The following is a 45,724-nucleotide window of genomic DNA, read 5'->3' as shown; positions in this document are numbered from 1 at the left end:
TCGCCTGGTCGGATCCCTTCCGCAGCCGCCATGCCGGTGCGCCGCTGAAGAGCATCGCCGTCTCGTTCAACGATCAGCGTGTACGCAGCGAGGCAATGATCACCGAGGCCGGCATCGAGGGCGGCGCGATCTATGCGCTTTCGGCTGCGTTGCGGGAGGCCATCGAACGCGACGGATCAGCCCTGCTGCGGATCGACCTGCGGCCGGATCTCGATCCGGAGACCGTTGCAAAGCGCCTGAACGGGCCGCGCCGCGGCGCCTCGCTGGCGAACTACCTGCGCAGGCAGCTCGGCCTTTCTCCCGTTGCCATCGGGCTCGTGCAGGAAGCGCTGCATGCGGGCGAGACAGGACCGCTGCAGGATCTGGTCAAGGCGCTGCCGCTGCGGCTCACCGCGCCGTTCGACATCGCGCGCGCCATCTCAACAGCCGGCGGCATCGCGCTGAACGAGATCGACGGGCATCTGATGCTGCGCAAACGGCCGGGTGTTTTCGTCGCCGGCGAGATGCTCGACTGGGAAGCGCCGACCGGCGGCTACCTGCTGCAGGGCTGCATGGCGACGGGCGTGGCGGCTGGTAAGGGTCTGCTTCGCTGGGTCGGCGCCGGATCCTGAACCGCACATACCGTCTTATGCGTTTGAGGAAGGTGCTCCTGCTGCGCCTTTGGCGCCTTTCTGTTCTCATGGTTTCCCGCATCAAAAGGAAGCCAGCCCTTGGAAAGAAGCCCCTACCCCACGCCTGACGACATCATCCGGTCGGTCGGATGCCTCGGTGCCTCCAACATTGACCAGTGTCTGCTCGATACCGCCGACACCGAGTTCAACAAGGAAGAGGGTGAAGGGCCACAGGACATCGAACGGGCTTTCAACTGCCTGCGCGCGATCCTGATGCGCCACTGGGACAATCCTGCGCCCGAGATACAGAAATATGTTGCCGCCGCGTTGATGCGCCGCGCCCAGATCTTTGCCCATTTCCGGGAATTCGATGCCGCGCGCAACGACTTCGCCGAGGTGCGGGGCCGCTACGAGCATTCCCGCGATATCGAGGTCCGCCGGTCGGTAGCCGCCGCCTTTTACGAGGCCGGCAACATGGAAGAGAAGCTGAACAATACGGATGATGCGGTCGAGTGGTACGAGGCTGCGATCGATCTGTTCGGCAATGACGACGATGACATGATCGACATCCAGGTGGCCGACATGCGGATCGATCTCGCCATCATCTACTTTGGCCGGGAGTGGCGCGATCTCGGAAGCGAACTTCTGGATGCGGGGATCCGGCGCTGGGAATCGCACGTGGAATACTGGCTGCGGCGCAAGGTGGCGAACATGCGCATGCATCGCGCCCTGGAGGCCGCATACTCTGCAGAGACCGTACAGGAGCAGGAATCAGCCCTGTCATTACTGGATGAAGCGATAGCATACACCGATTGCGCTCTCGGTCAGTTTCTTCACTTCATTCAGGGCGCCTGCTTCGCGGAGAAGGTTAAGCTGCTGTACAAAATGGACCGTTGCGATGACGCCATAGAGTGTTCGGAGCACTTCCGCGAGAGGGCAATAGAGGAGCTACGCGACAATCCTCCCAATTCGAAGGAAACCGTCGAGCAGCTCCAGAAACACCTCCGCGAGACCGCGCTGATTGCCGCCCACTCCCACAATTTTCTCGATCAATCCGAATTGGCACTGATTGCCTGCGACCGCACGGGGATCTCCAACGGTGACGGAGAATACACATCTGTCAGAGATAAGGAATTCGCCATCAGTGCGTTGTCGGCACGCACCATTGCCCTGTCCAGGCTGCACCGGTTTCCGCAGGCAAAGAGATGTATTTTTGAGATCTACAAGATAGCCGGCCCCAAGGTGGACGACAATTGGACAACTGCAATGATGATCAGTGTCGGCAGGGCATTGGAGATCATGACGGAGGAAGCGCAGAAGGCCGGCCTGGAATTCGCCGTCATCACCATCCCAGCTGACGACTTGCCAGATCCTTCATGATCTCCTCGGTGCCGCCGCCGATGGCGTTGACCTTCACCTCGCGGTAGATGCGCTCGGACTTGCAGCCGCGCATGTAGCCCGCGCCGCCGAGGATCTGCACGGCCTCGGAGGCGCAGAAGGCCATGGTCTGGGTCGCCTGGTTCTTGAGCATGCAGAGTTCGGCGATCGGGCTTTCGCCCTGGTCGAGCGCCCAGGCGATGCGCTCCAGCATGGCCTGGCTTGCCTCGATGCGCTGTGCCATGTCGACCAGCTTGTGGCGGATCACCTGGTGTCTGATGATCGGCCTGCCGAAGGTCTCGCGCAGCTTCGCGTAATCCAGCGCCTCCTCGTAGGCGGCGCGCGCAAAGCCGATTGAGGACGCCGCGAGCCCGAGCCGCTCGTCGTTGAAGTTGAGCATGATGCCCATGAAACCGGCATTCTCGGCGCCGATCAGGTTCTCCGCCGGCACGCGGCAGTCGTCGAAATGCAGCGTCGCGGTATCGGAGGCCCACCAGCCCATCTTCTTCAGCGGCGTGCGGGTGAAGCCCGGCGTGTCACGCTCGATCAGCAGCAGCGAGATGCCGCCCATGCCCGGCCCGCCGGTGCGCACCGCCACGGTATAGAAATCGGCCCGCATGCCCGACGTGATGAAGGTCTTCTCGCCGCGGACGATGTAATGATCGCCGTCGCGTCTCGCCGTCGTCTTCAGATTCGCCACATCCGAGCCGCCGCCCGGCTCGGTGATCGCCAGCGCGGAAATCTTCTCCCCGGCCAGAACCGGCCGCAGCACCTTTTCCCTCAGCGCCGCCGAGCCGAGCTTCGCCACCGGCGGCGCGCCGATCGTATGACTCATCAGGCTGGCTGCCACGCCGCCCGATCCGGCGCGGGCCAGTTCCTGGCTGGCGATGATGGCGTAGAAGCGGTCGGCGCCGATACCGCCATACTCCTCCGGGAAGTTCAGCTGCAGCAGGCCGATTTCGGCGGCTTTCCTGTAGAGGTCGCGGGGAAACGCGCCGGCTTCGTCCCATTGGTCGACGAAGGGCGCGATCTCCCTGTCCACGAAGCGCCGCAGCTGGTCGCGGAAGGCTTCGTGTTCGGCCGTGTAGTAGGGTGACTTGCCGAGCATTCTCTATCCCTGCGGCGGACGCAGCCGCGCCATGATCACGATGTCGTCGTAATGGCCGTCCAGCTTGCGGGCGCGGATCTTGGTACCCTCGGTGACAAAGCCGAATTTGCGGTACAGCGCGATGGCGCCGGTATTGCTGGCGTAAACCTGCAGCTCGATCCGCTCCAGCCCGATCCTGGCTGCGCCCTCGAAGCAGGCCTGCATCATTCTGGTGCCCAGCCCCTTGCCGCGCCAGGGCTCGAGCAGGCCCATGCCCAGCATGCCGGCATGGGCAAAACCCGGCCGCAGCGGATTGTCGGGCGCGACATGGATGTTGCACCAGCCGACAACCGCGTCGGCCTCGTCGCAGGCCACCACGAAGGGCAGGCCGCGCTGGATCATGGACCGGACGAAGAAGCGCGCCTCCGCCGCCGAGGGCGCCTCGGTAAAGGCGAGGTAGAGCCGCTCGCGCGCCACCGTATCGAGACAGGCGCGGTAGGAGTCCGCATCGGCCTCGCGGATCGGCCGGATGACAGCCTTTGCGGCGTCGCCCCTCATGGCCGTTCCGCCGCATCGAGCGGCGTGAGTGAGACCAGCAGCTGTTTCGTCGCGACCTGGTCGCCGACCTTCACCGGCAGCCTGTCCACCGTGGCATCGGCGCGGGCCACCATCTCATGCTGCATCTTCATCGCTTCCAGGACGACGATGCGCTGCCCCCGGCTCACGCGCTCGCCTTCGGCCGCGAGAACCGCGACGATCCTGCCGTTCATCGGCGCGCGCAGCTCGCGTTCCGCCGCGGCTTCGGCCTGTCCCGGCGGCTCATAGGTGACATCGCGGCACGAGACATCGGCCCGGCCGCAGGCAATATGCAGATCGTCGCCGGCGAAGACGAAGGCAACATCCTGCTCCATTCCGCCAGCGGCCACGCGCAGGCGGCCGGGATCGCGCTGCAGCACATGAACTTCCGTGTCGCCCACGCGATAGCGGCCCCGGCCCAGCGGCATGACCAGGCATCTGCACGTCGTCTCGTCGAAGCGCAGCAGCACCGGCGAGACCAGCTGTCCGTTGGACGACCAGGCGGCATCGGGATCGTGACCGTACCGCGCGGCGCCGCGCTCGAACCACAGAATGGCTGCGATCGCCAGCAGGGCGTCATCGGGCTGCGGCGCGACGATTGCGCCGAACACTGCCGGAATGAACCGCGTTGTCGCCGTCCCGGCCGCGAATTCGGGATGCGCCAGCAGATCGATCAGGAAGCGGCGATTGGTTTCGATGCCCAGCGCCACGCTGCGCTCCAGCGCCAGGATCAGCCGGCGGCGCGCCTCCTCGCGGGTGGCGCCATGGGCGATGATTTTGGCGATCATCGGATCGTAGAAGGGCGTGATCGCCTGGCCGCCTTCCAGCAGGCCGTGATCGACCCGCACACCCTCCGGCGGCTGCCAGCGCGCCAGAAAGCCGCTCTGCGGCAGGAAATTGCGGTGTGGCGCCTCGGCGTAAAGCCGGGCCTCGAGGGCATGGCCATCCAGCCGCACATCCTCCTGCCGGACCGGCAGGGCCTCGCCGGCTGCCACGCGGATCTGCAACGCCACGAGATCGAGACCGGTCACGGCCTCCGTCACCGGATGCTCCACCTGCAGACGGGTGTTCATCTCGAGAAAGTAGAAGGAGCCGTCGGCATCGAGCAGGAATTCAACCGTGCCGGCGCCGACATAGCCGATGGCCTTCGCCGCCGCGACGGCGGCCGCGCCCATCTTCGCGCGCAGGGCGGCATCGACGGCAGGCGACGGCGCTTCCTCGATCACTTTCTGGTGCCGGCGCTGAACGGAACAGTCGCGCTCACCGAGATGAATCACGTTGCCATGGCTGTCGGCGAAGACCTGGATCTCGACATGGCGGCCGTCGATCACCGCCTTTTCCAGGATGAGCTCGCCCGAGCCGAAGGCGTTCTCGGCTTCCGAACGCGCGCCGGTGATGGCCGCGGCCAGTTCGGCCGGCTCGCGCACCAGCCGCATGCCGCGGCCGCCGCCGCCGGCTGCAGCCTTCACCATCAGCGGCAGGCCGATCTTTCCGGCCTCGCGCAGCAGGGCCGCGTCGGACTGGTCATTGCCCTGATATCCCGGCACGCAGGGCACGCCGGCTTCAATCATGCGGCGCTTGGCGGCGGCCTTGTTGCCCATGGCGGCGATGGCAGATGCCGGCGGACCGATGAAGACCAGCCCGGCATCGGCACAGGCCTGCGCGAACCCGGCATTCTCCGACAGGAATCCGTAGCCGGGATGCACCGCCCGCGCGCCGGAGTCTTTCGCAGCCTTCAGGATCGCATCGATGCTGAGGTAACTCTGCCTCGCCTCGGCCGGACCGATGCAGACGGCGCGGTCGGCCTGGCCGGTGTGCAGCGCGCCGGCGTCGGCTTCGGAATAGACCGCCACCATGCGGTAACCCAGGGCGCGGCCCGAGCGGATCACCCGGCAGGCGATCTCGCCGCGATTGGCAACCAGGATGGTGTCGAAGGGTTTATCCATGAACCTGCCCTGTCATGGCCGAACCTGACCCGGCCATCCGCGGTTTCATTTCCTCTTCCCCGGCAGGATGCCCATATATTTCGAGATGATGCCGAGCATCACCTCGTCGGCGCCACCGCCGATCGAGGCGAGCCGGCTGTCGCGATAGGCGCGGCTGATCGGGGTCTCGTTCATGAAGCCCATGCCGCCAAAATACTGCAGACAGGCATCGGTGATCTCGCGCGCCAGGCGCCCGGCCTTCAGCTTGGCCATCGAGGCCAGCAGGGTGACATCCTCGCCCTTCAGCATCAGATCGGCCGCGCGGTAGCTGATCGATCGCAGCATCTCGACCTCCGTCTTCAGCTCGGCGAGGCGGAAATGCACCACCTGATTGTCGAGGATCGACTGGCCGAAGGCCTTGCGCTGGCGGGTATATTCGATCGTCTCGTCGATATGGCGATCAAAGGCCAGCAGCGAGGAGAAGGCGCACCACAGCCGCTCTTCCTGGAACTGCTGCATCTGGTAGACGAAGCCGTGGCCTTCCTGGCCGATCAGATAGCGCTGCGGGATGCGCACGTCGTCGAAGAAGATCTGCGCCGTGTCGGAGGAGCGCATGCCCATCTTGTCGAGCTTGCGCGCGATCTGCACGCCCCTGGTCTTCATCGGCAGGCAGAACAGCGACTTGTTCTGGTGGATCGGCCCGTCGCCGGTATTGGCCAGCAGGCACATCCAGTCTGCCTGGGTGCCGTTGGTGGTCCACATCTTGCCCCCGTTGATGACGTAGTCGCCGCCATCCTTGCGGGCCGTGGTCTTGATCGCCGCAACATCCGAGCCGGCACCCACTTCAGACACGCCGAGGCAGACCACCTGGTCGCCGGCAATCGCCGGCGCGAGGAACTCCCTGCGCAGCTCGTCGGAGCCGAAGCGGGCCAGCGCCGGCGTGCCCATGTCGGTCTGCACGCCGATGCCCATCGGCACGCCGCCGCAGTTGATATGGCCCAGCGCCTCGATCATCACCATCTGGTAGGAGTAGTCGAGGCCGAGGCCGCCGTATTCCACCGGCTTGTTGATGCCGAGAAAGCCAAGGTTGCCCATCTTCTTGAACAGCTCATGGGCCGGAAAAGCGCCTGCCTCTTCCCATTCTTCGACGTGAGGGTTGATCTCGGTGTCGATGAACCTGATCAGGTTGCGGCGCAGCTCTTCATGTTCCTGGGTGAATTCCATCTCATTTCCTCCTCTGCGCCTAGCGGCCAGACTTGCCCTTTGTCATGGCCAGGCTCGTCCCGTCCATCCACGTCCTGAACAGCGCCACGCCCAACCACGCGGATGCCCGGATCAGGCCCGGGCATGACACGACAAGAGGAGCGGCACCTGTGTCCATCACATCCTCGCAATGCCGAACGCGTTTTCCCTGGTGGCGCGGGCATCAGCCTCGCGGCAGATGTCCAGGCACAGGCCGAGCACGCGGCGGGAGTCGCGCGGATCGATCAGGCCGTCATCCCAGAGCCGCGCGGTGGCGAACAGTGCCGTGCTCTCGGCTTCCATCTTTTTCACCACCTGCGCCTTCATCTTTTCCAGCGCCGCCATGTCGGGCTCGGCACCGGCCCGGCGGAACTTCTCTTCCGCCACGATGGCCAGAACGCCGGCCGCCTGTTCCGGCCCCATCACGGCGATGCGGTTGTTTGGCCAGGCGAAGATGAAGCGCGGATCATAGGCGCGGCCGCACATGCCGTAATTTCCGGCGCCGAAGCTGGCGCCGATATGCAGGGTGAGCTTCGGCACCCGGGCATTGGTGACGGCCTGGATCATCTTCGAGCCGTGCTTGACGATGCCGCCGCGCTCGGCTTCCCTGCCAACCATATAGCCGGTCGTGTTCTGCAGGAAGACGATCGGCATGTCGGCCTGGTCGCAGAGCTGGATGAACTGCGCGGCCTTGGCGGCGCCTTCGGTGTCGATCGGGCCGTTATTCCCGATCAGCCCGACCGCCTCGCCCTCGATGCAGGCCTGGCCGCAGACCGTCGCACTGCCCCAGGTCGGCTTGAAATCGGTGAACTCGCTGGCATCGACCAGACGCGCGATCACCTCGCGTACGTCATAGGGCTTGCGGTAATCGACCGGCACGATGCCGCAAAGCTCGTCGATGTCGTAGGCGGGCGGCCGCGCGGCCTTCTTCGACAGTTGCGGGCCGCGCTCGCGCCAGGGCAGGCGCTCGCAGATCTCGCGCGCGATGCGGATCGCATCGGCATCGTTCTCGGCGAGATATTCCGCAACACCGGAGATATGGGTGTGCATCTCGGCGCCGCCGAGTTCCTCATCGGTGGCGATCTCGCCGGTAGCGGATTTCAGCAGCGGCGGCCCGGCGAGGAAGATCTTCGCCCGGCCACGCACCACCACGACATAGTCGCTCATTCCCGGCACATAGGCGCCACCGGCCGTGCTGGAACCATGCACCACCGTGATCTGCGGAATGCCGGCGGCCGAAAGCCGCGCCTGGTTGGCGAAGCCGCGCCCGCCATCGACGAAGATCTCGGCCTGATAGTTCAGATTGGCGCCGCCGGACTCGACCAGATTCACCACCGGCAGCTTGTTGCGGTAGGCGATCTCCTGCGCCCGCAGCGATTTGCGCAGGCCCATCGGGGCGATCGTGCCGCCCTTGATACCCGAATCGGATGCGGTGATCAGGCAGCGGATGCCGGCCACGCTGCCGATGCCGGCGATGAAGCCGCCCCCCATGATGTTCTCGGCGCCATCGTCGTCATGCATCCGGTAGCCGCAGAGCGTCGAGATCTCGAGGAAGGGCGCGCCGCGGTCGAGCAGATGGGCGATGCGGTCGCGCGGGCTGAGCTGGCCGCGCTTCTCGAACACCGGACGCCGCGCGTTGGAGGTGTCGCGCACCCTTTGTTCCAGCGCGCGGAACTGCTCGATCAGAGCCAGCATATCGGCACGGTTCTGCCGGTACTGCTCCGATGACGTGTCGACCTGGGAGGCGATCAGCGCCATCTAGTCCTCCAGCACCTTCGGCGTGACCGCACGGTGGAACCCGTCGAAGGGTTTCGGCGCGTTATTGTGCTTCGGCAGCGGGTAATGCCGCCGCGCATTCGGGACGGCACCATCGACACGCAGTGTCGTGCCACTGATGAAACTGGCTGCCGGCGAGAGCAGGAAGACGATGGCGGCCGAGACCTCCGCCTCGTTGCCGAGCCGCTGGATCGGCACATGGTGGCGCATGTCGCGGATCAGCGGTTTCATCCAGTCGGGATAGGTGTCCATGCCCGACGAGGCAATCCAGCCCGGCGCCACGGCATTGACGCGCACGCCCGAGACACCCCATTCGCAGGCCGCCGTCTCGGTGAAATTGACCATGCCGGCGCGCGCCGCGCCCGAATGACCCATGTTCGGCATGCCGTTCCACATGTCGGCGACGATGTTGACGATGCTGCCGCCGTGATCGGCCATCCACTGGGTGTAGCATTCCCGCGCCATCAGGAAGCCGCCGGTGAGATTGTTGCGCACCACGGCGTCCCAGCCCTTCTGCGAGGTCTGCGCCAGTGGCGCCGGGAACTGCCCGCCGGCATTGTTGACCAGTCCGTCGATGCGGCCGAACCGCTGCAGCGCCGCCGCCACCGTTTCGCGCACGCGGTCTTCCTCGCGGATGTCGCAGGTCAGGCATTCAACCTCCGCACCCGGATTGTCGCTCTGCAATTCCGCAGCGACCGCCTGCAGCTTGTCGGACCTGCGGCCCACGAGGACGAGTTTCGCGCCGAGGCTGGCCAGTTCATGCGCGGTGCAGCGGCCGATCCCGGAACCGCCGCCGGTGACCAGAACGACCTGGCCGGCGAACAGATTCTCACGGAAGACCGACCGGTACGGCACGACGTTTTCACTCCCTCGCAGACTGTCGCTGCATGTCTTTTTTGTTGTACGGCAACGCTACTTGACGCTTACGTTAACGTCAATATAGGGTGCCGCTAAACCCGCATGGCGCTTGACGTTACGTCACTTCCAATGCGCCACCCCATGGTGCAAACCGGAGCCAGGAGGCCCACAAATGTCGCTCGACCAGATCACCTCGCAGATGAAGCAGCGCGTGCAGCCGGGCGCGCTTGATGCCACGGTGAAATTCGACTTCGGCGATGACGGCAAGATCTTCATCGACGGCAATGCCGGCACCGTCACCAACGACGACGGCGAGGCCGATTGCACCATCAGCATGTCGATGGAGAATTTTCAGTCTCTCGTCGCCGGCGACCTCGATCCGACCACCGCCTTCATGATGGGCAAGCTGAAGGTGAAGGGGAATATGGGCGTGGCGATGAAGCTGCAGTCGATCCTCGGCTGAGCCCGGACGAATATGGGCCGGGTCGCGGCGGCGCGTCCCGGCCCCTCTTTCCTTTTTGCCCGGTTCGCCCGGTTTTCCCGGTTCGCTCAGGCCGGGGCGCGGCCGAAATGGGCGTGGATCGCCGACAGGGCCCGTGTATCCTCGGTACGGTAGTTCATCGCCACGAAGTCGCGGTCGAGCCGGGCGACGCTGCCCTGGCAGTCGAACTCCAGCGGACCCGAGGCCGTCGTGACCCGCACCTTCAGCGGCACCGTCTGGCCCTCGCGCGGCGGATTGGCGACCGGGCCGAAGAACAGGCCGATGGACGACCAGTTGCGCAGCGGATAGGTGCCTTCGCCCATCACCACCACGTCGCCCGCCCGCGCCTCGTGACGCGGCACGCTGCGCTGCTCGACGTTGCCGCCCTCCAGCTTGAAGAAGTCGACCAGCTCGGCCAGGCCCTTCGCCATGCCGGCCAGCGTCTGCGCCGAGGCATGCGTCTCCTCCACCATCGCAGCGTTGCGCTGGGTCATCTCGTCCATGTTGGTGACGGCGACGTTGACCTCGTCGAGCGCGCGCGACTGCTCGCCCGAAGCCGTGGCGATCTCCTCGATGATCTCGCTCACCTTCTCCACCGACCGCATGATCTCGGTCAGCGCACTGGCGGTTTCGTTGACCAGCTGCGCGCCCTCGCGCACCTGGCCGGTGCTGGCCTGGATCAGCGCCTTGATATCCTTGGACGCGTTGGCGCTGCGCTGCGCCAGCGCGCGCACCTCCTGCGCCACCACCGCAAAGCCCTTGCCGGCCTCGCCCGCCCTTGCTGCTTCCACCGAGGCGTTGAGCGCCAGCAGATTGGTCTGGAAGGCGATCTCGTCGATCAGGCCGACGATCTCGCCGATCCGCTGCGCGCTGCCCTCGATCTCCTGCATGGCGGTGATGGCGCTGTCCATCACCTCGCCGCCGCGCCGCGCACTGCCGCGGGCCTCGGCGGCCAGCCGGTTGACGGTCTGGGCGTTGTCGGCATTCTGCTTCACGGTCGCCGTCACCTCGTGCATGGCGGCCGCAGTCTCTTCCAGCATCGCCGCCTGGCTTTCGGTACGGTGCGCCAGGTCCTCCGAACCCGAGGAGATCTCCGCCGATGAATGGCGCAGCTCGTCGGCCGCGGCAGTCAGCTCCTCGGCAAAGCCGCGCAGCGTCTGGGCCATGCTGTTGGTGCTCTGCTTCAGCTCGGCGAAGACGCCGCTGTACTCGCCGCGCATCTGACGCGTGACCTCGCCGTTCGACAGGCCCTGCATCACGGCGGCCAGCTCGCCGGTCACCTGGTGCAGGGTGGCGGTGAGAGCGTTCAGTCGCCGCGTGACCTCCAGCAGGAAGCCGTCCTTGCCCTCTTCCGACAGGCGGGTGTCCAGCCGGCCCTGTGCGACCTCGTCGCAGAGCGCGGCGATCTCGCGCGCCGCCACCTGCTCGCGCGCCTCGCGGGCGGTGCGCTGGCGGTCGGCCTCTTCGCGCTGCTTCTCCACCTCGGCCTGCAGCCGGTCGTTTTCCATGCCGTTGGTCTTGAACACCTCCACCGCGCGCGCGATGGCGCCGATCTCGTCGCGCTTGGCGGTGTAGGGCACGTCGGCGCTCCAGTCGCGATGCGCCAGCCGGTCGATCGCGGCGGTCAGCGCACGCAGCGGCTTGCCCACCGAGCGCGCCAGCATGAATCCGATCAGCACCAGCAGGCTGGCGTTGAGCGCCACCGCGATCGCGGTGTTGATCGCGCCGCTGCGGGTGGCGGCATCCACGTCATCAAGATACACGCCGCTGCCGATCACCCAGCCCCAAGGCGCGAAGGCCTTTACGTAGGAGATCTTGCGCACCGGTTCGTCGAAGCCGGGCTTGGGCCAGCGGTAGGAGACCACGCCCTCGCCTTTCTCGCGCGCGATGCGGGCGAATTCGATGAAGATGCGCTTGCCGTCGGGATCGGCATAAGCGCCGACATCGGTGCCCACCAGCTTCGTCGCGAAGGGGTGCATCAGCAGCACCGGCTTCTGGTCGTTGATCCAGAAGTATTCGTTTTCGCTGTAGCGCAGCGCCTGCACGGCGGCGAGCGCCGCCTGCTGCGCGGCTTCCCGGCTCATCGCGCCGCTGTCGGCCAGGCCGGCATAATGCTTCACCAGGCTGTGCGCCGTCTCCACCAGCTCGCGGGTCTTCGACTCGCGGCCGGCAAGCAGGTCGGACCGTGCCTTCATCAGATCGTAGCCGGTCTGCCCGATCAGGCTGAGGATGGCGACGGCGATGATCGCCATGATGCGGACGATGACGGGCAGGCCGAAGCCGCGCGGCGCCGCTGCGGACGCGCCAAGGGGGACAGTCTGCGCTGTCATGGTTTTCTCCTGGGAGGCGAGCCTGGGACGTGTTTTTGCGCGGCGACCTTAAGAGGCCGCCCCGGGGCCTTTAAGTTAAGAAACGGTAAGCGGTTCGTAGCGGGGCGACACCACGACGGCGGCAACCCGGGCAGCGGCGGCCGATGCCGATTCGCGGCCCGGCGCGGCGCCGGGCGGAACCGGGACCTGGGGCGAATTTCTTTGCGACGTAATGGGTTAGTCCGCTTGGCGTGAAACCGGCTTTCGGCTACTCTCCCGGCGCTGTTACCGCATCATCAACCAGGCCAAGTACCCGGCGTGGTCGCGCCGCAGCGCCCGCAAAGGCCGCGCCGGCCCGTCTCGCCTGCCACAGATTTTCGAGGGTTTACATGTCGCAACCGCAACCGCTCATGCACGGCAAGCGCGGCCTGATCATGGGCGTCGCCAATGACCGCTCCCTGGCCTGGGGCATCGCGAAGGCCGTGCATGCGCAGGGGGCGGAACTGGCCTTCACCTACCAGGGCGAGGCGCTGGAGCGCCGGGTGAAGCCGCTGGCGGACTCGGTCAGCTCCCGTCATGTGCTGGAATGCGACGTCACCAATCCCGCCTCGATCGATGCCGTCTTCGCGACGCTGGAGAAGGACTGGGGCAGGCTCGATTTCCTCGTCCACGCCATCGGCTTTTCCGACAAGAACGAGCTGAAGGGCCGCTACATCGACACCACCCCTGAGAATTTCGCGCTGACCATGAATGTCAGCTGCTACAGCTTCACGGCGGTGATGCAGCGCGCCGAGAAGCTGATGGGTGATGGTGGCGCGGCGGTAACGCTCACCTATTACGGCGCCGAGCGCGTCATGCCGCATTACAACGTCATGGGCATCGCCAAGGCGGCGCTGGAAGCCAGCGTGCGCTACCTCGCGGTCGATCTCGGCAAGAAGGGCATCCGCGTCAACGCGATCTCGGCTGGCCCGATCAAGACGCTCGCCGCCAGCGGCATCGGCGATTTCCGCTATATCCTGAAATGGAACGAGCTGAACGCGCCGCTGCGCCGCAACGTCTCCATCGAACAGGTCGGCGGCGCCGGCCTCTATCTGCTGTCCGATCTCGGCGCCGGCGTCAGCGGCGAAGTGCATCACGTTGATGCCGGCTATCACGCCGTCGGCATGGTGGCAGTGGACCAGGCGCAGCAGGTGGCCGATCTGCTTCTCTCGCTCGGCAAGAAAGCCGAGTAGTCAGCGGGCGCGATGTCGGACAACAGCTTCGGCCGGCTCTTCCGCGTCACCACCTGGGGCGAGAGCCATGGACCGGCTCTGGGCTGCATCATCGACGGCACGCCGCCGCAGGTTGCGCTGGGCGAGTCCGACATCCAGCACTGGATGGACCGGCGCAAGCCCGGCACCTCGCGCTTCGTCACCCAGCGCCGTGAGCCGGATGAGGTGAAGATCCTGTCCGGCGTGTTCGAGGGCCGCACCACCGGCACGCCGATCGCGCTGCATATCGACAATGTCGACCAGCGCAGCAAGGATTACGGCGAGATCGCCGACAAGTTCCGCCCCGGCCACGCCGATTACACCTACTGGACCAAATACGGCATCCGCGATTACCGCGGCGGCGGCCGTTCGTCGGCGCGCGAGACCGCAGCCCGCGTCGCCGCCGGGGCGGTCGCCCGCAAGGTGCTCCAGCACATCCTCGGTGATGGCGTCGCCATCCGCGGCGCACTGGTGCAGATCGGCGAGAAGGGCATCGACTACACCAACTGGAACTGGGACAGCGTCGAGCAGAATCCCTTCTGGTGTCCCGACCCGAAGATGGCGCTGGAATGGGAGGATTACCTCGACGGCATCCGCAAGGCGGGCTCCAGCACCGGCGCGGTGGTGGAAGTGCGCGCAACCGGCATTCCGGCCGGTCTGGGCGAGCCGATCTACGGCAAGCTGGATGCCGATCTGGCCGCCGCGATGATGAGCATCAATGCCGTGAAAGGCGTCGAGATCGGCGCCGGCTTTGCGGCGGCACGTCTGTCCGGCGAGGACAACGCCGACGAAATCCGCATGGCTGATGGCCGCGTGCAGTTCCAGGCCAACCATGCCGGCGGCATCCTCGGCGGCATCTCGTCAGGCCAGGAGATCGTCGTGCGCTTCGCGGTGAAGCCGACCTCCTCGATCCTGAATCCGCGCGCCACCATCGACCGCTTCGGCAACGAGACCGAGATCGCCACCAAGGGCCGCCATGATCCCTGCGTCGGCATCCGCGCCGTGCCGGTGGGTGAGGCGATGATGGCGCTGGTGCTGGCCGATCACCTGCTGCGCCATCGCGGCCAGGTCGGTGGCTTCCGCGACGGCTTCGACCGGCGCTGAGTTCCGGCCGTCGCCCGGCCGGGATGACGCCATGATCTAGTGCACGCCTGACGACATCGCTTCGATCGCCTCGCGGCAGACCCGTTCGCAGGTCTGGCAGGCCTGCATGCAGATCCTGCAATGCTCATGCTCGCCGGCATGGCGGGCGCATTCTTCCGCGCAGAGGCGGCAGGCTTCGGCGCAGGCCTCCAGGGTCATGCGCATCACCATCTGGTTGTTGCCGGTGCGGCGCGACGCCATGGCCGCTGCCGCCGTGCAGAGATCGGCGCAGTCAAGATCGAGGCGGATGCACTGCCGGAGGCCGGCCACCATCTCCTCGCCCAGGCAGGCGTCGGCGCAGGCGGTGCAGGCCTGGGCGCAGTCGAGGCATTCCTCGATGCAGTGGACGATGGCGGCGTGGCTGCGGCCCTTCGCCCCGGGATGGGTGGTGATCATCTGCTGGACATGCATGGCGGCCTCCTTGTGACTGGATGGTCCCGAACCCGGGCGCCGGCGCCATTGTTCCGCCCCATGACGCCGGCCGGATTTGCGCCTAGACTGGCGGCGATACGGAGGAACGCATGTCGCAACCCAAACGCATTCACGCCCTGGATATCCCGGTTCCCGACCGCAAGGAGCTCGATCCCGACACGCAGGCCTATTTCGCCAAATGCGACGAGAAGATCGGCTTCGTCCCGAATGTGCTGCTCAGCTACAGCTTCGACGCCAAGAAGCTGCGCGGCTTCACGGAGATGTACAACGAGCTGATGCTGGCGCCTTCGGGCCTGAGCAAGCTCGAGCGCGAAATGATCGCCGTGGTCGTGAGCAGCATCAACCACTGCTTCTACTGCCTGACCGCCCATGGCGCCGCCGTGCGGCAGCTGTCGGGCGATCCGAAGCTCGGCGAGCTGATGGTGATGAACTGGCGCGCCGCCGAGCTGACGCCGAAGATGCGGGCAGCGCTGGAATTCGCCACCAAGCTGACCGAGAGCCCGGACAAGATCGTCGAGGCCGACCGGCAGGCTCTGCGCGATGCCGGCTGGACCGATCGCGACATCTGGGACATCGCGGCAACCGCCAGCTTCTTCAACATGTCGAACCGCATGGCATCGGCCATCGAGATGATGCCGAACGAGGAGTATCACGGCAGTTTCCGGTGACGCATGAAGCTACCGCTGCTTGGCCGTTACGGTGAGCCGCTGCTGTCCCGCCTGGGCCGCCACGAACTGCCGATCCTGGCGGTGCCGGGCGTGGCGGCGGCGGCGATCTGGATCTTCGTCGAACTGGCGGACGAGGTGCGCGACGGCAGCACGCGCGAGTTCGATCGCGCGCTGCTGCTGAGCCTGCGCCATCCCGACGACATCAGCGACCCGATCGGCCCGCGCTGGCTCGAGGAGCTGGTGCGCGACGTGACGGCCTTCGGCGGCACCGGCCCGCTGCTCTTCATCACGCTGGCCGCGATACTCTATCTCGTGATGCTGCGCAAATACCGCAGCTCGCTGTTCCTGCTGCTGGCGGTCGGCGGCGGGCAGTTGCTGTCATCGGTGCTGAAGCTCGGCTTCGATCGCGCCCGGCCCGATCTCGTGCCGCATGGCATGCATGTCTATACCGCAAGCTTCCCGAGCGGCCATGCGATGATGGCCGCGGTGACCTGGCTGACCCTCGGCGCCCTGCTGGCACGCACGGAATCGCGGCTGCGAATCAAGGCCTACATCATCCTGCTGGCCGTGCTGATCACCATTCTGGTCGGTCTCAGCCGCGTCTATCTCGGGGTGCACTGGCCCACCGACGTGCTGGGCGGCTGGGTCGCCGGCAGCGCCTGGGCCGCGCTGTGCTGGGCCATCGCCCTGCTGCTGCAGCGAAGGGGCGGCATCGAGGAGGAGCCGGCCCCGGACCCGGACGGCGACACTGCCAATCGGAGCTGACGACTTCCGGTTACAACGAGAGAAAATTCTCCCGCCAAGGGCGCAGTCCGGAAACTGCCTACAAAATAGGCGGCAAAGCCGCTGCCTGTGTTCTGGGCGCAACAGTTTCGAATTTTTCGCTACCGCACAATGATTCTGCCACGCACAAATATGTCCGGCAGACCCGCCGAGAGGGTCAGAATGTGATGTAAGTCACTGAAATCATGGTGCGACAATTTTTCCCGCGATTTTCTCTTGCATGACCGGGGCACCGGCAGTAAATTGTGCATCGCAGCAAGCCTCCGGGTTTGCCGCATGCCCTTCTCGGGCGTTTCCTCCCTAGACTTGGGCCGCGCTTCGGTGCGGCCCCTTTTTTTGCCCGCAGTGGGAGCGATCAGGGATCCTGGGCAGCGAAGACCGGCTCGGCCCTGGGGGGCACGGCAAGGACCTTGTCGATCCGCCGCCCGTCCATATCCACCACCTCGAAACGCCAGCCATTCCATTCGACGATGTCGCCGGTCGCGGGCAGTCGGCCGAAGCGGGCAAGTACGAAGCCGGCCACGGTATGATGGTCGTCCTCCTCGGGCAGCTCGATGCCGAGCGCCGCCGCCATGTCGTCGCGCGGCAGGCTGCCGTCGATCAGCCAGGACCCGTCCTCGCGCTGGCGCAGCTCCGCCTGGTCGGCCATGCCCGGCAGCGCGAAGCGGCCGGCGATGCTTTCCAGGATATCGGCGGCGGTGACCACGCCCTCAAGGCTGCCGAACTCGTCCACCACGAAGGCCATGCCCGAGGGCGAGCGCTTCAGCAGCGCCAGCACATCGAGCACGTCTGCGCTTTCATGCACGGCCGGCACCGGGCGCAGCAGCGGCACCAGCGTCGTGATCGGCGTGCCCGTCTTCTGCGCGTCGAGCTGCGCATTGAGCACGGCCTTCACGCTGATGGCGCCGACCGGTTCGTCGATATTGCCGTTGGCCGCCGGCAGGCGCAGATGCATGCTGTCGCGGATGCGCTTGAGCTGTTCGTCGAGCGGCGCGTCGAGATCGAGCCAGTCGAGCTCGCGGCGCGGCGTCATCACCGCGCGGACCGAGCGGTCGCCCAGCTTCATCACCGCCGCGATCATCTTCACTTCGGCGGGTTCGACAATGCCGGCGCTTTCGGCTTCTGCCACCAGCTGGCGGATCTCTTCCTCGCTCACCTTTTCGGCATTGCCCTTGCCGGCGCCGATGATGCGCAGCACGAAGCGCGACGAGAGGTCGAGCAGCGTCACCAGCGGGCCGGCGATCTTCGCCAGCCAGGTCATCGCCGGCGCCACCGTCACCGCGATGCGTTCGGGATTCTTCAGCGCGATCTGCTTCGGCACCAGCTCGCCGACGATCAGCGACAGATAGGTGACGCCCCCGACCACAATGGCGAAGGCGATGGTATCCGACGCGGCCTCGGCGAGGCCGAAGGCGGATTCCATCCACAGCGAGAAGCGGTCGGCGATCGTGGCGCCGGACAGGGCGCCGGCCAGAACGCCGACCAGCGTGATGCCGATTTGGACGGTGGAAAGGAAGCGACCCGGCTCCTCGGCGAGCTGCAGCGCCCGGCGGGCGCCGCTGCGTTTCGCGCGGGCCATGGCCTGCAGGCGTGCCTTGCGTGACGAGACCACGGCCAGCTCGGACATGGCGAGCAGGCCGTTCAGCAGGATCAGCGCGGCGATCAGCGCCATTTCGATCCACAGATTCATGACCGCTGCCTCACATGCGGCAGCGCGCCATGACAGCAGGAGGTCGGAGGCTGGGGAAACGCGGGGCCATCGGCAGCGCCGCCGCGCTGCGAGCCCGGTCTAGGTCGATCCGGCATAACCGGTGCAGTATAAGACAGACCCGGCCCCGCGCCTAGCGGTGCCGGGGCCGGCAGGGGAACCCGCCGGTTGCAGTTCTGTTTTTCCACGGCCGTCATGCAGATATCCTCATCCCTCAAACGGCTCGCCCTGCTGTTCACATTGCTGACGGCGACCTGTGCGCGGCCGATCGAGCCGCCAGTGAGCTTCGCCACGGCCGGCGGGGATGCCTGGAACGTGGCGAAAACAGTCTCCGGCCAGGCCAACCGCGAGGCCTGCGACGCTGTCCTGCTGAGCGGTCCCGGCGACAGCCGCCAGATGCTTGCGCTGGATTCCCGGGGCCGCTTCACGGCCTCTGTCGCTCTGCAGCCCGGCGACAACCGGCTGCTGGCGGAATGCCAGAACCAGGGCGTCAGCCGGGGTATCGGGGCTTCGCAGGTCTGGCGGCTGCGGCTGCCGGATCGACCGCGGGCGGTGGCGCAGCTGACCATCGCCGGCGGCAATCTCGTGCTGGATGGCAGCACCACCCGGCCATCGGAGGTGTCACAGCGCGCCATCGCGCGTCTGGAATGGCGCCAGCGCGACAGCGGCCCGGAAGCGATTGCCGGTCTGCCGTCGAGCGGCGAGAGGGTGACACTGCCTTTGCCGAAGGCCGCGGGCGAGTACCACATCGTCCTGCGGGCCACCGATGCCGGCGGGCAGATAGACGAAAGCACGGCGATCCTGCGTATCCGCAACAAGCGCGCCACCGTCTTCGATCCGATGCGCGAGCATGCCAACTGGGTCGACGATGCTGTAGTCTACACCATCGTGCCGTTCCTGTTCGGGCCGCGCGGCTTCGAGGATGTCACCGCGCGGCTGGACCATCTCGCCGCGCTCGGCGTCAACACACTGCTGCTGTCGCCGGTGAAGCCGGCGCCCGAGGATGACTACGGCTATGCCGTCGCCGATCATTTCTCGCTCCATCCGCGCTATGGCGCGGAGGCTGACTGGCGCGCCTTCATAGCGGCGGCGCATCAGCGCGGGATGCGCGTGGTGATGGATATGGTGCTCAATCACACCTCCGATCAGCATCCCTATTTCGCCGATGCCCGACGGCGGCGGCAGGCCTCGCCCTATTTCGATTTCTATGACCGCGATGCGAGCGGCGCGGCGCTGCATTATTTCGACCGGGAGAACCTGAAGAATCTGAACCTCGACAATGCGGAGGTGCAGAACTTCCTGATCGAGGCATCCGCCCACTGGGTGCGGAACTACGGCATCGACGGTTTCCGCGTTGATGCCGCCTGGGGTCCGCGCGAGCGCCGTCCCGATTTCTGGCCACGCTGGGCCGCCGAGCTGCATCGCATCCGGCCTGACCTGCTGCTGATCGCCGCGGCACCGATGCGCGATCCCTATTATGCGCAGAATGGCTTCGATGCCGCCTATGACTGGACCGACAAGCCCGGCCGCTGGGCCTGGCGGGCGGCCTTCGACAACGAGGCGGAGACGGCGGCGCGCCTGCGCGAGGCGCTGACGGCAAACGGCAGCGGCTTTCCGGTGCTGCGCTTCCTCAATGACAATGATACCGGCGATCGCTTCATCACGCGCTACGGCCTGCAGCGCACCCGCCTCGCCTCGGCGATGCTGCTGACCCTGCCTGGCCTGCCCACCCTGTTCAGCGGCGACGAGGTCGGCGCGGCCTTCCGGCCCCATGACGATCCGCCGCCGATAGACTGGAACGACGATCCCGACAATCTGCGCCTGTGGTATGCACATCTGATCCGCCTGCGGCAGCAGAATGCCGCGCTGCGCGGCCAGACACTGGAGCTGATCGACACCGGATCGGCGACGACGGTGCTCGGCTATCTGCGTCCCGGCCGCGCGGCAGGCGAGAGCATCGTGGTGCTGCTCAATTACGGGGCGGAAGCCGCGCAGGTCAGGCTGCCGCGCGTGGCTCTGCGCAGCCTGCAGCCGTCACGCAGCAATGGCCGCGTGCTGGATCTTCTCAATGGTGCGACCCTGCGGCTGCAATCGGGCCGCGACGTAATGCTTCCCGGCTACGGCGTAAGGATTCTGCGCGCGCTCTAGCCGTGATTGCGTGACGACTGCATGGATTTGCCATCACGCTTCTGTGCTTTGCGCCAACTGAAAGTATGAATTCCCTTTCACTCCCCCATCAGGCATAACGAAATCCGCCTCCTGCGAATATTGGAGCGAGTTGTCGCAGCCTTAAGCCAGTGGCAGTTGCGGGGGAGGAAACAATGAAACGGCGTCATGATCGACGGATCGACTCTTCTGCGCGGCAGGCCAAAGCTGTCGCTGCGCTGGTTCTGCTGATGACCGCAGTTGTCACCGCGCCAGCGCTGGCAGCGGGCACACCGACGCTGAAGGATCTCGGCATCCTGTCGCTGGAGGAGCTTGCCGATCTCCAGGTCACTTCGGTATCGAAACGCCCCGAACCCCTGAGCCGGGCTCCGGCATCGATCTATGTCATCACCAGCGACGCCATCCGCCGCTCCGGCGCGACCACCCTGCCCGAAGCCCTGCGTCTGGCGCCCAACCTGAACGTCGCGCGCCTCGATTCGCGCGAGTACGCCATCTCGGCACGTGGATTCAATTCGTACAACGCGGCCAACAAGCTGCTGGTGCTGATCGACGGTCGCAGCGTCTATACGCCCCTGCATGCCGGCGTATTCTGGGACCAGCATCAGGTGATGGTCGAGGATATCGACCGCATCGAGGTGGTCAGCGGGCCGGGCGGCACGCTCTACGGTGCCAACGCTTTCAATGGCGTCATCAATGTCATCACCCGGCATTCCCGCGAGACCCAGGGAGGATTGCTGAGCACCCAGATCGGCAACCGCGATCGCATCGGCGCCCTGCGCTACGGCGGCCGGATCGACGACCAGACGACCTATCGCGGCTACGGGCGCGGCGCGCGCATGGGCAAGACCCGCCTCGCCACGGGCGGCAGCGCCGACGACGACTGGGAGCCGCGACAGGCCGGTTTCCGCTCCGACTGGGAGCGCAACGGCGATGCGGTCACGCTTCAGGGCGATTTCTTCGGCAATGATCTTCTTGATGGCGTCGAGAGCAATGGCGGCAACATCCTCGGCCGCTGGACCCGACAGCTCACGGAGACTTCGGGCTTCGAGCTGCAGGGCTATTACGACAGCGTCGAGCGGACCGCCCCCGGCCTGGACGAACGGCTGGAGACCTTCGACATTGCCGGCCAGTACACTTTCCGCCTCGGCGCATCCCACGATATCGTGCTCGGCGGCGGCTTCCGCAACAGCGTCGAAGAATTCGACAACCGCGTGAACGCCTTCGTCCTGCGGCCGATCGAGGACACGGTGCGGCTCGGCAACTTCTTCGTGCAGGACAGCATCGCACTCGGCGAAACGGTGACGCTGACGCTCGGCAACAAGTTCGAGCACAACAGCCATACCGGACTCGAACTGATGCCCAATGCGCGTCTCGCCTGGCAGATGACCGAGAACACGCTTCTGTGGTCTGCCGTTTCGCGCGCCGTGCGCACACCCTCGCGCTTCGACCGCGACCTGCAGGCCACGGGCGACGTGACACTACTGCCGGCCCGCGATTTCCGCTCGGAGACGGTGGTTGCCTACGAGGCCGGCATCCGCACGCGGCCGAGCGACGTGACCTCGCTCTCGGTTTCGGTTTTCTACAACACTTATGACGATCTGCGCGTTCTCGAGCAGCTGGATGCCACCACCTACCGCTTTTCCAACAGGATGCATGGCACCACCTACGGCCTCGAGGCCTGGGGCGACTACAGCCCGCGCGACTGGTGGCGCCTGAGCAGCGGCTTCAGCTACCTGCACAAGGACCTCAAGCTCGACCCCGGAGCCTCGAATTCCGGCCTTGACCAGCACCGCGGCAACGATCCGGACTATCAGGTTTCGCTGCGCTCCTCGATGGACATCACGCCGGCAATCGAATGGGATATCGGCATCCGCTTCGTCGACAACCTGACCGCGCCGGCACTGCGCGGCTACGCCGCGCTCGACACACGGATCGGCTGGGACGTTACGCCCGACGTGGAAGTCTCGCTGGCCGGCTTCAATCTGCTGGACGATGATGGCGGTCACGGCGAGACGCGGACCGACAGCGTCCGCCGCGACATACCCCGCAGTGTCTATGCCGGGCTGCGTATGAGATTCTGACAGTGACGCTCCGGTCAACCATGCTCCGAAGACGGATGCTTGCCGCGGCGGCGGCATTGCTGATCGGTGCGGCCGCGCTGCCGGCCCTGCCGCAGGCGGAGGGCTTCCCGCTGGAGCGTGCTGTGAAGGCCACCTATCTCTGGAAGTTCGGCCCTTTCATCACCTGGCCGCAGACTGCGCTCGCCGGGCCGGACAGCACGATCCATCTCTGCGTCGCCGGCGAAGATCCTTTCGGGGCGGTGCTCGACGAGGCCTTGGCCGGGCAGAGCATTGAGGGGCATCCCATCCTGCTCCGCCGGCTGGCCCGGGTGGACCGGCAGTCTGCCTGCCACATCCTGTTCGCGGCGGGATCGCCCGAACAGTCGGTCGCCGAGGCGCTCGAGGCGGTGCGCGGTACGCCGGTGCTGACCTTCACCGATGCCGCGCGCGCCCCCCAGGCAAAGGGAATCGTCCATTTCGTCATGCGCGACGAGCGCGTGCGCTTCGAGATCGATGAATACGCGGCCGCCGAGAACGGACTGACCATCAGTTCGAAAGTGCTGAGTCTGGCGGTTTCCGTCCGGTCGCGGTTGAAATGAAAGTGAGACGATACGGTGCCTGAGAGACGCCCACCCATTTCCCGCTTCTGGCGCGCGATGCCCCTGCTCGCCGCGGCGGCAGCCATCGCCCTGCTGATCGCCGGCGGCCTCATCACCCTGTACAGCGAGCGCTCCTATCGCGACCAGGCAGTGGCCAAAATCCGCACCGAGGCGCAGATCCTCAGTCTCGCCGTGAGCGCCGCACTGGTCTTCAACGACCGCAATGCCGCGCAGGATTACGTGCGCGCGCTGAGCGCCAATGCCGAAATCACCGCCGCGGCGATTTACGATGCCGGCGGCACGCTATTCGCCAGCTATTCCCGCTTCGAAAACCGGCCTCTGCCGATGCGCGGCGAACTGCACGATCCGGTCTTCACCGACGACCGGGTCATCGTGACCGTGCCGGTCATGCAGGGCGGCGCAACCATCGGCACCGTCTATATCCGGAGCGTCATCGAACCCATCCAGAGCCGCCTGCCACGCTATGGCGGGCTCGGCCTGCTCATCGTCAATGCCGCGATCATGCTGATCGGCCTCGGCGCGGCACAGTATGCCCTGACCCGTGCCAACGCCACGCTGCGCGAGCGCGCCGTCGAACTTTCGGAAGCCAACCGCGCCCTGCAGGCCCAGATTGCCGAGCGCGAGAAGGCAGAGGCCGCCCTGCGCCAGGTGCAGAAGATGGAGACGATCGGCCAGCTGACCGGCGGGGTCGCCCATGATTTCAACAACCTGCTCACCATCATCCTCGGCAATCTCGAACGGCTGCAGCGCCGCATCGCCAGCCGGGAGGATCTGGCCGACATCAAACGTGCCGCCGCCAATGCGGCCCGTGGCGCCGAGCGCGCGGCAGCGCTGACCAAAAGCCTGCTGGCCTTCTCGCGGCGCCAGCCGCTGGACCCGAAACCGGTGGATGCCAACAAGCTGGTCACCAACATGTCGGACCTGCTGCGCCGCACTCTCGGCGAGCAGGTCATCATCGAGAATGTGGTCTCGGCGGGCCTGTGGCGCACCCAGGTCGATCCCAACCAGCTGGAGAGCGCCATCCTGAATCTGGCGGTGAATGCCCGCGATGCCATGCCCGACGGCGGCAAGCTGACGATCGAGACCGCCAATGCCTATCTTGACGCGCGCTATGCCGAGGATGCCGAGGTGGAGCCCGGCCAGTATGTCGTCATCTGCGTGACCGATACCGGCGTCGGCATGTCGCAGGTGGTGATTGACCGCGCCTTCGAGCCCTTCTTCACCACCAAGGATGTCGGCGCCGGCACCGGCCTGGGACTCAGCCAGGTCTACGGTTTCGTACGCCAGTCGGGCGGCCATGTGCGGATCTACAGCGAACCGGGTCAGGGCACGACGGTGAAGATCTACCTGCCCCGCCTGCTGGCTGACGAGGCCGAGGGCGAATTGCCGCGCGCGCCGGCCTGGGTGGCCGGCGGCTCCTCGGAGACGGTGCTGGTGGTGGAGGATGACGGCGGTGTGCGCGACTATTCCGCCGCCATCCTGCGCGAGCTCGGCTATCATGTCCTGGAGGCCGCCGAGGGCCGCCGGGCGCTGGAACTGATCGAGCAGCATCCGGAGATCGCGCTGCTGTTCACCGATGTCGGCCTGCCCGGCATGAACGGCCGGCAGCTTGCCGACGAGGTGGCGCAGCGGCGGCCGGAGCTGAAGGTGCTGTTCACCACTGGCTATGCGCGCAACGCCATCGTCCATGACGGCAGGCTGGATCCGGGCGTGCATCTGATCACCAAGCCCTTCACCTTCGCCGAACTCGCCACTACGGTGCGGCAGGTGCTCGACAGGTCCTGACAGGAGGCGGCATGCAGCAGCGTCCCTTCGGCAACACGAAACGGCCGGTCGCGCGGATCGGCCAGGGCAGCTGGAACATCGAGAACGGCGACCGCCGCTCGGCCGTCGCGGCCCTGCGCGCCGGCGTCGCCGCCGGCATGACCCATATCGACACCGCCGAGATGTACGGCTCCGGCGGGGCCGAGCGCATCATCGCCGAGGCGTTCACGCCGTCCGAGCGGGACGGACTGTTCCTCGTCTCCAAGGTACTGCCGCAGAATGCCTCGCGCGCCGGCACGATCCGCGCCTGCGAGCAATCGCTGAAACGGCTGAAGACCGACAGGCTGGACTGCTATTTGCTGCACTGGCGCGGCAGCCAACCGCTGGCCGAGACGGTCGCCGGTCTCGAAGCGCTGCGGGAGGCGGGAAAAATCCTCTCCTGGGGCGTGAGCAACTTCGATGAGGACGACATGGCCGAGCTGCTGGCCATCGCCGGGCCGGGCCGCGTCGCCTGCAACCAGGTGCTGTATCACCTGCAGGAGCGCGCCATCGAGCATGCCGTGATTCCCTGGTGCGAGGCGAACGGCGTCGCCGTGGTGGCCTACAGCCCCTTCGGCAGCGGCGATTTCCCGCGGCTGAACACGACCGCCGGCCGCGCGCTGCAGGAGATCGCGCAGAAGCACGGCGCCACGCCGCGGCAGGTGGCGCTCGCCTTCCTCACCCGCCGCAGCAGCGTCTTCGCCATCCCGAAGGCGGCAAAGGCCGAGCATGCCCGGGATAATGCCGGCGCCGGAGACCTGGTACTGACCGACGCGGAGATCGCGCAAATCGATGCCGCCTTCCCGCGTGGCAAAAAACCACGATCGCTGCCGATGATCTGACGTAACCGTGACCTGAGTTGCCTGCGTCCTCCCGCCGACCATATCGGAGGCGGGAGACACGCATGGCCCTGCCGAAACAGCTGATCGACATCGACACGATCTATCTCGAGCCGGAGGTGGAGAGCTTCCGCCGCGGGCGGGAAATTCTCGCGCGCCATCCCGAGGCGCAGCGGATTTTCATCGACTCGCACTGGAGCATCCCTTCCCTGCACGGCAACGAGGGCAGCGCCGAGGACTGGCTGAAGATCAAACGCAACGTCCTGGTGCTCGGCGTCAAGAAATCCATGACCATGCGTCGCAATGCGCGCAGCTCGCATTTCATCGCGCCCTCCACCTCGAACGGCTGCGCCATGGCCTGCGCCTACTGTTACGTGCCGCGCCGCAAGGGCTATGCCAACCCGATCACCCTGTTCGTCAACATCGAACGGATCTGCGAGGCGCTGGAGCGCCATGCCGCGCGCCAGGGGCCGATGACGCGGCCCGGCCAGATCGATCCGCGCTTCTGGGTCTATGATCTGGGCGAGAACGGCGATCTTTCTGTGGATGCAGCGATCTGCGACAATCTCCGCGATCTGGTCGCGCTGTTCCGCGGCATCCCCAATGCCAAGGCGTCGTTCGCCACGAAATTCGTCAACCGCGACCTGCTGGATTACGACCCGCGGGGTAAGACGCGCATCCGCTTCTCGCTGATGCCGGAGAAGCTGGCGAGACTTGTGGATGTACGCACCTCGCCCGTGCCCGAGCGGATCGCAGCGATCAACGATTTCGTGCGCGCCGGCTACGAGGTGCATATCAACCTCTCGCCGGTCATTCTCTACGAGGAGTGGGAACGCGACTATGCCGAGCTCTTCCGCCAGATCGACGATGCCCTGTCGCCGCAGGCGCGCGAGCAGCTGCGCGCGGAGATCATTTTCCTGACCCATAGTGCGCAGCTGCATGAGGTGAACCTGCAGTGGCATCCGAAGGCCGAGGACTATCTCTGGCGACCGGACCTGCAGCAGAAGAAGCTGTCACAGAACGGCATGTGGAACCTGCGCTACAGGGTGGCCTGGAAACGCCAGTGGCTGGCGCGCTTCCAGGACCTGCTGCAGCAGATCATGCCTTATTGCGGCGTGCGTTACGCGTTCTGAAGAAGAGAGAGATGGAGGGATCGCCGCGGTAAGACCGGCGCAGCGCGGGCGACCCGCCGAACCTCGGCTGTCGGCAGGCTGCCCAGCAGCAGATCGCCGGTCCACCGCCGTCGGCCTCAGGCGGGCCGACGAGCGCGAGAGGCGATGGCGTCCGTCACCGGATCGTCACCGCCGGCCTCGCGCCGGTCAGGTCTTGGCCGGCGCGGTGTTGTCCCGCGGAGCCTGCGCCGGGGCATCGTTGCCCGGCTGGGCGGGCTTGCTGTCGGCCTGGCCCGAAGTCTTCTGCTCGTCGGCCTTCTGCTCGGCGGCCTTGGCGTCGGCGACCTTCTTGTCGAGGGCGGCGAGGTTGTTCTGGGGCGTCTGGTTCTGGGTCGCTGCAGTCTGGGTCAATTACTTCTCCATGAAAGAACGGCGCCGGATTGCGCCGCGACCCTCATATGGTGCCCGGATCCCCGAATACAAGTATTTGAAAAGAAACAGGAATTTATACTTTCTGCGACAGAACGCCGGTTGCGCCGGCGATCCGTCCGCAGGATGTCAGCCCTGCGCCAGCTTCATGTCGCGGTGCATCTGTCTGGCGTAGTCGCGGAAATCGACTTCCAGCGTGTAGCGGGCGGAATCCACGTAGCGGCGCTGCACCTCGCGCCAGTGCTCGGCAATCTCGCGCTCCATCTCCGCCTTCGACGGCAGCGCGATCTCGCCCTTCAGCAGGCAGGCCAGCCAGCGCGACTGGATCTCGACCAGCGGAATGGTGGCGCCGATCGGCTGCACCAGTCCGACGAAATACAGCCCCGGATTCTTCACCGAAACCATGCGCCGGTAGAGCTGCGGCGCCTGGCGGTCCTTCACCTCGAAGACCGCCGGGTCGAGAAAGGGAAAGCTGGTGCGATAGCCGGTGGCATAGATCACCGCATCATAGGGCTCCGTACTGCCGTCCGTGAAGCGTATGCGATCACCCTGCAGCTCCTGCACATTCGGCTTCACCTTGATCCAGCCATGGCCGATATAGGGCAGCAGTTCCTGGCTGATCGTGGCATGCTCGCGCCACATCGGATGGGGCGGCTTCGGCACGCCGTAGCGCGCCTGGTCGCCGACAGTCAGATACATCAGCTTGTGGATGATCATCCGCGTCACCACGGTCGGCAACTTCAGCTTGCGCGAGAAGAAGGCCGACCAGCGGTCGGTGGGAATGCCGAGAATGTATTTCGGCATCACCCAGGCGCCGCGCCGCGTCGAGAGATGCACGCTCTTCGCCCGGCGGCAGAGATCGACCGCGATGTCGACGGCGGAATTGCCGATGCCGACCACCAGCACGCGCTTGTCCTCGAAGGGATCGGCCGTCTTGTAGGCATGGGAATGGATCGCCACACCGTCGAACCTGCCGGGAAAATCGGGCCAACGCTGGTCCCAGAGATGGCCGTTGGCAACAAGCACGGCGCGGTAGCGCCTGGTCTCGCCCCCGGGATAATCGGGACTGTCGAAGGTGACATTCCATTGCCCGTCTCCGGCCGGCTCCACCTTCGTCACTGAGGTGCGGAAGCGGACATGAGGCCGGATGCCGAAGCGGGCGGCATAGGCGTCGAGATACTCCATCACCTGCCAGTGCGACGGAAAGTCCGGCAGATGCTCGGGGATCGGAAAATCGGAATACTGCAGGTTCTTGCGGCTGGTATCGATATGCAGGCTGCGATAGGCGGCCGAGACGCCGTTATCGTTGTTGTAGCGCCAGTTGCCGCCGATATCCGAGCCCTTCTCGAAGACCTCGAAGGCCAGCCCCTTCTGCTTCAGCGCCTTGGCGGCGGCAATGCCGGAAGAGCCGGCGCCGATGATGCAGATGTCGGGATGGGTCTCGCTCATCTTATTCACATCCTCTCCCTCGTCATTCCCGCGGAAGCGGGACTCCAGAGACCGGGTCCCCGCTTTCGCGGGGACGACGAACTAGTATGCTGCTCTGTTTGAAAGGAACTCTGTCAGGATTGCATCAAAACTCTCGTCCGGCATGATGCCGTGGCGGCGTGCCCGCGCGGAGTCGAAGCGGCGCGGCCAGCCATCGACGATGGCCTGCAGCTGCGCATCCGGCGCCATGCGGATGCGCGCTGCTGCCGCCTCGCCGGCGACGCGCCGCAGGGCTTCGATCATCTCGGCAACGGTGACGTTCAGCGCCGGCAGGTTCATCGCCCGCGTGTCGGCGAAGGCATCCACCGGCAGATCATGCATGCGGATCAGCGACTCCGCCACGCAGGAGACGGAGACCACCGGCACCCGGGTGTCCGGCTGCAGCGGGCAGTCCACCGCCTGGCCCAGCAGAGGCTCGCGGGTGATGGCGGCGACGCGATCCGACACCGAGGGCGCCGAGCCCGGCGGCCGGATGATCACCACCGGCAGACGCAGGGCGCGGCCGTCGATCACGCCGTGGCGGGAATGATCGTCGATCAGCTTTTCGGCAATCACCTTGTGGATGCCGTAGGAGGTCTGCGGCCGCTGCAGCGTATCGTCCTCGACGGTCTCGGGCAGGGCGCCGCCGAAGGTGGCGATGGAGGACGCGAAGACGAGCCTGGGCGGCTGCGGCTGTGTACGGCAGGCCTCCAGCAGCGCGAGAAAGCCGAGCACGTTGACCTCGATCCCTTTTCGCAGATCGCGCTCGGCCTCGGTGGTCAGCGTTGCGGCGAGATGGAAAAGGCTGTCGAAAGGCTGCGCGAAAACGCGGGCACGAAAAGCCGCATCACCGAGATCGCCGGTCTCGCGGCGCAGGGCAATGCCGGCGGCAGGCGGCAGCGGCGGCGCGACACGGTCGACCAGCAGGATCTCGCGGATGGGCTGCGGCTGCCCGTTCCGGTCGGCGAGGCTGCCGCGCTCCAGCAGTGCTTTTGTCAGCGCCGTTCCGATGAAACCGGCGGCGCCGGTGATGATGATGCGCATCAAAGACTATCCGGTATCCAGCAAATTCCGCGCCGCAGGCTAGGAGATATGGCCGGACAGCGCCAGCTTTCTGCGCCGGCAGCGCTGCCGTTACCGCCCGAGCAGCCCGTCCCAGAGGTCGCGGAAGCTGCCGCCGTTCGCCGCCGGCCGTTCGCTCAGCAGCTCGGCTTTCGCCGTCGGTTTGAGCTGCGCGTCGAGCCGGAAACGCAGGCCCCAGAAGCCGAGCTCGCTGCCATTGGGCAGGCCGTAACGGTAATCGCGCGCTTCCACCACATAGCCGCCGTCCTGGCTGGCCTGCAGACTCCAGTGCAGCTTGCCCATGGCGAACCAGCGGAAGACCGTGCCCGAGCGGGTTTCGAGCGCCGCCTGCACGGCGCGATGCTCGTCGAGGCGGGAATACTGCTGCCACGGCACCGGCCGGTCGTCGAAGGGTGAGAGGAAGCCGATCAGGATGTGATCGGGCAGATCCACCACGATGCGGCGCCAGAAGGGCTGCAGCAGGATCGGATAGGCAGTGACCTCCGCGCCATGAGCGGCGCCGCCGAGTTCCAGCCGCAGCTGTTCGCGGATGCGTGCTTCCAGCGACTGCCCCACGCCCCAGGCCATCAGCGTGTAGAGCAGCACATAGATCAGCGAGAACCGGGCCAGGCGCTGGGCCAGCTGTGCCTTCGAGCGGGTGAACAGCGCGAACAGAAAAGCGAGCAGCAGCGGCAGCGAATACAGCGGATCGATGATCGGCATCGCGTCGATGGCGAAGCGCACGTCCGAGAAGGGCGCCAGCAGCTGTGTGCCGTAGGAGGTGAAGAGATCGATCACGGGATGGGTGACGCAGGCCAGGCTGCCCAGCCACATCCAGGCGCTGCGCCGCGCATTATCCTCGCGGACATCCATCGGCTCGCGCCGCAGCCGCTCGATCCGCCAGACCGCCCAGCCAAGCGCCGCGCCATAGACGAGGGTGACGGGGATCGAATGCGTCACGCCACGGTGATGCGCCCAGGCATCGGTGACATCGGCGCCGATCATCCAGCTGGCCACCGTGTCGAGGTCGGGCAGCACCCCGAGCAGGCCGCCGACCAGGGCCGCGCGGCGGCCGAGCAGACGGCGGAATCCTGCCGCGGCGACCACCCCGCCGAACGCCAACTGGGTCACCGAATCCATGCTGCGTGCCCCCGTGCCTTTACGCCGCCCCGCCCCATTGTTACCGTTTGGCCGCGAATAAGAAAGTCGGAGGAAGCATCACGTGGCAGGCAAGGCCGCAAGCCTCGACCTCGAGGGGAAACCTGCCGGGGGGGCGGCATCCACACCAGCCGTGCGGCTGGGCGGGCTCGACATCACCTTCGCGCTGAAGACCGGCCGCAGCCACTGCGCCGTGCAGCAGATCAATCTCGATGTCGCTCCCGGTGAGTTCGTCGCCATCGTCGGCCCAACCGGATGCGGCAAGTCCACCCTGCTGAATGCCGCCGCCGGCCTGCTGAAGCCTTCGGCCGGGCGGGTCGAGATCGAGGGCGCCGCGCTGACCGGCCTGAACGAGCGTGCCGGCTACCTGTTCCAGCAGGATGCGCTGATGCCTTGGAAAACCGCCATCGACAACGTCGCCGTGGCGCTGGAGCCGCAGGGCGTCGGCCGCGGCGAGGCGCTGGAGCGCGCGCGCGGCTGGCTGGCGAAAGTTGGCCTGGCCGCCTTCGCCGACCGCTATCCGCACATGCTGTCGGGCGGCCAGCGCAAGCGCGTGGCGCTGGCTCAGATGCTGATCCGCGATCCGCAGATCCTGCTGATGGACGAGCCCTTCGGGCCGCTGGACGCGCAGACGCGGCAGATCATGGGCAACCTGCTGCTGCAGCTCTGGGCCGATGACCGCAAGGCCGTGATGTTCGTCACCCATGATCTGGAGGAGGCCATCGCGCTGTCCGACCGCGTGGTGGTGATGTCGGCCGGGCCGGCAGCCGGTATCGTCGGCGATTACCGGGTCGACCTGCCGCGGCCGCGCGACATCGCCGAAATCCGCGTCGAGCCGGCCTTCCACGACATCCACAAGGCGATCTGGGCGACCCTGCGCGTGGAAGTGCAGAAGGCCTATGCCCAGGGCGAGGAGGCACAGCCATGAACCGCCCGCTGCTTCTCGGCCTGCAGATCCTGGTCGGCATCGGCTTCCTGGTCCTGTGGCATCTGCTCACCACCGTCCCGGTGATCGACGGCAAGCCGCTGTTTGCGCCCTTCTTCTTCTCCACGCCGCTGGACGTGCTGGAGCGCACCTGGAAGCTCTTTGCCAGCGGCGAGATCTGGTACCACCTCTACATCACGCTGCTGGAAACCATCCTTGCCTTCGTGATCGGCGCTGCCGGGGGCATCGTCGTCGGCTTCGCCTTCGCGCGCCGCGAACTGCTGGCCGCCGTCTTCGATCCCTATGTGAAGGCGGCCAACGCGCTGCCCCGCGTGGTACTGGCGCCGATCTTCGCGCTGTGGTTCGGGCTCGGCATCTGGTCGAAGGTGGCGCTCGGCTTCACGCTGGTCTTCTTCATCGTCTTCTTCAACGTCTACCAGGGCGTGAAGGAAGTCAGCCCCACGGTGCTGGCCAATGCGCGCATGCTGGGCATGAACGAGCGCCAGCTGATGCGCCATGTCTACTGGCCCGCGGCGCTGACCTGGATGTTCTCCTCGCTGCACACATCCGTCGGCTTCGCGCTGATCGGCGCCGTGGTCGGCGAGTATCTCGGGGCGGCCGCCGGCCTCGGCTACAAGATCCACGAGGCGGAAAGCGTCTTCGACGTCACCGGCGTCTTTGCCGGTATGCTGATCCTCACCATCTTCGTGATCATCCTGGATGCCATCGTCACGGCGATAGAAAACCGCCTGCTGGTCTGGCGGCCGGACACCACCGCAAGAACAACCTGACAAACCAACGGAGGAACCCGATGAAACTCAAAACGATTCTGGCCGCCGCGGCGGCCGTGATGCTGGCGGCGGGCGCAGCCCAGGCCGCGCCCGAGAAGCCGAAGCTGACGCTCGGCGTCGGCGGCAAGCCGCTGCTCTATTACCTGCCGCTCACGATTGCCGAGCAGAAGGGCTACTTCAAGGAAGAGGGCCTGGATGTCGAGATCAACGATTTCGGCGGCGGCGCCAAGTCGCTGCAGGCCCTGATCGGCGGCAGCGTCGATGTCGTCACCGGCGCCTACGAGCACACCATCCGCATGCAGCAGAAGGGCCAGGACATCCGCGCCGTGCTCGAACTCGGCCGCTTCCCCGGCATCGTGCTGGCGGTGAAGAAGGAGCACCAGGGCAAGGTCAAGACCGCGGCCGACCTCAAGGGCATGAAGATCGGCGTCACCGCGCCGGGCTCGTCCACCAACTTCTTCGCCAACTACCTGATCGGCAAGGCGGGCGGCAACTACAAGGATTCCGCCTTCATCGGCGTTGGCGGCGGCGCTTCCGGCGTGGCGGCGATCCAGAAGGGCGAGATCGACGCAATCTCGCATCTCGATCCCGTCATCACCAAGCTGCAGAATGACGGCAGCATCTTCATCCTGGCCGACAGCCGCACCGAGGAAGGCACCAAGGCGATCTTCGGCGGCTCCAACCCGGCGGCGGTGCTGTATCTGAAGAACGAGTTCATCGCCAAGAATCCGGAGACCACCCAGGCGCTGGTCAACGCGCTCTACAAGGCGCTGGCATGGCTGCAGACCGCCAAGCCGGAGGACGTGGTCGCCACGGTGCCGGAAAGCTACTATCTCGGCGACAAGGATCTGTATCTCGCCGCGGTGCGGAACTCGATGCCGACCTATTCCAGGACCGGCATCATTCCGGAAAGCGGCATGAAGAGCGCCTATGACATGCTGGCGCAGTTCGACGCGGACCTGGCCAAGGCCAATATCGACCTGAAGAAGACCTTCGACGACCGCTTCGTTAAGAAGGTCAAGAAATAGGCAGCCGACGCGGCGGCCGGGTGCGACATCCCGGCCGCCTTTTTTGCGATTGCCGCACTTTTTCTGCCGACTATACTCCCCCGCGCTCGCTGACCTGCACCATGGAAGGGGACCGTGGACGATTTCCTCAACCGGCTGCCGGACACGCTGACCGGTCCGGGCCGCCGCTTTTTCCGGCTCTGGAGTGAATGGCGTCGCGGCAGGAAACTGCCCGAGCTGCGTGACGTGGATCTGGCGGCGATGGGCGATCTCGCCCGCAGCCGCATGCTGTTCGACATCCGCAATCGCCATGACATGCGCATCGTCATGGCCGGTGAGACCCTGCGCGAATGGCTCGGCGTCGACCTGACCGGCGCCAACTATCTCGACCTGACCCTGCCGGAATACCGCGAGACCCGCGCCAGGCTGACGCTGGAGCAGGTGCTGCAGCCCTGCGGGGTAATGCTGTATTACTGCCTGCGCTATCCCAACGGCGCCGTGCGACCGATCGAGTTCGTCGGCGCGCCGGTCTGCGCCGACGGCGAGGACGTGCCGGGCTTCATTCTCGCCAGCGGCACCCAGCTCGGGCCGGCGATCAGCGACGGGGCGCCGCCCGATCCGGATTCGTATCGCATCGCTACCGGCATGCGCTTCATCGACCTGGGCTACGGGGTGCCGCCGGCAAATCCCAATATCCCGTTCGAGCAAGCTGCGCTACAATGAACGGAAATGAGCAGCTTCCTCGACCGTCTCCCCGCTCCGCTGTCCGAACGCAGCCGCCAGTTCTTCACCGCCTGGCATAGCTGGCGCAGCGGCGACGAGATCCCCGACCGCACGCATCTGGAATTCGGCCTCGGCGAGCTGAAATCCACCGCGCTGATGCTGGAGGCCCGCGGCCGCGACGACATGCCGCTGGTCTTCGTCGGGCCGATCTTCACCGAACGGCTCGGCATCGACCTCACCGGCGTCAACTATCTCGACATGACGACCAGGGAGAACCGGTCCTGGCGCGCGCATCTGACGCTCGCACAGATCGCCCAGCCCTGCGGCTCGGTGATATATTACTGGCTGCGGGCGGGCGACGGCTCGCTGCTGCCGGTCGAGATCGTCTGTGCGCCGCTGCGCGAAGCCGGCGCAGCGCAGCCGAGCCTGCTGCTGGGCGTCGCCTCGGGTCTCGCCAAGACCGGCGAGAACAGCGTCATCGATCCCGACTCCTACCGGGAAGGCGACGGCATGCGCTTCATCGATCTCGGCTTCGGCGTCCCGCCGCTGATCCCCGGCCAGCGCCAGGATACGCGACTGGTGCAGTGAGGGTACTTTAGCCCGGCCACTCCCTCGTCATGCCTGGCGCGTCAGCGCCGGGCATCCATTCCGGCCATCCGCGTGACTGAACCGCTTGCAGGTGAGGGCCTATCCCTCCAGCTCCTCGCGCAGCATTTCCAGTTCCAGCCACTGGTCTTCCGCCGCCGCGAGTTCGGCTTCGGCGCGGGTGAGGCCCGTCGTCGCCGCCTCGAATTTTGCCGGGTCGCGGGTGAAGAGCTGCGGATCGGCCAACGAGGCCTGGTGCTTCTCGATTAAGGCGCGCAGCTCGTCCATCTTCTTCGGCAGGGTTTCCAGCGCATGCTTCTCCTTGAAGCTGAGCTTGCGCCTGGGCGCCGGTTTCGCTGCCGCCGGCTTTTCTTCCGCCTTTGCGCTTTTCTCGGGCTTTGCCGCCGCCTTCGCCGCCACGCCGGCGCCGCGCTGCGCCACCATGTCGGAATAGCCGCCGGCATAGAGCTGCCACCGGCCCTCGCCTTCCGCCACCAGCACCGCATCGCAGGTGCGGTCCAGGAAGTCGCGGTCATGGCTGACCAGCAGCACGGTGCCGGGATATTCGGCGATCATCTCCTGCAGCAGGTCGAGCGTCTCGAGATCGAGATCGTTGGTCGGCTCGTCCAGTACCAGCACGTTGGAGGGTTTCGCCAGCGCACGGGCCAGCATCAGCCGGCCGCGCTCGCCGCCCGACAGCACGCGCAGGGGCGTGCGCGCCTGCTCCGGGGTGAAGAGAAAATCCTTCATGTAGCTCATCACGTGCCGCGGCTGGCCGTTGATGGTGACCCGGTCGCTGCCGCCGGCCAGCGCTTCCTGCAGGGTCATCTCGGGATCGAGCGCCTCGCGCTTCTGGTCCAGCGCCACCAGCGCGATATTCTCGCCGAGCCGCACATGGCCGGAATCCGGCGCGAGCTGTCCGGTGAGGATGCGCAGCAGAGTCGTCTTGCCGGCGCCGTTCGGGCCGATCAGGCCGAGGCGGTCGCCGCGCTGCAGCTTCAGCGACACGTCCTGCAGCACCACCTGCCCGCCGAACCGCTTCGACACGCCCTTCAGTTCGGCCACCAGCTTCGACGAGGTCTCGGCCTCGCTCACCGTCAGCGTGACATTGCCGGCCACCTTGCGCTGCTCGCGCCTCTGCCTGCGCAGGTCCTGCAGCGCGCGCATGCGGCCCATGTTGCGCTTGCGCCGGCCGGAGACGCCGTGGCGCACCCAGTCGAGTTCGGCGACGATCTTGCGGTCCAGCTTGTGGCGCTCGGTCTCTTCCTGCTCCAGCAGCTGGTCGCGCCAGTCCTCGAAGGCGGCAAACCCCTGGTCCAGCCGCCGCGTGGCGCCGCGATCGAGCCAGATCGTGCTGCGCGTCAGGTTGGAGAGGAAGCGGCGGTCATGGCTGATCAGCACCAGCGCCGAGCGCAGGCCGCGCAGTTCGTTTTCCAGCCATTCGATCGCCGGCAGGTCGAGATGGTTGGTCGGCTCGTCCAGCAGCAGGATGTCGGGCTCGGGCGCCAGCACGCGGGCCAGCGCCGCGCGCCTTGCCTCGCCGCCCGACAGTTTGCGCGGGTCTTCCGAACCCGTCAGGCCGAGGCCCTCAAGCAGCGTGCGCGCGCGATGGGGGTCGTCGCCGGGCGCGAGGCCGCCCAGCACATAGGAGAGCGTGTCGTCGAAACCGGAGAAATCCGGCTCCTGCGGCAGGTAGCGCAGGGTGACGCCCGATTGCAGCACCCGCTCGCCGGCATCGGGCTGCAGCATCCCGGCGGCGACCTTCATCAGGGTCGACTTGCCCGAGCCGTTGCGGCCGACCAGGCAGAGCCGGTCGCCCTCGGCGACGAACAGCTCGGCCCCGTCCAGCAGCGGCTGGCCGCCGAAGGTGAGATGGATGTTGCGCAGGATGAGAAGCGGTGGCGCCATGATGCGCAGGATGTAGCAATGCCGGCCCGGCAATGAAAGGGCCGGTACCGGCGGGCGGCTGGCAAAAAGCGCGGTTCTGCGCGATCATGGCGCAAATCGGAAGAAGGAGCTCCGCCATGTCGATGGACCTGAAGATGCTGATCGCCAGTGCCGTGCTCACCGTGCTGCTGACGCTGCCCTATTCCATCGGCTTCCTGTTCACCCGCGGCCTGTTCGTGATGGCGGGCAACCGCGAGGATTTCCCGCCCGGCAAGGGCTGGATCGGCCGGTCCCACCGGGCCCACCTGAACATGGTGGAGAACATGGTGCCCTTCACCGCGCTGGTTCTGGCAGCCGTCGTCTCGGGCCAGTCCGATGCCTGGACCGCGCTCGGCGCACAGGTCTTCTTCTACAGCCGGGTGGCGCATGCCGTGGTCTACACGCTCGGCATCCCCTGGCTGCGCACCCTGGCCTTCCTCGGCGGCCTCGCCGGCATGGCGATGATCGTTTACGCGCTGGTGAACTGACCTACCAGCGCGCCTTCACCGACATATACGGCCCGGCAAAGGTCATGTCGGTGTCACCGATGAAGGCCGCGCCGACGATCGTGTCCGTGGCGGTGACGAAGTCCTGCAGGCCGAACCAGTGCTGCGCGCGCAGGCCCAGCTCGATGCCGAGTGCCTGCAGGTAGCGGGCCTCCGCGATCAGGTCCCAGCCCAGCGCGATCCGGCCATCCAGCACAGGCACCGCGCGCTGGCCATGCGCCTCGTAGAACAGGTCCGGCGTCAGGCCGTTGTTGTTTGTCTGCGATCCGACCTCGCTGCGGCCGAACAGCAGGCTGCCGCCCAGGGCACCATCGAGATAGAAGCCGCCGCCGAGCGCCAGACGGCCGTCGGCGCCGACGCGCGGACCGAGGCCGCGGAACGTCACCTGGTTCAGGGAGATGGCATCGACATTGTTGGTGATGTCGAGCTCGCGGTTGAGTTCCGCCAGGCGCAGGCCCGCGAAGAGGCCGAAGCCTTCCTCGCGCGGACGGGTCCGCAGGTCGAGATCAACCTGCCAGCTTCTCACCTCCGAGCGTGCCGCGACGGTTTGCCCGCCGACAGCGGCAGGCCCGCCGAAGCCGGCATCGAACAGCGCGATGTCCGTCAGCTGGGTCGAGGCGCTGTCCCGGCCGGTGATATGGCGGCCGCCGAGACTGACGGCGAAGTTGCGGCCTGCCGGCGCGAAGAGCAGCTCACCTTCGATTCCCGCGCGGAAGCCGTGATCGACTTCCGCGGTCTGCGGATCGGCGTTGGCGTCGCCGCCCAGATACCGGAAGCTGTCGGACAGGACCGTCATGTGCAGCGGACGCAGCGCCAGCGAGAATTCCCGCGGCCTCGGCGACTCCGTTGCCGCGACGGCGCCGTCCGGGGCCGCTGCTGCCGGCATTGTGCCAGCGGCCGGCAGCCCGGCTGTGACGCGCGGCGCCGCGGCCGTTACGGTCGCGACGGGAGCAGCAGGGTCGCGCTGGTCCAGCCGCCGCTCCAGCTCCTCGATGCGGCGCTGCTGCGCCTCCACCATGCGCATCAGCTGTTCGATGCGCGGATCGGACGGCGCCGACGACTGGGCGAATGTCGGAACGGCAATCGACAGGACAAGGCCGGCCAGCAGGCCGCACGCGCAAGCATCGGCATTGAATTCCCCCCAACGGAAGCGAGTCCGCTTTTCGCTTACCGTTATCGGGATGCGCCGCGCAAAAGAAAAATGCGCGATCAACGCTTTGCTCAACCGCTGATCGATTCGCGTGATTCGCCGTTCAGTCGGCCTTCACCGCGGGGCGCGCACAGGATGCCTAGAGCCGGCCTTCTTCGCAGCGGGCCTGCGCGATGCTGCCCGAGACGCGCAGCACGCGGCCGGTCTCCACGCTGGCTGTGCAGAGCTGCTGCGCTTTGCCGCCGGCGGGCTGCGCGGTCAGGGTGACCCGGTAGCCCGAGGCGGCGGGATTGTCGGCGCAGAACTTGACGCAGCAGGCATTCTGCCCGGCAGGAATCCGGATTTTCGTCGACGCCTTGCCGGCCCTGATCTCGGCCGTGACCGCCTGACCCTCCAGTCCGTTCACCAGACAGAAGGCCGGCCGCGGCTGCGGCGTCTGCTGCGCCAGCGCGGGCGCGGCGGCTGCCGAGGCAGTGGCAATGCAGAAAAGCAGACGAAGCATGGACGCCATGGAGGGATCCTCAAAGCGGGGGAGGCATCACTGATCTAACACGGCGGCGCCGCATGACCAGAGACGCATGGACGGAAAGCGCCGCCGGCCTGAACCGGCGGCGCTGTCAGAGGCTTCCTGGTCAGGCCCGCAGTTCCGCCACCGCGGCCGGCGCATCCGAAAGCGGATGCTCGAGCCGCGACACCATCTCCTTCGGACAGACCTGCCAGATCCGGCCGCGCACCGCATCCCAGTCGGCGAAGAGGTTCGCGGCATAGACCGACTGAGTCTCGCGGATATGCTCCTCGATCAGGCCCCGCAGCACGCCTTCCCAGTAGGCGGAGGCAAGCCGCTGGTAGACCACGCTCTCGTCGTTGATGGCGATCGGCAGCATGTCGTCGGGATCGTAGACGAAGGCCATGCCGCCGGTCATGCCGGCGGCGAAGTTGTCGCCGACGGAGCCCAGGATCGCGACGCGGCCGCCGGTCATGTATTCGCAGCCGTTCGAGCCGCAGCCTTCCACCACCGCGATGGCGCCGGAATTGCGCACGGCAAAGCGCTCGCCCGCCTGGCCGGCCGCAAACAGCTTGCCGCCGGTGGCGCCGTAGAGCACCGTGTTGCCGACGATGGTGTTCTCGTTGGTACGCGCCATCAGCGGCGAGGCCGGCGAGGGCCGCACCACGATCATGCCGCCGGACAGGCCCTTGCCGACATAGTCGTTGGCGTCGCCGAAGACTTCCAGCTTCAGACCCTGGACGGCGAAGGCGCCGAGCGACTGGCCGGCCGAGCCGGTGAGCCGCACCGTGATGTGGCCGGGCTTGAGGCCGTTCATGCCGAACCTGCGCACCAGATGCGACGACAGCCGCGTTCCGATGGCGCGATGCGTGTTCCGGATGTTGTAGGCCAGCTGCATCTTCTCGCCGTGGCTGAAGACGGGCGCCGCATCCTCCAGCATCTGCGCATCCAGCGTGTCGGGCACCTCGTTGCGGCCCTCGCCCAGCACGCAGTAGCGCGCGTTGTCGCCACTGTCGGCCTGGGCCAGGATCGGGTTGAGGTCGAGGTCGTCGAGATGCGCCCAGCCGCGGCTGACCTGCATCAGCAGATCGGTCCGGCCGATGATCTCGTTCAGCGACTTCGCGCCGAGCGAGGCCAGGATCTCGCGCACCTCCTCGGCGATGAAGCTGAACAGGTTGACCACCTTCTCCGGCGTGCCGGTGAATTTCTGCCGCAGCGCGTCGTTCTGGGTGCAGATGCCGACCGGGCAGGTATTCGAATGGCACTGCCGCACCATGATGCAGCCCATGGCGACCAGCGCGGCGGTGCCGATGCCGAACTCCTCGGCGCCGAGCATGGCGGCGATGACGATATCGCGGCCCGACTTCAGGCCGCCATCGGTGCGCAGCTTCACGCGATGCCGCAGCTTGTTGAGCGTCAGCACCTGGTTGACTTCCGACAGGCCCATTTCCCAGGGCGTGCCGGCATACTTGACGCTGGTCTGCGGCGAGGCGCCGGTGCCGCCGACATGGCCGGAAACGAGGATGACGTCGGCCTTGGCCTTGGCCACGCCGGCCGCGATGGTGCCGATGCCGGCTTCCGAAACCAGCTTCACGCAGACCTGGGCATCGGGGTTGATCTGCTTCAGGTCATAGATCAGCTGCGCCAGATCCTCGATCGAATAGATGTCGTGATGCGGCGGCGGCGAGATCAGCATCACGCCGGGCGTCGCATGGCGGCGTTTGGCGATCAGCTCGGTGACCTTGAAGCCGGGCAGCTGGCCGCCCTCGCCGGGCTTGGCGCCCTGGGCGATCTTGATTTCCAGCTCGCGGCAGTTGTTGAGATACTCCGCCGTCACGCCGAAGCGGCCCGAGGCGACCTGCTTGATCGCCGAATTGGCATTGTCGCCATTCGGGCGCGGCTTGAAGTTCTCCGGCGCCTCGCCGCCTTCGCCGGAATCCGACTTGGCGCCGATGCGGTTCATCGCGATGGTCAGCGTCTCATGCGCCTCCGGGCTCAGCGCGCCGAGCGACATGCCCGGCGTGATGAAGCGCTTGCGGATCTCGGTGACGCTTTCCACCTGCTCAATCGGGATCGGCTGCCCGGCCGGCTTGAGCTCCAGCAGGTCGCGTACCGCGATCGGCGGCAGCTCGCGCAGGCCGGCGGTATATTTCTTGAACAGCGCGTAATTCTCGGTGCCGACCGCCGTCTGCATCATGTGGATCAGGTTGGCTTCCCAGGCATGGGCCTCGCCGCCGCGGCGGTACTTGTAGATGCCGCCCACGGGAAGCGCGGTCACGTCCGATCGGAAGGCGCGCTCATGCAGTTCCAGCACCTTCTTCTGGATGCCGAGCAGGCCGATGCCGGAGATGCGCGAGGGCATGCCGGGGAAGAGGTCGGCCACCAGGGAGCGCGACAGGCCCAAGGCCTCGAAGTTGTAGCCGCCGCGATAGGAGCTGATTACCGAGATGCCCATCTTGGACATCACCTTCAGCAGGCCGCCGTCGACGGCTTCCTTGAAGCGGCTGATCGCCTCTTCCGCGGTCAGCTTGCCGAGCAGGCCGCGGTTGACACGGTCGATCAGGCAGGCTTCGGCCAGATAGGCGTTCACCGTGGTGGCGCCGACACCGATCAGCACGGCGAAGTAATGCACGTCCAGACATTCGCCCGAACGCACGGTCAGCGAGGTGAAGGTGCGCAGGCCCTGGCGCACCAGATGGCTGTGCACCGCGCCGGTGGCGAGAATCATCGGGATCGCCGCACGCTCGGCATTCATCCCCTCGTCGCTCAGCACGATGTGGGCGGCGCCGCCGCGCACCGCGTTCTCGGCCTCGATGCGGATGCGCTTCAGCGCATCGCGCAGCGCGCCGGAATTGTCACCGTCGGCCTCGAAGGTGCAGTCGATCCATGCCGTGGTCTTCTCGGCATATTTCATCACCTTGGCGAAGTCGGCATTCGACAGCACCGGGCTTTCCAGCAGCAGGATGCGGACCTGATGCGCGTCCTCGTCCAGCACGTTGGTCAGGTTGCCCATGCGGGTGCGCAGGCTCATCACCCGCTTCTCGCGCAGGCTGTCGATCGGCGGGTTGGTGACCTGGCTGAACTGCTGGCGGAAGAAATGGTGCAGGCCGCGATACTGCTCCGACAGCACGGCGATCGGCGTGTCGTCGCCCATCGAGCCGATCGCTTCCTTGGCGTCCTCCGCCATCGGATGCAGGATCAGCTCCATGTCCTCCAGCGTCAGGCCGAAGGCCAGCTGGTGGCGGCGCAGCTCGTCGCGGGTATAGGTCCTGGAGGCCGGCGGCGCGTCGTTGATCTTGTCGAGGGTGACGATGTTCTTCACCCACTCGCCATAGGGCTGCTCGGCGGCAAGGCGGTCCTTGATCTCGCGGTCGAGGAACATGCGGCCCTTCTTGAGGTCGACCGCAATCATCTCGCCGGGACCGACACGGCCCTTCTTCACCACCTTGTGCTCGGGCACCGGCACCATGCCGGTTTCGGAGCCGACCACCAGCAGGTTGTCGGTGGTCACGGTGTAGCGCATCGGGCGCAGGCCGTTGCGGTCCATGCCGGCGACCGCCCAGCGCCCGTCGGTGGCGCAGAGCGCCGCCGGGCCGTCCCAGGGCTCCATGATCGCGTTGGTGTAGGCGTAAAGGTCGCGATGCGACTGCGGCATCAGCGGCTTGTTGGAGGCGGATTCCGGAATCAGGATCGTCTTCACCATCGGCGCGGTGCGGCCGGCGCGCACCAGCACCTCGAAGACGGAATCCAGCGCCGCCGAGTCCGACGAACCCGACTGCACGATCGGCTTGATATCGTCGGAGAGATCGCCGAAGGCCTCGGAGGCCATCTTGATCTCGTGGCTCTTCATCCAGTTGACGTTGCCGCGCAGCGTGTTGATCTCGCCATTATGGGCGAGCATGCGGAAGGGCTGCGCCAGCCGCCAGGTCGGGAAAGTGTTGGTCGAATAGCGCTGGTGATAGATCGCGAAGGTCGAGACGAAACGCTCGTCCTTCAGGTCGGGATAGAAGTTGTCGAGCTGCTCGGCGAGGAACATGCCCTTGTAGATCACGCTGCGGCAGCTCAGCGAGCAGATGTAGAACTCGCTGATATGGGCGGCCAGCACCTGCTTCTCGATGCGGCGGCGGATCAGGAAGAGGTCGCGCTCGAAGGCGTTGTCGTCCTTGCCCAGCCGGTTCTCGACCAGCACCTGCTCGATCTCGGGCCGGGTGGCGTTTGCCTTCTCGCCGATGATGGAGGCATCCACCGGCACCTGGCGCCAGCCATAGATGCCGTAGCCGAAATCGAGGATCGCGGTCTCGACGATGGTGCGGCAGGTCTCCTGCGCGGCGAGATCGGTCTTGGGCAGGAAGACCATGCCGAGGCCGAGCTTGCCCTCGCCCGGCTCGAAGCCGGTGCGGCGCACATGCTCGCGGAAGAAATCCTGCGGGATCTGCACATGGATGCCGGCGCCGTCGCCGGTCATGCCGTCGGCATCCACCGCGCCGCGATGCCACAGGGCCTTCAGCGCCATGATGCCGGCCGCCACCACGCGGCGATGCGGCTGGCCGTCCAGCGAGGCGATCAGGCCGACGCCGCAGGCATCGCGCTCGTCCTCGGGGCGGTACATGCCGGTTTCGGACAGGCGCCGGCTCTCGTCCCGCCACTGCTCGACATAGGACTTGCTCATGATGGGCTCCTTACTCGGCCGCCTGGGCAGCCGGCTGCGTCCTGGCCTGCGCCTGGATGTACTGGTGGATCGCCTCGGCGCAGTCGCGGCCGTCGCGGATCGCCCAGACCACCAGGCTGGCGCCGCGCACGATGTCGCCGGCGGCGAACACGCCGGGCAGGTTGGTCATCTTGCTGCGCGCCGAGATCTTCACGGTACCCCAGCGCGTCACTTCCAGGGTCGGCGCCTTGAACTGCGCCGGCAGGTCTTCCGGATCGAAGCCCAGCGCCTTGATCACCAGGTCGGCCGGCTGGTCGAATTCGGCGCCTTCGATCTCCACCGGCGTCTGGCGGCCGGAGGCATCCATCGGGCCGAGCTTCATGCGGGCGGTATGCACGGCGCTCACCGTCTCGCCGCCGCGGAAGCTGACATCCTGCACCCGCGCGGCGTTCGGATTCTCCCGCGCGATCTTGTCGAAGCCGGCTTCGGCGCTGGCATTGAAGTCGCCGCCGCGGAAGCTCTTCGGCAGCGCCAGCCAGACGAACTCGACGCCCTCTTCCTCGGCGTTCTTCACCTCGCGCAGCGAGCCCGGCATGTTCGCCTTGTCGCGGCGATAGAGGCAGTGGACGCTGGCGGCGCCCTGGCGGATCGCCGTGCGCACGCAGTCCATCGCGGTGTCGCCGCCGCCGATCACGACGACGCGCTTGCCCTTCGCGTTCAGGCTGCCGTCCTCGTAGCCGGGCACGGCATCGCCCAGACCGTTGCGGTTCGACGCCGTCAGATAGGTCATCGCCGGCACGATGTTGCCGAGCCCCGAGCCCGGCGCCTGGATGTCGCGCGCCTTGTAGACGCCGGTGGCGATCAGCACGGCATCGTGCTTCTGGCGCAGGTCCTCCAGGGTGGCGTCGCGGCCGACCTCGAAATTGAGATGGAACTGCACGCCGGCCTCGATCAGCAGCTTCGTGCGGCGTTCGACGACATGCTTTTCCAGCTTGAAGTTCGGGATGCCGTAGATCATCAGCCCGCCGGCGCGGTCGTAGCGGTCGTAGACATGCACCTGGTAGCCGAGGCGGCGCAGGCGGTCGGCAGCCGCCAGACCCGCCGGCCCGGCGCCGATGATGCCGACGCTCTGCGGCCGCTCGCCGTTCACCGGATGCGGCGCCTTCACCCAGCCGTTCCGGTAGGCGGTTTCGGTGATGTATTTCTCGATGGCGCCGATGGTGACGGTGCCGTGGCCCGACTGCTCGATGACGCAGTTGCCTTCGCAGAGGCGGTCCTGCGGGCAGATGCGGCCGCAGATCTCCGGATAGGTGTTGGTCGCCTGGCTCAGCTCATAGGCCTCTTCCAGCCGGCCTTCCGCGGTCATGCGCAGCCAGTCGGGGATGTTGTTGTGCAGCGGGCAATGCACCTGGCAGAAGGGCACGCCGCATTGCGAGCAGCGCGAGGCCTGCTCGGCCGCCTTCTCGGCGGCGAATTCCCGGTAGATCTCGTCGAAATCCTGGCGGCGTTCTCCCGCCGAGCGCTTGTCCGGCATGGACCGCGACGTTGCGACGAATTTCAGCATCTTCTCGGCCATGGGACGCTCCGGCTCGATCCCGCGTGCTGCGGCTGGTCAGGGGCGAGTTTTTTATGTCCGGAAACGGCGCGGCGCAAGCAAATTTTGTACGATAGGGCAGCTTTGATGACCTTTTTTTGACGAAAGGCGAGTCCTGCCCTCCTGCAGGTGCGGCCAAGCCGATCTGCGAGTCACAATTAGGTCCGAAATGGTACTTTTATCTCTTGCGTCATCTGGTTGCGGCCGATTCAGGACACACAACCGATGCAAGTAGCTGAACCGCCAGTGTTTTCAGCTGCAACCATTGCCCGCATCACGGATACGCATTGCAATGCCCGCGCGTGAATATAAGCTGCATCCCGCTACCCGCAGGTAGCGCGGGCCCGGCTCATTCGGGGGAAGCATGTTCGACAATCGCCTGTCGGCGCTCTCGCTGCGCGTCCTCGCCATGATGGCGGCGC

Annotated in this window: 37 protein-coding genes; 19 read left to right on the top strand and 18 right to left on the bottom strand. The window is 66.4% G+C overall.

Annotated features, from left to right (window positions below):
- Together VKZ87_RS00285 and VKZ87_RS00280 are read left to right on the top strand one after the other, a co-directional pair.
- Positions 1 to 611: NAD(P)/FAD-dependent oxidoreductase (locus VKZ87_RS00285; RefSeq protein WP_324219232.1), on the top strand; the 611-nt coding region annotated here is incomplete at its 5' end.
- Between the two features lie 99 nt (positions 612 to 710).
- Positions 711 to 1,991: a hypothetical protein gene (locus VKZ87_RS00280; RefSeq protein ID WP_324219231.1), complete on the top strand. Its 1,281-nt coding sequence runs from the start codon at positions 711 to 713 to the stop codon at positions 1,989 to 1,991.
- Here the strand turns inward: VKZ87_RS00280 and VKZ87_RS00275 are convergent.
- From VKZ87_RS00275 to VKZ87_RS00250, 6 genes are all read right to left on the bottom strand, one after another.
- Positions 1,954 to 3,096 carry an acyl-CoA dehydrogenase family protein gene (locus VKZ87_RS00275; RefSeq protein ID WP_324219230.1) on the bottom strand — a complete coding sequence of 381 codons (1,143 nt, stop codon included), beginning with the start codon at positions 3,094 to 3,096 and terminating at the stop codon, positions 1,954 to 1,956. The genes VKZ87_RS00280 and VKZ87_RS00275 overlap by 38 nt on opposite strands.
- Positions 3,097 to 3,099: 3 nt before the next feature.
- The gene (locus VKZ87_RS00270) at positions 3,100 to 3,633 is read right to left on the bottom strand and encodes a GNAT family N-acetyltransferase (RefSeq protein ID WP_324219229.1); all 534 of its coding nucleotides are present in this window, start codon (positions 3,631 to 3,633) and stop codon (positions 3,100 to 3,102) included.
- A complete protein-coding gene (locus tag VKZ87_RS00265; protein ID WP_324219228.1) occupies positions 3,630 to 5,597 on the bottom strand; it encodes an acetyl/propionyl/methylcrotonyl-CoA carboxylase subunit alpha in 1,968 nt (655 codons plus the stop codon). Before VKZ87_RS00265 ends, VKZ87_RS00270 begins: the two co-directional genes overlap by 4 nt.
- Positions 5,598 to 5,642: 45 nt before the next feature.
- Positions 5,643 to 6,800 carry an acyl-CoA dehydrogenase family protein gene (locus VKZ87_RS00260; protein ID WP_324219227.1) on the bottom strand — a complete coding sequence of 386 codons (1,158 nt, stop codon included), beginning with the start codon at positions 6,798 to 6,800 and terminating at the stop codon, positions 5,643 to 5,645.
- Positions 6,801 to 6,956: 156 nt separating this feature from the next.
- Complete coding sequence (locus VKZ87_RS00255) at positions 6,957 to 8,576, bottom strand: acyl-CoA carboxylase subunit beta (RefSeq protein ID WP_324219226.1); 1,620 nt, start codon at positions 8,574 to 8,576, stop codon at positions 6,957 to 6,959.
- Positions 8,577 to 9,449, bottom strand: a complete 873-nt coding sequence (locus VKZ87_RS00250) for an SDR family oxidoreductase (protein WP_324219225.1) — start codon at positions 9,447 to 9,449, stop codon at positions 8,577 to 8,579.
- A gap of 175 nt (positions 9,450 to 9,624) precedes the next feature.
- Here VKZ87_RS00250 and VKZ87_RS00245 point away from each other — a divergent pair, with 175 nt between their 5' ends.
- The gene (locus VKZ87_RS00245) at positions 9,625 to 9,915 is read left to right on the top strand and encodes an SCP2 sterol-binding domain-containing protein (RefSeq protein WP_324219224.1); all 291 of its coding nucleotides are present in this window, start codon (positions 9,625 to 9,627) and stop codon (positions 9,913 to 9,915) included.
- 86 nt (positions 9,916 to 10,001) lie between these two features.
- Here VKZ87_RS00245 and VKZ87_RS00240 read toward each other — a convergent pair whose 3' ends face one another.
- The gene (locus tag VKZ87_RS00240; RefSeq protein WP_324219223.1) at positions 10,002 to 12,263 is read right to left on the bottom strand and encodes a methyl-accepting chemotaxis protein; all 2,262 of its coding nucleotides are present in this window, start codon (positions 12,261 to 12,263) and stop codon (positions 10,002 to 10,004) included.
- A 368-nt stretch (positions 12,264 to 12,631) separates the two neighbouring features.
- Here VKZ87_RS00240 and fabI point away from each other — a divergent pair, with 368 nt between their 5' ends.
- On the top strand, positions 12,632 to 13,474 hold the full coding sequence (gene fabI / locus VKZ87_RS00235) for an enoyl-ACP reductase FabI (protein ID WP_324219222.1): 843 nt from the start codon (positions 12,632 to 12,634) through the stop codon (positions 13,472 to 13,474).
- 12 nt (positions 13,475 to 13,486) lie between these two features.
- Positions 13,487 to 14,596 (top strand): chorismate synthase, encoded by a 1,110-nt coding sequence (aroC, locus tag VKZ87_RS00230; protein WP_324219221.1) that lies wholly within the window; start codon positions 13,487 to 13,489, stop codon positions 14,594 to 14,596.
- Positions 14,597 to 14,632: 36 nt separating this feature from the next.
- On the opposite strand, the gene VKZ87_RS00225 is transcribed toward aroC, so the two are convergent.
- A complete protein-coding gene (locus tag VKZ87_RS00225) occupies positions 14,633 to 15,046 on the bottom strand; it encodes a four-helix bundle copper-binding protein (protein WP_324219220.1) in 414 nt (137 codons plus the stop codon).
- Positions 15,047 to 15,156: 110 nt separating this feature from the next.
- Here VKZ87_RS00225 and VKZ87_RS00220 point away from each other — a divergent pair, with 110 nt between their 5' ends.
- Both VKZ87_RS00220 and VKZ87_RS00215 read left to right on the top strand, forming a co-directional pair.
- Positions 15,157 to 15,735, top strand: a complete 579-nt coding sequence (locus VKZ87_RS00220; RefSeq protein WP_324219219.1) for a peroxidase-related enzyme — start codon at positions 15,157 to 15,159, stop codon at positions 15,733 to 15,735.
- A 3-nt stretch (positions 15,736 to 15,738) separates the two neighbouring features.
- Positions 15,739 to 16,500: a phosphatase PAP2 family protein gene (locus VKZ87_RS00215; protein WP_324219218.1), complete on the top strand. Its 762-nt coding sequence runs from the start codon at positions 15,739 to 15,741 to the stop codon at positions 16,498 to 16,500.
- Positions 16,501 to 16,873: 373 nt separating this feature from the next.
- Here the strand turns inward: VKZ87_RS00215 and VKZ87_RS00210 are convergent, their stop codons facing one another.
- Entirely contained in the window at positions 16,874 to 18,208 is a 1,335-nt protein-coding gene (locus VKZ87_RS00210; RefSeq protein ID WP_324219217.1) for a hemolysin family protein, read from the bottom strand.
- 213 nt (positions 18,209 to 18,421) lie between these two features.
- On the opposite strand from VKZ87_RS00210, the gene VKZ87_RS00205 reads away from it, so the two are divergent.
- From VKZ87_RS00205 to VKZ87_RS00180, 6 genes are all read left to right on the top strand, one after another.
- The gene (locus tag VKZ87_RS00205; protein WP_324219216.1) at positions 18,422 to 20,374 is read left to right on the top strand and encodes an alpha-amylase family glycosyl hydrolase; all 1,953 of its coding nucleotides are present in this window, start codon (positions 18,422 to 18,424) and stop codon (positions 20,372 to 20,374) included.
- A gap of 173 nt (positions 20,375 to 20,547) precedes the next feature.
- The gene (locus VKZ87_RS00200; protein WP_324219215.1) at positions 20,548 to 22,473 is read left to right on the top strand and encodes a TonB-dependent receptor plug domain-containing protein; all 1,926 of its coding nucleotides are present in this window, start codon (positions 20,548 to 20,550) and stop codon (positions 22,471 to 22,473) included.
- 35 nt (positions 22,474 to 22,508) lie between these two features.
- The gene (locus VKZ87_RS00195; RefSeq protein WP_324219214.1) at positions 22,509 to 23,051 is read left to right on the top strand and encodes a YfiR family protein; all 543 of its coding nucleotides are present in this window, start codon (positions 22,509 to 22,511) and stop codon (positions 23,049 to 23,051) included.
- A gap of 15 nt (positions 23,052 to 23,066) precedes the next feature.
- A complete protein-coding gene (locus tag VKZ87_RS00190) occupies positions 23,067 to 24,857 on the top strand; it encodes an ATP-binding protein (protein ID WP_324219213.1) in 1,791 nt (596 codons plus the stop codon).
- Between the two features lie 11 nt (positions 24,858 to 24,868).
- Positions 24,869 to 25,717, top strand: coding sequence for an aldo/keto reductase (locus VKZ87_RS00185; RefSeq protein ID WP_324219212.1), 849 nt, complete (start codon positions 24,869 to 24,871; stop codon positions 25,715 to 25,717).
- A gap of 62 nt (positions 25,718 to 25,779) precedes the next feature.
- A complete protein-coding gene (locus VKZ87_RS00180) occupies positions 25,780 to 26,847 on the top strand; it encodes a spore photoproduct lyase family protein (RefSeq protein ID WP_324219211.1) in 1,068 nt (355 codons plus the stop codon).
- 186 nt (positions 26,848 to 27,033) lie between these two features.
- On the opposite strand, the gene VKZ87_RS00175 is transcribed toward VKZ87_RS00180, so the two are convergent.
- From VKZ87_RS00175 to VKZ87_RS00160, 4 genes are all read right to left on the bottom strand, one after another.
- Positions 27,034 to 27,237 (bottom strand): hypothetical protein, encoded by a 204-nt coding sequence (locus tag VKZ87_RS00175; RefSeq protein WP_324219210.1) that lies wholly within the window; start codon positions 27,235 to 27,237, stop codon positions 27,034 to 27,036.
- A gap of 147 nt (positions 27,238 to 27,384) precedes the next feature.
- On the bottom strand, positions 27,385 to 28,704 hold the full coding sequence (locus VKZ87_RS00170; RefSeq protein ID WP_324219209.1) for a flavin-containing monooxygenase: 1,320 nt from the start codon (positions 28,702 to 28,704) through the stop codon (positions 27,385 to 27,387).
- A gap of 81 nt (positions 28,705 to 28,785) precedes the next feature.
- Positions 28,786 to 29,766, bottom strand: coding sequence for an NAD-dependent epimerase/dehydratase family protein (locus VKZ87_RS00165; protein ID WP_324219208.1), 981 nt, complete (start codon positions 29,764 to 29,766; stop codon positions 28,786 to 28,788).
- Positions 29,767 to 29,856: 90 nt separating this feature from the next.
- Entirely contained in the window at positions 29,857 to 30,915 is a 1,059-nt protein-coding gene (locus tag VKZ87_RS00160) for a metal-dependent hydrolase (protein ID WP_324219207.1), read from the bottom strand.
- 91 nt (positions 30,916 to 31,006) lie between these two features.
- On the opposite strand from VKZ87_RS00160, the gene VKZ87_RS00155 reads away from it, so the two are divergent.
- From VKZ87_RS00155 to VKZ87_RS00135, 5 genes are all read left to right on the top strand, one after another.
- Entirely contained in the window at positions 31,007 to 31,870 is an 864-nt protein-coding gene (locus VKZ87_RS00155) for an ABC transporter ATP-binding protein (RefSeq protein WP_324219206.1), read from the top strand.
- Positions 31,867 to 32,658: an ABC transporter permease gene (locus VKZ87_RS00150; RefSeq protein WP_324219205.1), complete on the top strand. Its 792-nt coding sequence runs from the start codon at positions 31,867 to 31,869 to the stop codon at positions 32,656 to 32,658. Before VKZ87_RS00155 ends, VKZ87_RS00150 begins: the two co-directional genes overlap by 4 nt.
- A 20-nt stretch (positions 32,659 to 32,678) precedes the next feature.
- A complete protein-coding gene (locus tag VKZ87_RS00145) occupies positions 32,679 to 33,686 on the top strand; it encodes an ABC transporter substrate-binding protein (protein ID WP_324219204.1) in 1,008 nt (335 codons plus the stop codon).
- Positions 33,687 to 33,800: 114 nt separating this feature from the next.
- Positions 33,801 to 34,388 (top strand): PAS domain-containing protein, encoded by a 588-nt coding sequence (locus VKZ87_RS00140; RefSeq protein WP_324219203.1) that lies wholly within the window; start codon positions 33,801 to 33,803, stop codon positions 34,386 to 34,388.
- A gap of 6 nt (positions 34,389 to 34,394) precedes the next feature.
- Positions 34,395 to 34,976, top strand: a complete 582-nt coding sequence (locus VKZ87_RS00135) for a PAS domain-containing protein (RefSeq protein WP_324219202.1) — start codon at positions 34,395 to 34,397, stop codon at positions 34,974 to 34,976.
- A gap of 99 nt (positions 34,977 to 35,075) precedes the next feature.
- Here the strand turns inward: VKZ87_RS00135 and VKZ87_RS00130 are convergent, their stop codons facing one another.
- On the bottom strand, positions 35,076 to 36,881 hold the full coding sequence (locus VKZ87_RS00130) for an ABC-F family ATP-binding cassette domain-containing protein (protein ID WP_324219201.1): 1,806 nt from the start codon (positions 36,879 to 36,881) through the stop codon (positions 35,076 to 35,078).
- Between the two features lie 116 nt (positions 36,882 to 36,997).
- Between VKZ87_RS00130 and VKZ87_RS00125 the strand changes: the two genes are divergently transcribed.
- A complete protein-coding gene (locus tag VKZ87_RS00125; protein ID WP_324219200.1) occupies positions 36,998 to 37,387 on the top strand; it encodes an MAPEG family protein in 390 nt (129 codons plus the stop codon).
- A gap of 1 nt (position 37,388) precedes the next feature.
- Here the strand turns inward: VKZ87_RS00125 and VKZ87_RS00120 are convergent, their stop codons facing one another.
- The 4 genes from VKZ87_RS00120 to VKZ87_RS00105 all read right to left on the bottom strand — a co-directional run bounded on the left by VKZ87_RS00120 (position 37,389) and on the right by VKZ87_RS00105 (position 45,284).
- A complete protein-coding gene (locus VKZ87_RS00120; protein ID WP_324219199.1) occupies positions 37,389 to 38,429 on the bottom strand; it encodes an Lpg1974 family pore-forming outer membrane protein in 1,041 nt (346 codons plus the stop codon).
- 265 nt (positions 38,430 to 38,694) lie between these two features.
- The gene (locus tag VKZ87_RS00115) at positions 38,695 to 39,066 is read right to left on the bottom strand and encodes a hypothetical protein (RefSeq protein WP_324219198.1); all 372 of its coding nucleotides are present in this window, start codon (positions 39,064 to 39,066) and stop codon (positions 38,695 to 38,697) included.
- 121 nt (positions 39,067 to 39,187) lie between these two features.
- The gene (gene gltB / locus VKZ87_RS00110) at positions 39,188 to 43,729 is read right to left on the bottom strand and encodes a glutamate synthase large subunit (protein ID WP_414655606.1); all 4,542 of its coding nucleotides are present in this window, start codon (positions 43,727 to 43,729) and stop codon (positions 39,188 to 39,190) included.
- Between the two features lie 10 nt (positions 43,730 to 43,739).
- Positions 43,740 to 45,284 (bottom strand): NAD(P)-dependent oxidoreductase, encoded by a 1,545-nt coding sequence (locus VKZ87_RS00105; RefSeq protein WP_324219197.1) that lies wholly within the window; start codon positions 45,282 to 45,284, stop codon positions 43,740 to 43,742.
- Positions 45,285 to 45,724: the final 440 nt, after the last annotated feature.

This window comes from Ferrovibrio sp. (assembly GCF_035304305.1).
Lineage (GTDB): Bacteria > Pseudomonadota > Alphaproteobacteria > Ferrovibrionales > Ferrovibrionaceae > Ferrovibrio.
The sequence above is the reverse complement of the archived record's forward strand: the minus strand, read 5'-3'. Positions and strand labels throughout refer to the sequence as shown.

Excerpts from the sequence above, each read along its gene's own strand:
- VKZ87_RS00275 (WP_324219230.1), bottom strand. The coding sequence starts at position 3,096 with ATGCTCGGCAAGTCACCCTACTACACGGCCGAACACGAAGCCTTCCGC.
- VKZ87_RS00270 (WP_324219229.1), bottom strand. The coding sequence starts at position 3,633 with ATGAGGGGCGACGCCGCAAAGGCTGTCATCCGGCCGATCCGCGAGGCC.
- VKZ87_RS00265 (WP_324219228.1), bottom strand. The coding sequence starts at position 5,597 with ATGGATAAACCCTTCGACACCATCCTGGTTGCCAATCGCGGCGAGATC.
- VKZ87_RS00260 (WP_324219227.1), bottom strand. The coding sequence starts at position 6,800 with ATGGAATTCACCCAGGAACATGAAGAGCTGCGCCGCAACCTGATCAGG.
- VKZ87_RS00255 (WP_324219226.1), bottom strand. The coding sequence starts at position 8,576 with ATGGCGCTGATCGCCTCCCAGGTCGACACGTCATCGGAGCAGTACCGG.
- VKZ87_RS00245 (WP_324219224.1), top strand. The coding sequence starts at position 9,625 with ATGTCGCTCGACCAGATCACCTCGCAGATGAAGCAGCGCGTGCAGCCG.
- VKZ87_RS00240 (WP_324219223.1), bottom strand. The coding sequence starts at position 12,263 with ATGACAGCGCAGACTGTCCCCCTTGGCGCGTCCGCAGCGGCGCCGCGC.
- fabI (WP_324219222.1), top strand. The coding sequence starts at position 12,632 with ATGTCGCAACCGCAACCGCTCATGCACGGCAAGCGCGGCCTGATCATG.
- aroC (WP_324219221.1), top strand. The coding sequence starts at position 13,487 with ATGTCGGACAACAGCTTCGGCCGGCTCTTCCGCGTCACCACCTGGGGC.
- VKZ87_RS00225 (WP_324219220.1), bottom strand. The coding sequence starts at position 15,046 with ATGCATGTCCAGCAGATGATCACCACCCATCCCGGGGCGAAGGGCCGC.
- VKZ87_RS00220 (WP_324219219.1), top strand. The coding sequence starts at position 15,157 with ATGTCGCAACCCAAACGCATTCACGCCCTGGATATCCCGGTTCCCGAC.
- VKZ87_RS00215 (WP_324219218.1), top strand. The coding sequence starts at position 15,739 with ATGAAGCTACCGCTGCTTGGCCGTTACGGTGAGCCGCTGCTGTCCCGC.
- VKZ87_RS00210 (WP_324219217.1), bottom strand. The coding sequence starts at position 18,208 with ATGAATCTGTGGATCGAAATGGCGCTGATCGCCGCGCTGATCCTGCTG.
- VKZ87_RS00205 (WP_324219216.1), top strand. The coding sequence starts at position 18,422 with ATGCAGATATCCTCATCCCTCAAACGGCTCGCCCTGCTGTTCACATTG.
- VKZ87_RS00200 (WP_324219215.1), top strand. The coding sequence starts at position 20,548 with ATGAAACGGCGTCATGATCGACGGATCGACTCTTCTGCGCGGCAGGCC.
- VKZ87_RS00195 (WP_324219214.1), top strand. The coding sequence starts at position 22,509 with ATGCTTGCCGCGGCGGCGGCATTGCTGATCGGTGCGGCCGCGCTGCCG.
- VKZ87_RS00185 (WP_324219212.1), top strand. The coding sequence starts at position 24,869 with ATGCAGCAGCGTCCCTTCGGCAACACGAAACGGCCGGTCGCGCGGATC.
- VKZ87_RS00180 (WP_324219211.1), top strand. The coding sequence starts at position 25,780 with ATGGCCCTGCCGAAACAGCTGATCGACATCGACACGATCTATCTCGAG.
- VKZ87_RS00170 (WP_324219209.1), bottom strand. The coding sequence starts at position 28,704 with ATGAGCGAGACCCATCCCGACATCTGCATCATCGGCGCCGGCTCTTCC.
- VKZ87_RS00165 (WP_324219208.1), bottom strand. The coding sequence starts at position 29,766 with ATGCGCATCATCATCACCGGCGCCGCCGGTTTCATCGGAACGGCGCTG.
- VKZ87_RS00150 (WP_324219205.1), top strand. The coding sequence starts at position 31,867 with ATGAACCGCCCGCTGCTTCTCGGCCTGCAGATCCTGGTCGGCATCGGC.
- VKZ87_RS00145 (WP_324219204.1), top strand. The coding sequence starts at position 32,679 with ATGAAACTCAAAACGATTCTGGCCGCCGCGGCGGCCGTGATGCTGGCG.
- VKZ87_RS00135 (WP_324219202.1), top strand. The coding sequence starts at position 34,395 with ATGAGCAGCTTCCTCGACCGTCTCCCCGCTCCGCTGTCCGAACGCAGC.
- VKZ87_RS00130 (WP_324219201.1), bottom strand. The coding sequence starts at position 36,881 with ATGGCGCCACCGCTTCTCATCCTGCGCAACATCCATCTCACCTTCGGC.
- VKZ87_RS00125 (WP_324219200.1), top strand. The coding sequence starts at position 36,998 with ATGTCGATGGACCTGAAGATGCTGATCGCCAGTGCCGTGCTCACCGTG.
- VKZ87_RS00120 (WP_324219199.1), bottom strand. The coding sequence starts at position 38,429 with ATGCGCATGGTGGAGGCGCAGCAGCGCCGCATCGAGGAGCTGGAGCGG.
- VKZ87_RS00115 (WP_324219198.1), bottom strand. The coding sequence starts at position 39,066 with ATGGCGTCCATGCTTCGTCTGCTTTTCTGCATTGCCACTGCCTCGGCA.
- gltB (WP_414655606.1), bottom strand. The coding sequence starts at position 43,729 with ATGAGCAAGTCCTATGTCGAGCAGTGGCGGGACGAGAGCCGGCGCCTG.
- VKZ87_RS00105 (WP_324219197.1), bottom strand. The coding sequence starts at position 45,284 with ATGGCCGAGAAGATGCTGAAATTCGTCGCAACGTCGCGGTCCATGCCG.